Origin of the sequence: Planotetraspora phitsanulokensis (assembly GCF_016863295.1) — a bacterium.
Taxonomy (GTDB): domain Bacteria; phylum Actinomycetota; class Actinomycetes; order Streptosporangiales; family Streptosporangiaceae; genus Planotetraspora; species Planotetraspora phitsanulokensis.
The window spans coordinates 1-56,164 of sequence record NZ_BOOP01000015.1; the positions used below are offsets into that span (position 1 = coordinate 1).

55 protein-coding genes, 1 tRNA gene and 2 riboswitches (1 of these 58 cut by a window edge) are annotated in these 56,164 nt (G+C 70.0%); of the genes, 22 read left to right on the forward strand and 34 right to left on the reverse strand.

All coding sequences use genetic code 11. The features are described 5' to 3' along the window. Positions 1-711, reverse strand: a 711-nt coding sequence (locus tag Pph01_RS17680; RefSeq protein ID WP_204074206.1) for a hypothetical protein, incomplete at its 3' end; no start/stop codon positions are given. Between the two features lie 228 nt (positions 712-939). Next, a riboswitch (glycine riboswitch) is annotated at positions 940-1,037 on the forward strand. Beyond that, a riboswitch (glycine riboswitch) is annotated at positions 1,038-1,133 on the forward strand. It begins immediately after the preceding riboswitch. 43 nt (positions 1,134-1,176) lie between these two features. On the opposite strand from Pph01_RS17680, the gene gcvT reads away from it, so the two are divergent. The 3 genes from gcvT to Pph01_RS17695 are packed head-to-tail and all read left to right on the forward strand — an operon-like array spanning position 1,177 to position 4,074. Continuing rightward, entirely contained in the window at positions 1,177-2,292 is a 1,116-nt protein-coding gene (gene gcvT, locus Pph01_RS17685; RefSeq protein ID WP_204074207.1) for a glycine cleavage system aminomethyltransferase GcvT, read from the forward strand. After that, on the forward strand, positions 2,289-2,678 hold the full coding sequence (gene gcvH / locus Pph01_RS17690) for a glycine cleavage system protein GcvH (protein WP_204074208.1): 390 nt from the start codon (positions 2,289-2,291) through the stop codon (positions 2,676-2,678). The genes gcvT and gcvH overlap by 4 nt, the downstream gene beginning before the upstream one ends. 25 nt (positions 2,679-2,703) lie before the next feature. After that, the gene (locus Pph01_RS17695) at positions 2,704-4,074 is read left to right on the forward strand and encodes an L-serine ammonia-lyase (RefSeq protein ID WP_204074209.1); all 1,371 of its coding nucleotides are present in this window, start codon (positions 2,704-2,706) and stop codon (positions 4,072-4,074) included. Positions 4,075-4,078: 4 nt separating this feature from the next. Here the strand turns inward: Pph01_RS17695 and Pph01_RS17700 are convergent, their stop codons facing one another. Beyond that, positions 4,079-4,555 (reverse strand): hypothetical protein, encoded by a 477-nt coding sequence (locus tag Pph01_RS17700; RefSeq protein ID WP_204074210.1) that lies wholly within the window; start codon positions 4,553-4,555, stop codon positions 4,079-4,081. Between the two features lie 2 nt (positions 4,556-4,557). After that, a complete protein-coding gene (locus tag Pph01_RS17705) occupies positions 4,558-5,160 on the reverse strand; it encodes a DUF6286 domain-containing protein (protein WP_204074211.1) in 603 nt (200 codons plus the stop codon). A 201-nt stretch (positions 5,161-5,361) separates the two neighbouring features. Here Pph01_RS17705 and Pph01_RS17710 point away from each other — a divergent pair, with 201 nt between their 5' ends. Further along, positions 5,362-6,537 (forward strand): amino acid deaminase/aldolase, encoded by a 1,176-nt coding sequence (locus Pph01_RS17710; RefSeq protein WP_204074212.1) that lies wholly within the window; start codon positions 5,362-5,364, stop codon positions 6,535-6,537. Between the two features lie 98 nt (positions 6,538-6,635). On the opposite strand, the gene Pph01_RS17715 is transcribed toward Pph01_RS17710, so the two are convergent. Then, positions 6,636-6,959: a DUF3618 domain-containing protein gene (locus Pph01_RS17715; RefSeq protein ID WP_204074213.1), complete on the reverse strand. Its 324-nt coding sequence runs from the start codon at positions 6,957-6,959 to the stop codon at positions 6,636-6,638. Positions 6,960-7,094: 135 nt separating this feature from the next. Here Pph01_RS17715 and bcp point away from each other — a divergent pair, with 135 nt between their 5' ends. Both bcp and Pph01_RS17725 read left to right on the forward strand, forming a co-directional pair. Next, a complete protein-coding gene (gene bcp / locus Pph01_RS17720) occupies positions 7,095-7,562 on the forward strand; it encodes a thioredoxin-dependent thiol peroxidase (RefSeq protein WP_204074214.1) in 468 nt (155 codons plus the stop codon). A 131-nt stretch (positions 7,563-7,693) separates the two neighbouring features. Then, positions 7,694-7,766 (forward strand) — tRNA-Leu (locus Pph01_RS17725). 20 nt (positions 7,767-7,786) lie between these two features. Here the strand turns inward: Pph01_RS17725 and Pph01_RS17730 are convergent. Then, a complete protein-coding gene (locus tag Pph01_RS17730; protein ID WP_204074215.1) occupies positions 7,787-8,068 on the reverse strand; it encodes a hypothetical protein in 282 nt (93 codons plus the stop codon). Positions 8,069-8,562: 494 nt separating this feature from the next. Between Pph01_RS17730 and Pph01_RS17735 the strand changes: the two genes are divergently transcribed. The 4 genes from Pph01_RS17735 to Pph01_RS17750 all read left to right on the forward strand — a co-directional run bounded on the left by Pph01_RS17735 (position 8,563) and on the right by Pph01_RS17750 (position 13,773). Next, positions 8,563-9,741 carry a sensor histidine kinase gene (locus Pph01_RS17735; protein WP_239116791.1) on the forward strand — a complete coding sequence of 393 codons (1,179 nt, stop codon included), beginning with the start codon at positions 8,563-8,565 and terminating at the stop codon, positions 9,739-9,741. Positions 9,742-9,760: 19 nt separating this feature from the next. Then, complete coding sequence (locus tag Pph01_RS17740) at positions 9,761-10,426, forward strand: response regulator (RefSeq protein ID WP_204074217.1); 666 nt, start codon at positions 9,761-9,763, stop codon at positions 10,424-10,426. A 113-nt stretch (positions 10,427-10,539) separates the two neighbouring features. Continuing rightward, positions 10,540-11,283: an ABC transporter ATP-binding protein gene (locus Pph01_RS17745; RefSeq protein WP_204074218.1), complete on the forward strand. Its 744-nt coding sequence runs from the start codon at positions 10,540-10,542 to the stop codon at positions 11,281-11,283. A gap of 3 nt (positions 11,284-11,286) precedes the next feature. Continuing rightward, positions 11,287-13,773, forward strand: a complete 2,487-nt coding sequence (locus Pph01_RS17750) for an ABC transporter permease (RefSeq protein ID WP_204074219.1) — start codon at positions 11,287-11,289, stop codon at positions 13,771-13,773. 31 nt (positions 13,774-13,804) lie between these two features. Here Pph01_RS17750 and Pph01_RS17755 read toward each other — a convergent pair whose 3' ends face one another. The 8 genes from Pph01_RS17755 to Pph01_RS17790 form a co-directional block, all read right to left on the reverse strand. Beyond that, positions 13,805-14,071, reverse strand: a complete 267-nt coding sequence (locus Pph01_RS17755) for a PepSY domain-containing protein (RefSeq protein ID WP_204074220.1) — start codon at positions 14,069-14,071, stop codon at positions 13,805-13,807. Continuing rightward, a complete protein-coding gene (locus Pph01_RS17760) occupies positions 14,068-15,924 on the reverse strand; it encodes a toxin glutamine deamidase domain-containing protein (protein WP_239116792.1) in 1,857 nt (618 codons plus the stop codon). Before Pph01_RS17760 ends, Pph01_RS17755 begins: the two co-directional genes overlap by 4 nt. A 146-nt stretch (positions 15,925-16,070) precedes the next feature. Then, positions 16,071-17,768: a molybdopterin-dependent oxidoreductase gene (locus Pph01_RS17765; protein WP_239116793.1), complete on the reverse strand. Its 1,698-nt coding sequence runs from the start codon at positions 17,766-17,768 to the stop codon at positions 16,071-16,073. A 46-nt stretch (positions 17,769-17,814) separates the two neighbouring features. Further along, complete coding sequence (gene rdgB, locus Pph01_RS17770) at positions 17,815-18,447, reverse strand: RdgB/HAM1 family non-canonical purine NTP pyrophosphatase (protein ID WP_239116794.1); 633 nt, start codon at positions 18,445-18,447, stop codon at positions 17,815-17,817. After that, positions 18,444-19,172 carry a ribonuclease PH gene (gene rph / locus Pph01_RS17775; protein ID WP_204074221.1) on the reverse strand — a complete coding sequence of 243 codons (729 nt, stop codon included), beginning with the start codon at positions 19,170-19,172 and terminating at the stop codon, positions 18,444-18,446. Before rph ends, rdgB begins: the two co-directional genes overlap by 4 nt. Before the next feature lie 5 nt (positions 19,173-19,177). Continuing rightward, on the reverse strand, positions 19,178-19,930 hold the full coding sequence (locus Pph01_RS17780; protein ID WP_204074222.1) for an MBL fold metallo-hydrolase: 753 nt from the start codon (positions 19,928-19,930) through the stop codon (positions 19,178-19,180). Then, positions 19,927-20,754, reverse strand: a complete 828-nt coding sequence (gene murI / locus Pph01_RS17785; RefSeq protein ID WP_239116795.1) for a glutamate racemase — start codon at positions 20,752-20,754, stop codon at positions 19,927-19,929. Before murI ends, Pph01_RS17780 begins: the two co-directional genes overlap by 4 nt. A gap of 190 nt (positions 20,755-20,944) precedes the next feature. Then, on the reverse strand, positions 20,945-21,739 hold the full coding sequence (locus Pph01_RS17790) for a thioesterase family protein (RefSeq protein WP_204074223.1): 795 nt from the start codon (positions 21,737-21,739) through the stop codon (positions 20,945-20,947). Positions 21,740-21,908: 169 nt separating this feature from the next. On the opposite strand from Pph01_RS17790, the gene Pph01_RS17795 reads away from it, so the two are divergent. After that, positions 21,909-23,510 carry a DUF3352 domain-containing protein gene (locus tag Pph01_RS17795; RefSeq protein ID WP_204074224.1) on the forward strand — a complete coding sequence of 534 codons (1,602 nt, stop codon included), beginning with the start codon at positions 21,909-21,911 and terminating at the stop codon, positions 23,508-23,510. Between the two features lie 70 nt (positions 23,511-23,580). Here Pph01_RS17795 and Pph01_RS17800 read toward each other — a convergent pair whose 3' ends face one another. The 5 genes from Pph01_RS17800 to clpS all read right to left on the reverse strand — a co-directional run bounded on the left by Pph01_RS17800 (position 23,581) and on the right by clpS (position 26,300). After that, positions 23,581-24,528, reverse strand: coding sequence for a PLP-dependent cysteine synthase family protein (locus tag Pph01_RS17800; RefSeq protein WP_204074225.1), 948 nt, complete (start codon positions 24,526-24,528; stop codon positions 23,581-23,583). A 9-nt stretch (positions 24,529-24,537) separates the two neighbouring features. Next, entirely contained in the window at positions 24,538-24,816 is a 279-nt protein-coding gene (locus Pph01_RS17805) for a MoaD/ThiS family protein (RefSeq protein WP_204074226.1), read from the reverse strand. 212 nt (positions 24,817-25,028) lie between these two features. Then, complete coding sequence (locus tag Pph01_RS17810) at positions 25,029-25,442, reverse strand: M67 family metallopeptidase (protein WP_204074227.1); 414 nt, start codon at positions 25,440-25,442, stop codon at positions 25,029-25,031. 9 nt (positions 25,443-25,451) lie between these two features. Then, a complete protein-coding gene (locus Pph01_RS17815; protein WP_204074228.1) occupies positions 25,452-25,976 on the reverse strand; it encodes a DUF2017 domain-containing protein in 525 nt (174 codons plus the stop codon). 36 nt (positions 25,977-26,012) lie between these two features. After that, a complete protein-coding gene (gene clpS, locus Pph01_RS17820; protein ID WP_239116796.1) occupies positions 26,013-26,300 on the reverse strand; it encodes an ATP-dependent Clp protease adapter ClpS in 288 nt (95 codons plus the stop codon). A gap of 39 nt (positions 26,301-26,339) precedes the next feature. Here clpS and Pph01_RS17825 point away from each other — a divergent pair, with 39 nt between their 5' ends. The 3 genes from Pph01_RS17825 (at position 26,340) to Pph01_RS17835 (ending at position 29,056) form a co-directional block, all read left to right on the forward strand. Then, entirely contained in the window at positions 26,340-27,623 is a 1,284-nt protein-coding gene (locus Pph01_RS17825) for a nicotinate phosphoribosyltransferase (RefSeq protein ID WP_204074230.1), read from the forward strand. A gap of 77 nt (positions 27,624-27,700) precedes the next feature. Beyond that, positions 27,701-28,273: an isochorismatase family protein gene (locus tag Pph01_RS17830; protein ID WP_204074231.1), complete on the forward strand. Its 573-nt coding sequence runs from the start codon at positions 27,701-27,703 to the stop codon at positions 28,271-28,273. Between the two features lie 165 nt (positions 28,274-28,438). Further along, positions 28,439-29,056, forward strand: coding sequence for a hypothetical protein (locus Pph01_RS17835; RefSeq protein WP_204074232.1), 618 nt, complete (start codon positions 28,439-28,441; stop codon positions 29,054-29,056). A 151-nt stretch (positions 29,057-29,207) separates the two neighbouring features. Here Pph01_RS17835 and Pph01_RS17840 read toward each other — a convergent pair whose 3' ends face one another. From Pph01_RS17840 to Pph01_RS17860, 5 genes are all read right to left on the reverse strand, one after another. Continuing rightward, a complete protein-coding gene (locus tag Pph01_RS17840; RefSeq protein WP_204074233.1) occupies positions 29,208-30,962 on the reverse strand; it encodes a DEAD/DEAH box helicase in 1,755 nt (584 codons plus the stop codon). A gap of 151 nt (positions 30,963-31,113) precedes the next feature. Continuing rightward, positions 31,114-31,950: a hypothetical protein gene (locus Pph01_RS17845; protein WP_204074234.1), complete on the reverse strand. Its 837-nt coding sequence runs from the start codon at positions 31,948-31,950 to the stop codon at positions 31,114-31,116. Positions 31,951-32,098: 148 nt separating this feature from the next. Continuing rightward, the gene (locus tag Pph01_RS17850; protein WP_204074235.1) at positions 32,099-33,067 is read right to left on the reverse strand and encodes a zinc metalloprotease; all 969 of its coding nucleotides are present in this window, start codon (positions 33,065-33,067) and stop codon (positions 32,099-32,101) included. Positions 33,068-33,139: 72 nt separating this feature from the next. Continuing rightward, positions 33,140-33,391, reverse strand: coding sequence for a DUF3039 domain-containing protein (locus Pph01_RS17855; RefSeq protein ID WP_239116797.1), 252 nt, complete (start codon positions 33,389-33,391; stop codon positions 33,140-33,142). Positions 33,392-33,641: 250 nt separating this feature from the next. Beyond that, a complete protein-coding gene (locus Pph01_RS17860) occupies positions 33,642-35,207 on the reverse strand; it encodes a DHA2 family efflux MFS transporter permease subunit (protein WP_204074236.1) in 1,566 nt (521 codons plus the stop codon). A gap of 139 nt (positions 35,208-35,346) precedes the next feature. Between Pph01_RS17860 and Pph01_RS17865 the strand changes: the two genes are divergently transcribed. Then, positions 35,347-35,988 (forward strand): TetR family transcriptional regulator, encoded by a 642-nt coding sequence (locus Pph01_RS17865; protein ID WP_204074237.1) that lies wholly within the window; start codon positions 35,347-35,349, stop codon positions 35,986-35,988. A gap of 126 nt (positions 35,989-36,114) precedes the next feature. On the opposite strand, the gene Pph01_RS17870 is transcribed toward Pph01_RS17865, so the two are convergent. The 5 genes from Pph01_RS17870 to Pph01_RS17890 form a co-directional block, all read right to left on the reverse strand. Then, on the reverse strand, positions 36,115-36,690 hold the full coding sequence (locus tag Pph01_RS17870) for a YqgE/AlgH family protein (RefSeq protein ID WP_204074238.1): 576 nt from the start codon (positions 36,688-36,690) through the stop codon (positions 36,115-36,117). 103 nt (positions 36,691-36,793) lie between these two features. Further along, positions 36,794-38,203, reverse strand: a complete 1,410-nt coding sequence (locus Pph01_RS17875; RefSeq protein ID WP_204074239.1) for an NAD-dependent malic enzyme — start codon at positions 38,201-38,203, stop codon at positions 36,794-36,796. A gap of 148 nt (positions 38,204-38,351) precedes the next feature. After that, the gene (locus tag Pph01_RS17880) at positions 38,352-38,981 is read right to left on the reverse strand and encodes a cytidylate kinase-like family protein (protein WP_204074240.1); all 630 of its coding nucleotides are present in this window, start codon (positions 38,979-38,981) and stop codon (positions 38,352-38,354) included. Between the two features lie 50 nt (positions 38,982-39,031). Then, a complete protein-coding gene (locus Pph01_RS17885) occupies positions 39,032-39,946 on the reverse strand; it encodes a tetratricopeptide repeat protein (protein ID WP_204074241.1) in 915 nt (304 codons plus the stop codon). Positions 39,947-40,037: 91 nt separating this feature from the next. Next, a complete protein-coding gene (locus Pph01_RS17890; protein ID WP_239116798.1) occupies positions 40,038-40,505 on the reverse strand; it encodes an Lrp/AsnC family transcriptional regulator in 468 nt (155 codons plus the stop codon). Between the two features lie 66 nt (positions 40,506-40,571). Here Pph01_RS17890 and Pph01_RS17895 point away from each other — a divergent pair, with 66 nt between their 5' ends. Further along, entirely contained in the window at positions 40,572-41,993 is a 1,422-nt protein-coding gene (locus Pph01_RS17895) for a pyridoxal phosphate-dependent decarboxylase family protein (protein WP_204074242.1), read from the forward strand. A 108-nt stretch (positions 41,994-42,101) separates the two neighbouring features. Here Pph01_RS17895 and icmA read toward each other — a convergent pair whose 3' ends face one another. Beyond that, complete coding sequence (icmA, locus tag Pph01_RS17900) at positions 42,102-43,784, reverse strand: coenzyme B12-dependent isobutyryl-CoA mutase large subunit (RefSeq protein WP_204074243.1); 1,683 nt, start codon at positions 43,782-43,784, stop codon at positions 42,102-42,104. Positions 43,785-43,996: 212 nt separating this feature from the next. On the opposite strand from icmA, the gene Pph01_RS17905 reads away from it, so the two are divergent. Continuing rightward, positions 43,997-45,721 (forward strand): S8 family peptidase, encoded by a 1,725-nt coding sequence (locus tag Pph01_RS17905; protein ID WP_204074244.1) that lies wholly within the window; start codon positions 43,997-43,999, stop codon positions 45,719-45,721. A 96-nt stretch (positions 45,722-45,817) separates the two neighbouring features. Here Pph01_RS17905 and Pph01_RS17910 read toward each other — a convergent pair whose 3' ends face one another. After that, positions 45,818-46,741, reverse strand: coding sequence for a LysR family transcriptional regulator (locus Pph01_RS17910; protein WP_204074245.1), 924 nt, complete (start codon positions 46,739-46,741; stop codon positions 45,818-45,820). Positions 46,742-46,976: 235 nt separating this feature from the next. Between Pph01_RS17910 and Pph01_RS17915 the strand changes: the two genes are divergently transcribed. Beyond that, entirely contained in the window at positions 46,977-48,011 is a 1,035-nt protein-coding gene (locus tag Pph01_RS17915) for a DUF4331 family protein (protein WP_204074246.1), read from the forward strand. A gap of 223 nt (positions 48,012-48,234) precedes the next feature. Here the strand turns inward: Pph01_RS17915 and Pph01_RS17920 are convergent, their stop codons facing one another. Further along, on the reverse strand, positions 48,235-48,780 hold the full coding sequence (locus Pph01_RS17920; protein WP_204074247.1) for a MarR family winged helix-turn-helix transcriptional regulator: 546 nt from the start codon (positions 48,778-48,780) through the stop codon (positions 48,235-48,237). A gap of 336 nt (positions 48,781-49,116) precedes the next feature. Here Pph01_RS17920 and Pph01_RS17925 point away from each other — a divergent pair, with 336 nt between their 5' ends. Both Pph01_RS17925 and Pph01_RS17930 read left to right on the forward strand, forming a co-directional pair. After that, positions 49,117-50,937, forward strand: coding sequence for a hypothetical protein (locus tag Pph01_RS17925; protein WP_204074248.1), 1,821 nt, complete (start codon positions 49,117-49,119; stop codon positions 50,935-50,937). An 86-nt stretch (positions 50,938-51,023) separates the two neighbouring features. Continuing rightward, the gene (locus tag Pph01_RS17930) at positions 51,024-51,713 is read left to right on the forward strand and encodes a DUF4230 domain-containing protein (protein WP_204074249.1); all 690 of its coding nucleotides are present in this window, start codon (positions 51,024-51,026) and stop codon (positions 51,711-51,713) included. Between the two features lie 93 nt (positions 51,714-51,806). Here the strand turns inward: Pph01_RS17930 and meaB are convergent, their stop codons facing one another. Both meaB and Pph01_RS17940 read right to left on the reverse strand, forming a co-directional pair. Next, positions 51,807-52,766, reverse strand: a complete 960-nt coding sequence (meaB, locus tag Pph01_RS17935) for a methylmalonyl Co-A mutase-associated GTPase MeaB (RefSeq protein WP_204074250.1) — start codon at positions 52,764-52,766, stop codon at positions 51,807-51,809. A 2-nt stretch (positions 52,767-52,768) separates the two neighbouring features. Further along, the gene (locus Pph01_RS17940) at positions 52,769-53,968 is read right to left on the reverse strand and encodes an acetyl-CoA C-acetyltransferase (protein WP_204074251.1); all 1,200 of its coding nucleotides are present in this window, start codon (positions 53,966-53,968) and stop codon (positions 52,769-52,771) included. A gap of 110 nt (positions 53,969-54,078) precedes the next feature. Between Pph01_RS17940 and mce the strand changes: the two genes are divergently transcribed. Continuing rightward, complete coding sequence (gene mce, locus Pph01_RS17945) at positions 54,079-54,501, forward strand: methylmalonyl-CoA epimerase (RefSeq protein WP_204074252.1); 423 nt, start codon at positions 54,079-54,081, stop codon at positions 54,499-54,501. A gap of 183 nt (positions 54,502-54,684) precedes the next feature. Next, positions 54,685-55,980 (forward strand): DivIVA domain-containing protein, encoded by a 1,296-nt coding sequence (locus tag Pph01_RS17950; RefSeq protein ID WP_204074253.1) that lies wholly within the window; start codon positions 54,685-54,687, stop codon positions 55,978-55,980. A gap of 159 nt (positions 55,981-56,139) precedes the next feature. On the opposite strand, the gene Pph01_RS17955 is transcribed toward Pph01_RS17950, so the two are convergent. Continuing rightward, a protein-coding gene (locus Pph01_RS17955; protein ID WP_239116799.1) for an alpha/beta fold hydrolase crosses the window boundary here: on the reverse strand, positions 56,140-56,164 show its 3' end. It continues 713 nt past the right edge of the window; the window shows 25 of its 738 coding nt (coding positions 714-738); its start codon lies beyond the right edge, outside the window; it ends in the stop codon at positions 56,140-56,142.

Sequence of the window (56,164 nt, forward strand, 5' to 3'; positions counted from 1 at the left end):
ACGGCCTTCCACTCGACCTTCGGCGCGGCCTTCCTCGCGGCCTTCCTCGCGGCCTTCTACTCGGCCCTGATCGACCCAGTGAGACAGGTACTGACCGGCGATCCGCTCGTACTCGTGGCTCGTCGTGGTCACGATCTCCTCCAGGTGCTTGCGCGCCACACTCGGTAGCACGGCGAACACGTAGTTCAAATATAGCTTCGCCCGATCCTCGTCCAGGGTGTCCAGCGCCGCGAGCATGGCCTGCAGCGCCGGTCCGATCTCGGGCCGTTCGGCATGCGCGGTGGCCGACAGGACGGCCAACTCGGGACAGGCACGCGCCCGCTCCGGATCGGTGATCAGCGGGATGCGACCCGGATGAACGGCCAGCGGAGTGATCGTCCCGCTGGGGCCCAGCTCGATCGCCTGCTCACACCAGCGGGCCACTGCCGGATCCGGGCAGATGACCATCAGGGCGGTCGGGCACTCCAGCCGGGCCCGCAGCGCCGTGGAGTACACCGGCCAACTGAACCGCTTACGCGCGTCACGGCGATTCTGCACCTCCACGATCAGCGCAAGCTGAGCTCCTCCCGCCGCGTCGCGCAGCACCACGACCGAATCGGCGCGGAACTCCACCGGAGCCAACTGAGTGCAGTCCACAGCTTCCACCGCGACCGTGGCGAATGAGGGTGGCTGGACACCGGCGGCGTCCCGCAGCAACTCCACCGCGGTCATCGGCTGGTTGTGGATCAGCTCGATGGGCATCTCATGGTCGACTCCTGGCATGAGACGCAAAGTTACTTCATGTATTCAGCCAACTACAGTGAGTTCGCAAAATTCCGCGTAGCGAGATCCATCCCCTCCGGCCGGGGCGACCTCGGTGAACCGCAGGCGATCGGCCGAAAGGTGCCCGGCGGGCGTTACCGCGAGCAGTCCCCACCCACTAGGCTGGCGGAACACCGGTGATCCCGCGCGGGAGAGCGCCCTGGCATCCTGTCAGGGCCCCTGAAGGAGCAAGCCCTCCCCGCGAACCTCTCAAGGCAAAGGACCGTGCGGGCCAGGTGACCTCTGGAAAGCAGGCCTGCAGGCCTCGCCGAAGGTGAAAGTCCGGCAAAGGACGGGCGAAGCTCTCAGGCACCGATGACAGAGGGGGAGGATGCCCAATAGTCCGACGCAGCATCCGTCCTCCTGAGGTGCATCATGTCCCGGTCCACTCCGTTGCGCGAGGTCCACGAGGCCCTCGGCGCCACCCTGACGGATTTCGCGGGCTGGCTCATGCCCCTGCGTTACGGCAGCGAGTCGGTCGAGCACAACGCGGTCCGCACGGCCGCCGGGCTCTTCGACCTCTCCCACATGGGGGAGATCTTCGTCACCGGCCCCCAGGCGGGCGAGGCGCTCGATTACGCCCTTGTCGGCTGGCTCAGCGCGCTCGACACCGGGCGGGCCCGTTACACCATGATCGTGGACGGGAACGGCCACGTCCTCGACGACCTCATCGTCTACCGGCTCGCGCCCGAGGAGTTCCTCGTCGTCGCCAACGCCGGCAACTACCCCATGGTCGCCCGGGAGCTGACCGAGCGCGCCGGGTCGTACGACGCGCGGGTTGAGGACCGGTCCGAGTCCTTCGCGCTGGTCGCGGTGCAGGGCCCGAAGAGCGCCGAGATCCTCGCCAAGCTCACCGAGGCCGACCTCGACGGGCTCAAGTACTACGCAGGCCTCCCCGCGACCGTCGCCGGGTTCGAGGCCCTCATCGCCCGCACGGGCTACACCGGTGAGGACGGCTTCGAGCTGTTCGTCCGCAACGAGGACGCCGTGCCGCTGTGGAACGCGCTGTCCGAGGCGGGCGCGGGGCTCGGACTCCTCCCCGCCGGTCTGTCCGCCCGCGACACCCTCCGCCTCGAGGCGGGCATGCCCCTCTACGGCAACGAGCTGACCGAGGAGCAGACGCCGTTCGACGCCGGGCTCGGCCGGGTGGTGCGCCTGGACAAGCCGGGCGACTTCGTCGGGCGCGCGGCTCTCGCCGAACGCGCGGCCCAGCCGGACCAGGAGGACGGACCGGGCGCGGACGCCCTCCGCCTCGTCGGGCTCGTCGCGCGCGGCCGCAGGGTCCCCCGTCACGGCTACCCCGTCACCCGTGACGGCGTGGTCGTGGGCGAGGTGACCAGCGGCGCGCCTTCGCAGTCGCTGGGAAAGCCGATCGCCATGGCGTACGTCTCGCGCAGCGCTGTGGAAGCGGGTGGCCTGACCGTGGACATTCGTGGCAGCCATGAACCGGTCGACGTCGTTGACCTGCCTTTTTATAGGAGGAGCAAGTGAGCACCATTCCCGAGGACCTCAGCTACACCAAGGAGCACGAGTGGGTGGCCGGGCTCGATGACGGCCGCACCGTGACGGTGGGCGTCACCGCGTACGCCGCCGAGCAGCTCGGCGACGTGGTGTACGTCCAGGTGCCCGAGGTCGGCGCCGCGGTCACCGCCGGAGACGCCGTGGGCGAGGTCGAGTCCACCAAGTCCGTGAGCGACATCTTCGCGCCGGTCACCGGCGAGGTCGTGGAGGTCAACGCGGCCGTCGTCGACGACCCGTCGCTGGTCAACTCCGACCCGTACGGCGAGGGCTGGCTGTTCCGCGTGCAGATCGGCGAGGAGCCGGAGGACCTGCTCACCTCCGCCGAGTACACCTCGCTCACCACCGCCGAGTCCTGACCACTTCTCCCAAGGACGCCGACCAGTGGCTATCAGCGTGTTCGACCTGTTCAAGGTGGGAATCGGGCCGTCCAGCTCGCACACGGGCGGCCCTATGGCCGCGGCGCACCGGTTCGCCCGCGGCCTGCACGCGGACGGGCTGCTGGAGAAGGTCACCGAGGTCCGGGTGATCCTCTACGGGTCGCTCGGGCTGACGGGGAAGGGGCACGGCAGCGACAAGGCCGTGCTGCTCGGCCTGTCCGGGGAGAAGCCGGAGCTGGTCGACGTCGACCGTGTCGACGGGATGCTCGAGGCCATGCGGTCGAGCGGCACCGTCCGGCTGTACGGCACGCACGAGGTGCCCTTCGTGGTGGGCGACCACCTGGTGTTCGAGCGGAAGCTGTCGCTCCCCCACCACCCGAATGGCATGCGCTTCACGGCGTTCTCCGAGGGCACCGTCGTGCGGGAGAAGGTCTACTACTCGGTCGGCGGCGGGTTCGTCGTGGACGAGAACGCCACCGGCGCCGACCGGATCAAGCCGGACGACACGGTGCTGCCGTATCCGTTCACGACGGCCTCTGAGCTACTCGCCCACTGCGCGGACACCGGCCTGTCCGTCTCCGGGCTGATGATGGAGAACGAGAAGGCGTTCGGCCGTACGCAGGAGGAGATCCGCAGCCAGTTGCTGCACCTGTGGTCGGTCATGGTCGAGTGCGTACGGCGGGGCACCCACAGTGAGGGCATCCTGCCCGGCGGTCTGAAGGTCAAGCGCCGGGCGAACCAGCTCCACCGCAGGCTCCAGAGCGAGAACGACACCGATCCGCTGCGCGCCATGGACTGGGTGACGCTGTTCGCCCTCGCCGTCAACGAGGAGAACGCGGCGGGCGGCCGGATCGTCACGGCCCCCACGAACGGCGCGGCGGGGATCATCCCCGCCGTCCTGTCGTACTACACGAGGTTCATCCCGGGGGCGGACGACGACGGGGTGGTCCGCTTCCTGCTGACCGCCGGAGCCATGGGCGTGCTGTTTAAGGAGAACGCCTCGATCTCCGGCGCCGAGGTCGGCTGCCAGGGCGAGGTCGGTTCGGCCTGCTCGATGGCGGCGGCGGGGCTCACCGAGGTGCTGGGCGGCACCCCCGAGCAGGTGGAGAACGCCGCCGAGATCGGCATCGAGCACAACCTGGGCCTGACCTGCGACCCGATCGGCGGCCTCGTCCAGATCCCCTGCATCGAGCGCAACGCGGTCGCCTCGATCAAGGCGATCGCCGCGGCCAGAATCGCGCTGCGCGGGGACGGCCGTCACTTCGTGGCGCTGGACAAGGCCATAAAGACGATGCGGGACACCGGCAGGGACATGCTCGACAAGTACAAGGAGACCTCGCGCGGCGGCCTCGCCGTCAACGTCATCGAATGCTGACCCGTCAGCGCCGGCGGACGTGAAGCCGCACGAGCGTGGGGATGTCCTCGCGGTCGACCGCCCCACGCACGCGCGGGATCGCGTCGCCGTCGAGGCGCCCGATCACCTCGTGCAGGTCGGCGCGGGGAAGCAGGGACACCAGGACGCGCATCCGCTTGTCGCGGACCAGCCTGACCTGGATCCTCCCGATGCCCTCGATGCCCTTCATCGCGACGCCCAGCATCGCCGTCCCCGATCCCGTACGGCTCCCGCAGCGTCCCCAGCCGAGGGCGACCGCGAGCCAGCGTGTGACGAGCAGGGCGATCAGGATGGCGGCGGCCGCGGCCGGCGGCCGCGCCCAGGCGTTGTTCACGAAGAACGACAGGTCGACGATCCGTGTGCCGAGGTGATCCGCCCGGGCGGCCAGAACGCCGACGCCCGCCGAGGCCATGAGCAGCCCGACGATCCCGAGACCGATCCGGTTCCCCATGTACGCGCGCATCTTCAGCCTCTCCTCCTCCTGCGCAGCCGTACGACGACCTCGTGACGGCACTGCACGCCGAGGCCGGACAGCTGGTCTCCCACGGCCGCCCCGACCTCACGCAGCAGTTCGCCCGCGCCCTTGGCCTCGGTGACCACCACGACCTCGATCTGGCCGCGCAACATCCGCACGCGGGCCCGCTGGACGCCTTCGACCGTCTGGGCCGCGACCGCGAGGGTCCTGCTCAGGCCGGCGCGGGTCAGTCCCATCACCAGGAGCGGGTCCTCGCACTCCAGGGGCACCAGCCGGGGCCGCCCGGGCAGTACGGCGAGGGCCACCAGGCCCGCACCGCAAACGATCATCATGGCGGCCGTGCCGGGGACGGCGGGGTCCGCGAAGGTCGTCGACAACAGGCGATGGAGCGGCGGCCACAGGACGGGCGAGCCGAAGATCGTCGCGATGATCTCGACGGCCAGGGCCCACGCGCCCACGGAGAGCACCGCGGCCACCACGATCCCCACAGGCGTGCGGCCCGGCCGCAGCGCCCGGATCGCGTTGCGTCGTACGGCTCGCCGACTGTCGCCCTTGGCCGACGCGCCCGCGAAGATCTCCTGCACGACGCTCATCAGACGGTCACCTCTGGCCAGCACAGCATCGGATCCGATCTGTAGTCACCTGTTCAGGGGTACACGGCGAGAGGCGTCGACGAGCCGATCACCCGCCATCTTGCGCGATCATGGCCGCGCGGCCCCGGAATCTTTGCGATGGCGCCCGTTAACGTGAGTGGTACTCATTTAATTTGCGCCTATTCGTACTAGGCTGCGGACATGGACGACCGACAGCGTCTTGACCATGCCACGGCGGGCCTGCACCCGCCCTTCGCGGTGGTCGACCTCGACGCGCTGCGGTCCAACGCCGCCGACATGGCCCGCCGCGCCAACGGCAAGCCGATCCGCGTCGCCAGCAAGTCGATTCGCAGCCGGGCGATCCTCGAACGCGTCCTCGCCATGGACGGCTTCGCCGGCATCATGGCGTTCACGCTTCCCGAGGCGCTCTGGCTCGTGTCCTGTGGGCTGCGTGACGTGCTCGTGGCGTATCCGTCAGTGGACACGGACGCCCTGCGCGCGCTCGGCTCCGACAGCCGGGCAGCCGGCGAGATAGCCGTGATGGTCGACTCTCCGGACCATCTGGGTCTGATCGAAAGCCTCCACCTCCCTCACCAGATCCGGATATGTCTTGATATGGACGCGGCGTTTGTGGCGTTCGCCGGGAAACTGCGCGTGGGGGCCCTACGCTCCCCCGTCCGCGAGCCCGACCAGGCGGCCCGGATCGCCGAGGACATCGCCGGCCGCCCCGGAATGCGCCTGGTCGGCCTCATGTCGTACGAGGCGCAGATCGCCGGCGTGGGCGACCGGGTCCCCGGCGCGTACGGGCGGGTCGTCCGGTGGATGCAGGCCAGATCCGGCCAGGAACTCGCCGTACGGCGTGCGAAGGTCGTCAAGGCCGTACGGCAGGCCGCGGACCTGGAGTTCGTCAACGGCGGGGGCACGGGCAGCATCGAGCGGACGACGGCGGAGGACGCGATCACCGAGGTGGCGGCCGGCTCGGGCTTCTTCCATCCACGGCTTTTCGACTTCTACCGGAGCTTCAGCGGGCGGCCGGCGGCGTTGTTCGCCCTGCCGGTGGTGCGCAAGCCGTCCCCGGGGGTCGCGACGGTGCTGGGCGGCGGGTATCCGGCCTCGGGCCCGTCGGGGGCGAACCGGCTGCCCCATCCTCATCTGCCGGCCGGGCTGAGGTACGACTCCAACGAGGGAGCGGGCGAAGTTCAGACCCCGCTGGTCGGCGAAGCCGCCCAGCACCTGCGGATCGGAGACCGCGTCTGGTTCCGGCACGCCAAGGCCGGAGAGTTGTGCGAGCGCTTCGCCAGCCTGCACCTGATCGAAGGCGACCGATTGATCGAGGAAGTCCCCACCTACCGAGGAGAGGGCCAAACCTTCCTCTAGCCCCCTCCCCCCGCGTGATCATGCACAGGTTCGCGGATTGCCCACTCGACCAGCCCAAACCCCGGGCGTGATCACGCCCAAGGGTAGGGCAGGCGGTGTCAGCGGTTGCGGCGGCGCATCATGATGATGGCGGCCCCCACGACGAGGACGGCGCCGATTCCGATCAGCACCGGGGCCATGGACTGCGCTGGCGCGTACCGTCCCTCCCCCTCCATCTCGGTGTCGGAACGCGTCGTGGGACCTCCCACGAGATCCCCGATCGACGACACCAGGTGTTCCGCGTTGGCCTTGACCTTGGCGACGCCCCGCTCGGCCACCCGTTTCGGGCTCACGCGGTCCGCGATGGCGTCGACCGTGCGAGCCAGTTCGGCCCGGGTGCGCTCGATCTCTCGTTCCAGCGCATCGGGATCGGTGTCAGCCATGCGATCCCCTCCTGTGGTTTTTCCGTAGGTGATCAGTCTGCCAGGTCCGGTACGCACCCCGCACAACGGCCGAACCGGTAGTTTGGTTGGCGCTTGTCCCCACATCGACGCGGGTCACCCTCACGGGAGGTAGCAATGAGCAGGCTCGAGGTCGGCGACGCCGCGCCCGAATTCACCCTCAACGACGACGAGGGCGACGAGGTGTCGCTCGAGTCGTTCCGTGGCAAGCGCGTCATCCTTTATTTCTACCCAGCGGCGATGACTCCAGGCTGCACCAAGCAGGCCTGCGACTTCCGCGACAATCTGGGCTCGCTGACCGCCCAGGGCTTCGTCGTCCTCGGCGTGTCCAAGGACAAGCCCGCCAAGCTGCAGCAGTTCCGCGAGCGTGACGGGCTCACGTTCCCGCTTTTGTCCGACGTCGATCTCGACGTGCACAAGGCGTACGGCGCCTACGGCGAGAAGACGAACTACGGCAAGACGATCATGGGTGTCATCCGCTCGACCTTCGTCATCGACGCCGACGGCAAGATCGAGAAGGCGCTCTACAACGTGAAGGCCACCGGTCACGTCGCCCGGCTGGTGAAGGAGCTCGGCATCTCCTGACCCGTATGGTCACACCGCCCGAGGCCGCCGCAAAACGGGCGGCCTCCGGCGGTACCCAGCCTGTACGATGGGCGGCGCCTGCCTGTGACGTCACAGGGACCGCACCGCCGTCGACGGTGTGTAGTAGACGAGGGGCCGTAGTCCAACGGCAGAGACAGCGGCTTTAGGTGCCGTCCAGCGTGGGTTCGAATCCCACCGGCCCCACTGTGTGACCGGCGATGCGGTTACGAACCCGGACCAGAACCCGGACCGGGGTCCGGAGCGGCGCACTGCAATCCCGCGTCGGTCCACCGGCAGTATCGGGACAGGTCGTCGGACGGCCGGTTCTGCCCGAAGCGCGGACCGCCCTGGCCGTCTCGCGGAAGCCGCCGCTGACCCTGGCCGGGATCGGACCACACGACTCCGTAGCGCGGGCCGTGGAGCCGGTGCCAGAGGTTGTCGCCGACCAGGACGACGCCCCCGCCGAACAGGGCTCCCACCACCGCGCAGACCACACCGACGATCACGAGCCGGCCGGTGTCCGTGCGACGCGGCCGAGGGGCGCCCGGAGGGCCCATCGGGCGTGCCGGTGGAGGAGGAACCCCAGGTCCGCCCTGTCCCGTCGCGGGACGCCAGCCGGGTGCATTCCAGCCTGCCCCGCCGGGCCCGAAGGCGTACCCCGGCGCGGATTGGCCGGCGGAGCCTACTCCGGGCCCTGCAGCAGGCCCGGAGCGTGGCTCCGCCGTGGTCTGGTGGGGAGCCGCCTCGGCAGGAAGCGGTGTGGTGCCCTCTCCCGGCCCCGGAACGCGCGACTCATCCTCAGCATCGCGCGGCCCTCCATGTTGATCCGCCATCACAGATCTCCTGTCCGCCCCCGACCGAGGCGCTCCCGGGGATAATGATGGTCCTCATTTCGTAAAGGCGGCGTAAGGCCCGTCCTCGCATGTGCGACCTGAGTCGTACGCCCGGATCACTCCGAAGGCGGAACACCGCTGAGCAGCCACTACGTATGGTTGGAACCGTGTTCGGCAGACCACGCGCCTGGGCCCGGCGTCACCCCGTCCTGATCGACTCCGTCACCATCTCACCGGTGGTCCTGTTCTGCCTGGCCACGGTCCCGAATTTCAGCGACGCCCGGTGGCTGGGCGGCTCCCGCGTGGGGATGCCGGCGGGGGTGTTCCTGACGCTCGCGCTCCTCGCGCCGCTCATGTTGCGCAGGAAGTACCCCCGCGAGGTGTTCGCGGCCGTCGCCCTCGTCAGCTTCGGCCAATGGCTGGGCGGCCTGTCAGAGCTCCCGGCGAACATCGCCGTCCTCGTCGCGATGTACGGCGTGGCCGCCCGCTGCACAGCCCCCTGGGCCGTCGCGGCCGGCCTGGTGGCAGAGCTCGGGCTGGCGCTCGCCCAGTCCCGCTATACCGCGTTCGAGCCGAACGCCTTCGCCTCCATGTCGGTGTTCGTCATCGCCATCTGGATCACCGGAATCTACGCGAACACCCGGAGGCGCTACGTGGAAGGCCTGGTCGAGCGGGCCGAACGCGCAGAACGTGAGCGGGACCAGCAGGCGCAGATCGCCGCGGCCGCCGAGCGCACCCGCATCGCCCGTGAGTTGCACGACGTCGTCGCGCACAACGTCAGCGTGATGGTGGTCCAGGCCGACGGCGCGGGTTACGCCATCGACAGCGACCCGGAGCAGGCCCGCCGTGCCGTACAGGCGATCTCTGCGACGGGACGCACGGCGCTCGCGGAGATGCGCCGCCTTGTGGGGGTGCTCAGGCAGGAGGGGGACCACACGCAGGAGTACGCTCCGCAGCCGGGCGTGGCGCAGCTCGGCGACCTGGTCAAGCAGGTCGGCGGCTCCGGGTTGTCGATCGACTTCACCGTCTCAGGAGTGCCCCAGGCGCTCCCGGAGGGAGAACAGCTGGTGATCTACCGGATCGTCCAGGAGGCGCTGACGAACACCCTCAAACACGGGGGCCCGGGTGCTCGTGCCATGGTCGACATGACGTACGGCAGGGGCGAGGTCGTGCTGCGGATCTCCGACGACGGCAGGGGCGCGGCCGCGATCGAGTCCGAGGGCGGGCACGGACTGGTCGGCATGCGGGAACGGGCGGCGATGTACGGCGGGAGCATCGACGCGGGGCCGAAGGCCGGCGGAGGCTTCCAGGTGCTCGCGCGGATCCCGACGAGAGTGACGGCATGACGGACAGGAAGCGGCGGCGATGATCCGAGTGATGCTGGTCGACGACCAGGAACTGGTGCGCACGGGATTCCGGATGGTGCTCGGGGCGCAGCCCGACATCGAGGTCGTCGGCGAGGCGGCGGACGGGGCCTCGGCCATCGAGCTGTTGCGCACGACCGAGGCCGACGTGGTGTTGATGGACGTCCGGATGCCCCGCATGGACGGTGTGGAGGCGGCCCGGCTCATCTGCGCGTCCCCCAGCTCCCCCAAGGTCCTCATGCTGACGACCTTCGACCTGGACGAGTACGCCTTCGAGGCCATCAAGGCGGGCGTCTCGGGCTTCCTGCTGAAGGACGTGCCGCCGCCCGAACTGATCAGCGCCATCCGTTCCGTGAACGCCGGGGACGCGGTGATCGCCCCCAGCACGACCAGGCGGCTGCTTGACCGCGTCGCCGTGCACCTGCCGGCGAGTGAGGCCCTGAAGCGGGACGACGACACCCTGACGGCGCGGGAGCGCGAAGTCCTGTACCACGTGGCCCTCGGACTCTCGAACGCGGAGATCGCCCAGCAGCTGCGACTGGCGGAGGCGACGGTGAAGACCCACCTCGGCCGGATCCTGGCCAAACTGAGCCTGCGCGACCGTGCCCAGGCCGTCGTCTACGCGTACGAGAGCGGGCTCATCACGCCGGATCGTTCCCAGGGCTGACTCGGGACTACATCAGAAATCGCAGACCGGCCGTACGGACCCTCGGCAAGCGGAACAGAAAGCCCTCCGCACGGCAGAGGTACGCGCATGATCGCGAACCTAGGGTTTTCGGCATGACCACAATCACGAGTGTCCGGAGCGCCGTGACCGCGCAGGGGCTCACCAAGGTGTACGGCACGGGCGACGCGGCCGTCCACGCTCTGCGCGGAATCGACGTCGGGTTCGCCACGGGGGCGTTCACCGCGATCATGGGCCCGTCGGGCTCCGGCAAGTCGACGCTGATGCACTGCCTCGCCGGGCTCGACTCGGTGACGGACGGCCACGTCTCCATCGGCGACGTCGAGATCACCCGGCTGAACGACAAGCGGCTCACGCTGCTGCGGCGCGAGCGCGTCGGCTTCATCTTCCAGGCGTTCAATCTGCTGCCCACCCTGACCGCCGAGCAGAACATCCTGCTGCCGCTGCAGATCGCCGGACGGCAGGCCGACCAGGCCCTGTTCGACCGTGTGATCGACACGGTCGGCCTCCGCGACCGGTTGCGGCACAAGCCGAGCCAGCTCTCCGGCGGCCAGCAGCAGCGCGTCGCCGTCGCGCGGGCGCTCATCAGCAAGCCTGAGGTGATCTTCGCGGACGAGCCGACCGGCAACCTCGACTCGCGCAGCGGCGCGGAGGTGTTGTCGTTCCTCCGCACGTCGGTGCGGGAGCTCGGGCAGACGATCGTGATGGTGACCCACGACCCGGTCGCCGCGTCGTACGCCGACAGGGTCGTGTTCCTCCGCGACGGCCTGCTGGTGCGCGAGATCGAGCAGCCGACGCCGCAGACGGTCCTCGACACGCTCGTGGCGCTGGAGGCCTGACCCGTGTTCAGAACCACCATCGCGGGTCTGCTGGCGCACCGGCTCCGGCTGCTGCTCACCTCGCTGGCCATCATCCTCGGCGTGGGCTTCATCGCCGGAACCTTCGTGCTCACCGACACGATCGACGCCGGATTCAGCCAGTCCTTCACCGCCGCCGCCGACAAGATCGATGTCGCTGTCCGCGCGAAAGACGAGGAGAACCCTCTCCCCCCGAGCCTGCTCGCCAAGGTGGGAGCAATCGCCGGCGTCAAGGACGCGCAGCCCATCGTGTCCGGCGAGGCGGCCCTCATCGGCAAGGATGGCAAGACCGTCGGCGAACTTGTCACCGCCGGGGTGTCCTTCCCCTCGTACCGAATGGACCTGACCAGCGGCAAGGTGCCGGCGTCGGACGCCGAGGCCGTGGTCGACACGAGCACGGCCAGGACTCAGGGCTTCCGGATCGGGGACACCATCGCCGTCCTCGACGACAAGAACGCCCGGCACGAGTTCCGGCTCGTCGGCACCTTCGACGTCGGCGTCGACCAGTCCCTCGCCGCCCACGGCGCGGTCGCCTACACCCCCGCGACCGCGATGCGGATGACGGGAGCGAAGGGCTACGCCGAGATCGACGTCACCACCGCGGGCCCGTCCAGGGAGAGCCTCCGTACGGCGATCGCCGCGGTCGCGGGGTCGGGCGCCACAGTCCAGACCGGGGACGAGCTCGCCTCCGACCTGGCGGCCTCCAACGGCGCGAGCACCGAATACCTGAAGGTCGGCCTGCTGATGTTCGGCATCGTCGCCCTGCTGGTCGCGGGCCTGGTGATCTACAACACCTTCGGAATCCTGGTCGCCCAGCGCATGCGCGAGCTCGCGCTGCTGCGATGCATCGGGGCGACCCGGCGTCAGGTCTTCGGGTCGATCGTGCTGGAGTCGGCCATCGTCGGGCTGGTCTCCTCGGTCCTCGGCCTGGGCGCCGGGCTCGGCATGGGAGGGCTCGCCGTGTTCCTCCTGGACACCTTCAGCCCTGACGTGGAGGTCCCCACCGGCACCGTGACCCTGTCGCCGCAGACCATCGTCATCGGCCTGGCCACCGGCCTGATCATGACCGTCGTCGCGGCCCTGCTCCCGGCCCGCCAGGCCACCAAGGTCGCGCCCGTCGCGGCTCTGCGCACGCAGACCGAGGAGCACACGTTCCGTACCGGCGTCGTGCGGATCGTCTTCGCCGCGCTGTTCGGGCTGGCCGCCGCGGCACTGACGTACATGGGCGTGACCGCGAAGCCGAGTGAGACGGCGCTCATGACCGTCATGGCGGGCGGCGTGCTGGCCTTCTTCACCGTGCTGATCCTCGGACCGGTGCTCGTCACACCGCTGAGCGGCCTGGCCGGCTGGCTGCCCGGTCGCCTGTTCGGGGTGCCGGGCCGTCTGGCCACGGAGAACTCACGGCGCAACCCGAAGCGGTCGGCCACGACGACGATCGCCCTCACGATCGGCGTCACGCTGATGACATTCATGGCCGTCCTCACCGCGACCATGCGGGCCACCGCCGACCAGGAGCTCGACTCGCAGTTCCCCGCCGACTACCGGGTCGCCGCGCAGACCGGCGACGTCCCCCACGCGGTCGCGGAGGCGCTGCGCGGACACCCGGAGCTGGCCACCGTGGCGGAGTTCAGGGAGGCCGAGGGCAGGCTCGACGACGAGGACTATCCCATCGGGACGGTGACGTCGTCGGTTCTCGAGACGGCCCTGCGGCCGAAGGCGACGTCGGGTTCCACCGACGGCTTCAAGCCGGGGACGGTCATGATCGCCGACTACGTGGCCGAGCACCTCAAGATCAAGGTGGGCGACGAGGTCAGCGTCGGGACCGAGAAGAACGCCACCCCGCTTCGCGTGATCGCCATCCTCGACTCGGAGTCGCTGCTGCCGTCGATCACCGTGCCGGAGCAGTTCTTCGACGAGCGCTTCGGGAAGGTGGACGACAGCCAGATCCTGATCACCGCGGCCGACGGAGCCGATCAGGACAAGGCGCGGGCGATCGTGGACGACGCGACCCAGCCGTACCCTGCCGTGAAGGTCGCCAGCTCCACCGAGATCCGCAGTCAGTTCGACGACGCGATCGGCGGGATCCTGTCGGTCATCACCGGTCTGCTCGGCCTCGCGATCGTCATCTCGCTGCTGGGCATCGCGAACACGTTGTCGTTGTCGGTGCACGAGCGGACGCGTGAGTCGGCCCTGCTGCGCGCCCTCGGCCTGAAGCGCGGGCAACTGCGGGGCATGCTCACGATCGAGGCGCTGATCCTCGGTCTGGTCGGCGCCCTCGTCGGTACCGTCCTCGGAATCGTCTACGGCTGGGCCGCGACGACGACGATCTCGGAGTCGGTGAGCTTCCGGCTGCCCGTCGGACAGGTCCTGTTGTTCATCGCGGCGTCCGGGCTGGCAGGGGTGCTGGCCGCGGTCCTGCCCGCTCGGCGTGCGGCACGTACGTCCATCGTGGGCTCACTCGCGAGCGACTGAGCCTGTCACGTGGCTGATCACCCGCAGGTGGTCACGAAGGCGGGGGGAGGGGGGTGCGCCACTGCTCGGCCACATCGTCGGGGCCGAGCAGTGGACGTATCGCGATGTCGCCCGTCGTCCCGTCGATGACGAGGCAGCCGCCGCCGACGATCTCGGGGAGAACGCTCGGGTCTTCGGGCTCGTCGCCCGAGATCCAGGCGACGTAGCCGCCGTCGAAGGCGAGCAGCTTCACGTCGGAGCCGCGGTCTCCGAAATGTTCTTCCGCCAGTTCCCGCGCCTGATCGGGCGAGACCTTCAAAGGCGTTGCCCCTCCCGGTCGATGACCACGCAGAAGACCCCGGTGACGGCCTCGTACGGCGGCTCGACCGCCATGTGACCCCGCTGGGCGTCGATCCACAGGACCTCGTCCCGGCAGTTCACGGCGTTCCATGCGTGGCTCCCACCGCCCGGCCAGCGGGTGATGAGCACCGCGCTCGCCCCGTGACCTCCGAAGACCAGTCGCTGCGCGATGGCCACGTAGGCGCGGCGGCCGTGCCCGACATACTCGAACCGATGGCCGAGCCACTGCTCGGCCCGGGCCACTCCCCCCGTCTCACCGGTCAGGAGCGGCTTTCCCCCCGCGTCGAACTCCGGATGACGGCGTGCGGCCACGACCGGTTCCCCATGCCAGGTCGACATGACGGCCAGCGCGCAGTCGACGGCGTTCGTCGACCTGAACGGGTCCTCTGAGGGACCTTCCGCGTTGATCAGGCGTATCCAGGTGCCCCGGGGGTCGGGGAAACGCCCGCTCACCGCGTGGACCAGGCTCGCCTGGGCGAGGATCTCCTCGGTCCCCGGCCTCGCCTCCGCCAGCCCTCCCGGCTTGCCGTACGGACGCGTCGTCTCCAGCCGCGGCGGCCTGCGGGGGCCGTCGAACCAGTCGGGCCCGGGGTCGGCGACCGCGCCGTCCCGGAGCCGGGCACCGCCCGCTCCACGCGTGGCGGGATACTCCCGTGTCGCGCCCTGCGCCCGCCCGGGGCCGTCCTCCTGCTGTGGTGACGCGGCCTGGGCACTGAGCGCTGCTTCAACCGGCGGCTCAGACGGTGCCTGAGCCGGTGTTCCGGCCTGCGTCGCGGTATGCGCGCCGGCCTGTGCCTCGAACCGCGCCGCGGCCCGCACCGTGGCCTGTCCTGTGGCCGGTGCTGTGGAGTCCGTTACCGCGTGCAGTACGGGCTGAACCGCGGGCTGCACCGCTGCGCGGGCGTCGGCGTGCGCCTCGGGCTGGGCTTCCGGCTGTACGGGCTGAACCGCAGGCTGAGTCGCATACTGCGCTTCAGGCTGTGCCACGTCCTGCACTTCGGGCTGTGCCACGTACTGTGCTTCGGGCTGAACCGCGGGTTGACTGGCGTGCTGCTCTTCAGGCTGAACCGCAGGCTGAGTCGCGTACTGCGCTTCAGGCTGTGCGGCGGCCTGCGCTGTGGGCTGGGTGGCGGGCTGGACTGTGGCTTGCGGCGCCGGCGCGGCAGCGTCGGCGATGGTCTCCCCAATCGGATCGGCGGCGTCGGCCTCCGCTGCCGTAGCCAGAGGATCGCCGGTGACGTCCGCCGCGTTATCGGTGACCATCTCGGTCACGTCCGTGACCGCCACGATGTCGTCACCTGAGCCGTCATGCGAGTCTTCGTTCCGGCTGTCACCCGCGTCGTGGTCCGGGTTCTCGGCCGAGCCGTTCGGCGTGCCGCCGAGCGGGGCATTGGACGTCCCCTTCCCCAGGCCGTTGCGGGCGCCCTTCGCCAATCCGTTGAGCAGGCCGCTCAGCAGCCCGTTCGACGTGCCGTTCGAGGTCGCGTGCGACGTCCCGTTCGACGACCCGTCGGCCAGGCCGTTCACCAGGCTGGTCGCCGGGCCGTTCACCAGGCTGTCCGCCATGGCGTTCGACGGGCCGTTCACCGGACCGTTCGGCAGGGCCGCCGCACGTGCCTGCGTGCGACGGTTCTCCCGGCCTCGGTCTTCCGCGCGGAGGTCGTCCAGGTGGCGATCCTCGAGGTGCCGGCTGTCCGCGGACGCCGGAGTCTCCGCGGCCTTCTCATAATCACGCCATCTACGCCCGTCGGCGCTCACGATCGGGTTGTAGACGCCGGACGGCAGCCGCCACCGGGCATGCCTGCGAGCCATCTCCTGAGTCACGTGCTGCGGCCCCCTCCCTGACACGTAATCAGGGTGCCGATGGTAGGGGCGGCCTCACTTCCGTCACAGCGGCTTTCCCAAGTCCAGAAGGATCGCCGGTGGCCTACACAGTGTTCGCCCGGGTTCGTCCGGGTTCAGTCGACCTGAATCTCGATCGCATGGTGCCCGCTCGCCCCGTCGGGAGCGGGGGGTGCGTAGTTCGGCGTCTGCGTGTAACCGCTCGCATCGGTCGCCCGCACCGCGATGACCCGCCTTCCCGGGGGAAGGTGCACCTCGATCGACCACTGCCTCCACGTGTCCGGGCCGTTCACCTCGGCGAGCTTGGCCTCACGCCATTCGCCTCCGTCGATCTGGACCTCCACCGCGGAGATCCCCTTGTGCTGGGCCCAGGCGACTCCGGCGATCGTGGTCGGGCCCGACGGGATGCTGTCGCCGCCTCGCGGGACGTCGATCCGGGACTCCGTCTTGATCGGGCCCATTGGGGCCCAGCCTCGCGGCGTCCAGTAGGCCTCGTCCTGGTCGAACCGCGTCGCCTTGATCTCGGTGATCCACTTGGTGGCGGACACGTATCCGTACAGCCCCGGGACGACCTGACGAACGGGGAACCCGTGCGCGGCCGGCAGCACCTCCCCGTTCATCGCGACGGCGAGCAGCGCGTCCCTTCCGTCCATGACGACGTCGACGGGGGTGCCGCACGTGAAGCCGTCCTGCGAGACGCTCAGCAACATGTCGGCCTCCGGCCTGATCCCCACATCGCGGAGCACGTCGGCCAGTCGTGCGCCGAGCCAGCGGGCGTTGCCCACGTACGGCCCGCCGACGTCGTTGGACACGCAGGTCAGCGTGACGTCCGCCTCCATCAGCGGCCGCTTGAGCAGATCGTCGAAGGTGAGCTCGACCGGCTTGTCGACCAGCCCGTGAATCTTCAGCGTCCAGTCGGCGGGATCGACCGAGGGGACGACCAGGGCGGTGTCCACCCGATAGAAGTCACGGTTGGGCGTGACGAAGGGCGACAGGCCCCTGATGCGCAGATCCGCTCCCGCCGGAATGGGCTTGGCGGGGACGGTGGGCCGCGGCAGGGTCTTCGCGACGGTCCGCCTGGCGACGTCCACATCCCTGGAGGACGCGAGCAGGTTCCCGCCGAACCCGGCGACTCCGGCGACTCCCACCCCCACGACCACACCGGTCAGCAGCCGCCGGCGGTCGAACGTGTAGAGGTCGTCGCCCGCCCGCATCACCGGCGGCATCTCGGCCGGCCGGGCGATCGGCTCGCTCCTGCCGCTGTCCCCTTCGCCCGCCGGTCGGGCCTCGGGCTCCGCTCCGGTCGTCACCGCCGGCGTTGCATCGGCGACCGGATACTCCTCCGGAAGGTCGTCCCAGTCATTGCGCTCCACCCGGCGGAACAGCAGGGACAGCGCCCACGATCCGGCGCCCACGCCGATCAGGGAGGGCAGGATGTCGAACGGCCCCGAGTCCGGCCTGGTGGCCGCGGCCCCCGCGCCGACGAGGCCGAACACCAGCAGCCCCGTCATGCCGTACCCGATCCGCCGCCGGGAGAGCACACCGAGACCCGCGGCGATCAGAGCGAGCACCACGACGATGCCGGTGATCAGGACCACCTTGTCGTTGGACCCGAAGGTCCTGATGGCCCATTCCTTGAGCGCGGCCGGGGTCTGGTCGACCAATGCGCCGCCTACCGCGATCACCGGCGAGGCGCTCGCGTTGGTCAGTCCGGCCACCAGTTGGGCCACGCCGAGCGCCACCGCTCCCGCGACGACCCCGATCACGGCCGCCACCCACCGAGGCAGGCGAGAGCCGCCGTCGTCCGTTTTCACAGTCGAACGCTACGCCCCGCCCGCGTCGGCAGGTCTTACGGGTGGATTACAGAACGATCGCCTGGATGACCGGCACGAGCGCCCGGAAGGCCCGGCCCCGGTGGCTGATCGCGTCCTTCTCGTCGGCCGACATCTCCGCGGTGGTACGGCTCTCGCCGTCCGGGACGAAGATCGGGTCGTACCCGAAGCCGTTGGTGCCCCTCGGCTCACGGATGATGTGGCCGTGCATGGCCCCCTCCACCACGTGCTCCTCGCCCGACGGCAGCGCGAGCGCGGCCGTACAGGCGAAGTGACCCTGGCGGCGGCCGTCAGGGACGTCCGAGATCTGCGCCAGGAGCAACCACAGGTTGGCGATGTCGTCCCCGTGGGATCCGGACCAGCGGGCGGAGAAGATCCCCGGCATGCCGTTCAGGGCGTCGACGCAGAGCCCCGAGTCGTCGGCGATCGCGGGCAGACCGCTCTCGGACGCGACGGCGTGGGCCTTGAGCAGCGCGTTCTCGGCGAACGTCAGCCCCGTCTCGGCCACGTCGGCGATGTGCGGGAAGGCCTCGAGCCCCACGAGATCGATCCGCAGGCCGGACTCTTCAAGGATCCTGCGCAACTCCACGATCTTGCCGGCGTTCCGCGTCGCCAGGACCACCTTGGTCACTTGGTCGCCGCCCACTCGGTCGCCGCTCACTTGGTCGCCGCCGCGAGCGCCTCGGCCTGAAGGCGGGTCAGCTCCGCGCAGCCGCCGGCGGCCAGGTCGAGCAGGCCGTTCAGCATCGCCCGGTCGAAGGGCGCGCCCTCGGCGGTGCCCTGCACCTCGACGAAGTCGCCGCCGCCGGTCATCACCACGTTCATGTCGGTCTCGGCCTTGACGTCCTCGGTGTAGCAGAGGTCGAGCATGGGGTCCGAGCCGATGATGCCGACGGAGACCGCGGCGACCGAGGTGACCAGCGGGTCCCCCGGGCACATCTTGCGCTTGCGCATCCAGGCGACGGCGTCGGCGAGCGCGACGTAGGCCCCGGTGATCGCGGCCGTCCGCGTGCCACCGTCCGCCTGCAGGACGTCGCAGTCGAGGATGACCGAGTTCTCCCCCAGCGCCTTGTAGTCGACGCAGGCCCGCAACGAGCGGCCGATCAGCCGTGAGATCTCGTGGGTCCGGCCGCCGATCTTGCCGCGGACCGACTCACGGTCACCGCGCGTGTTGGTCGCGCGGGGCAACATCGCGTATTCGGCCGTCACCCAGCCGAGGCCGCTGCCCTTGCGCCATCGGGGCACTCCGCTCTCCACGGAGGCGGCGCACAGCACCCGTGTGCCGCCGAACTCGACGAGCACGGAACCCTCGGCGTGCGCGAGCCAGTTCCGGGTGATGGTCACGGGGCGAAGCTGATCGGGACGACGTCCATCTGAACGAGCCATAGGGGTCACCCTAGGTCATAGACGGCGCCGCTCCGAGCCAGCTCCATCCGGCCGGTGAAACCGCCGCGTGAGGCGTCGGCCAGCACAGTCTCCTGGTCGTTCCAGGGGACGAGGTGGGTGAGGACAAGGCTGCGGGCCTCGGCACGGGCGGCGTGCTCTGCCGCCTGCCGTCCGCTCAGATGGAGGCCGGGCGTGAGATCCGGGCCGTCGATGAAGGAGGCCTCGCACAGCAGCACGTCGGCGTCGTGGGCCAGCTTGACGAGCTCGGCGGACTCCCCGGTGTCGGCGGAGTAGGCCACGGACCGGCCGCCGTAGGTGACACGGAAGCCGTAGGTCTCGACGGGGTGGTTCATCAGCGCGGCCGTGACCTCGAAGGGGCCGATCTTCCGCGTGCCGGGCGAGAGCCGCGCGAAGTCGAAGGACTTCTCCATGACCGGCTCGTCGGGCATGGCGTAGGCCGCGTTGAGCCGCTGGGACGCCGCCGCGGGGGCGTGGACGGGCACCCTCGGCAGCGGCCCGTCGGGTGAGTAGGTACGCACGACGTGGTAGGAGCACATGTCGAGGCAGTGATCGGCGTGCAGGTGCGACAGGCAGATGGCGTCCACGTCGTAGAGCCCCAGATGGCGCTGCAGCGCGCCGAGGGAGCCGTTCCCGAAGTCGAGGAGCAGCCGGAACCCCTCGGCCTCCAGCAGATAACACGACGAAGGGCTGTCCGGGCCGGGAAAGCTGCCCGAGCACCCGATGATCGTCAACTTCACGCCGACCTCCCGATGTCGGACTCGTCGCCGACCGGCGCGAGTTCGACCGCCTGGATCTCCGGGCCGAGGAACCGCTGCCCGAGCTCCTCGAACAGGACGGTGTCGCCCGTCGCCGCGAAGCGGTGAAGCGGCTCGCCGGCCCCGCTGGCGAGCCCCCGGTCGTGCAGGACACGGTAGACGTCCTTGGCGGTCTCCTCGGCGCTCGACACGAGGGTGACCGCGTCTCCCGCGACGTAGGACAGGGCGCCCGTGAGTAGCGGGTAGTGCGTGCAGCCCAGGATGAGGGTGTCGCAGCCCGCGTCCTGGATCGGTTTCAGATAGCCGCGGATGACGTCGATGAGCTCGTCGCTCATCGTCTCGCCCCGCTCGACGAATTCCACGAGGAGCGGAGCCGCGACCCCCACCAGTTCGACGTGCGGCGCGGCGGCGAAGGCGTCGTGGTAGGCCATCGATTCGATGGTAGCCCGCGTGCCGATCACGCCGACTCTGCCGTTCCTGGTCGCCCGCACGGCCCGGCGGGTGGCGGGCTGGATCACTTCGACGACCGGGACCCGGTAACGCTCCCTGGCGTCCCGGAGCACAGCGGCGGTGGCGCTGTTGCAGGCGATCACCAGCATCTTGACATCGTGCTCGACCAGGTGGTCCATGACCTCGAGGGCATACCGCCGGACCTCGGCGATGGTCTTGGGCCCGTACGGCTGCCGCGCCGTGTCGGCCACGTAGAAGATCGATTCGTGGGGCAGTTGGTCGAGGATGGCCCGGGCGACGGTCAGCCCGCCGACGCCGCTGTCGAAGATCCCGATCGCCCTGCTGTTGTCCGGCACGCTTCCCAAGGTTAGGGGATCATGCACTGCCACTCACGGTAAGAATCCTCACAACCCCCTTCTCCGTGGCGTGATCATGCACCGTCCTCGGCGTGATCATGCACAGATTCGGTGACTGGCCCCCTGAACAGCCCAACCCGGCGTGATCATGCACGGATTCGAGACGTCCAGGCCATGCCGTACGGAAGGGTCAGCCTCGACCGACCCTCGCGAGCTGGCGAGACTGGGCCACCAGGCGGCCCGCCGAGTCCCACACTTCGACGTCCTCGTCGAACCAGCCGTCGCTGATCAGCCTTCCGCTGCCCAGGAGGGTCAGCCATCCGGGGGCCGGCAGCGCGCGCAGATGCCACGTCAACTCCACCGTGGGCGCCCACCCCCTCGCCCCCGCCGAGAACACCACCGGCGGCAGCGCGTCGACGGCGAGCGCGAGCACGAACGGGTCGGGGTCCTGCGCCTCCGCCATCCGGAAATAGGCCCGCGACTCCGGCCGTCCCGTCGGCTCTCCGGCCAGCCAGCCGATCGTCGGCGGATCGAATCGCAACTCCATCTGCGCGTTCAGATTCATGTTCGATTCCGGCTTGGGATCCGGAAGTTGCACACATTCCGACAAATCAGGCATCGGGTTTGCCGGTTCACCTGTCCATTCCGGAGCGGCGGCCGGGTCCAACGTCGCCGTCGTCACCAGCGTGTCGATGAAAGGCCTGCCGTCCTGCACCAGCGTCGCGCGGGTCATCGTGGCCGTCCTGCCCGACTTGAGCCGTTCGATCTTCACCGTGGCCGGCCCGGGACTCGCCGCCCGGAGGAACTGGGCGCTCGTCGACACAGGATGCTCGTGCGGCGACTCGTCCACCACGGCCCGCAGGACGGCCGCCAGCAGGTACCCCCCGTTCAGCGGCCCGCCGATCGAATAGCCGTCGTCGAGACACACGTCGTAGGTGGTGTCGTCGACCCGGATCGCCTGCGTCGCCTCATCGAACTTGGTCACAACGCTCCTCGCACGAAAGCCTCAACCGAACCTTGTTCTAGTGAGTACTTTAGCGGAGGTCCACGCCTTGTCACGAATATGTGACGCAATCAACTTATTGACCAGGCTTTCTCTATTTGCCCGGCATAATTATGTAGATCATCTAAAAAGTACATACGGGGCGTGAACTATGTCTGCCGAAACTCCTCCGGGCGCTTCATTCCCGGAGAATCCAGACCCTGACCGGACCATCGAACACCGGACGCCGCAGCCATGGCAGGCGGCCACGAACGACGCGCACACCCGGCAGTTGCCGTACGGCTCGGCCGAGGAACTCGGGTTCAACGTTCCAGACAACGCACCGGCGAAGCGCGGACGCGGCTGGCTGATCGCGGCCGTCTCGGCCCTGTTCGTCCTCATCCTCGGCGGCGGCGGCGTTTGGGCGTTCTCGCAGCTGAACGGTGGGGGAACGCAGCCGCAGGACGTGCTGCCCGGCAACGCCATCGCCTACGTGCGGCTGGACCTCGACCCCGCGGCCAACCAGAAGGTGGCCCTGCTGGCCATCGGCCGGAAGTTCCCGGGGATCAAGGACTCCCTCAGCGACGACGATCCGCGCAAGGCCCTCTTCGAGGCCATCAAGGGCGACTCCCCCGATCTGTCGAAGGTCGACTACGCCAAGGACGTCGAGCCGTGGCTCGGCGACCGCGCCGGCCTGGCCGTCCTGCCTCCCGGCGGAAAAGGCAAGGAGCCCGGCGTCGCCGCCGCCGTACAGGTGAAGGACGAGGCCGCGGCCCGGGACGGCATCGCCAAGCTGGCCGCGGGGGACGACTACGGCCTGGCGTTCCGCGATGGCTACGCGATCCTGGCACAGACCCAGGCGGAGGCGGACGGGTACGCCAAGGCGGCGACGCTGTCGCAGAACGCCGAATTCGGCGGTGACACCGCGGCCGTCGGCGAGCCCGGCGTGATGTCGTTCTGGGTGAACATCGGCAAGATGCTCGAGGCGACAGGCAGCACCCAGGGCCTCGACACGTCGATGCTGCAGTCGATCACTGGCACACGGTTCGCCGGCGCCCTCCGGTTCGACGACGACTATGCCGAGCTGGCGGGGATCACCAGGGGCGGCAAGCCCACCCAGATCGACGCACAGCCGGTCAAGATCGCGGAGCTGCCGGCCTCGACCGTGGGCGCCGTGTCGTTGTCCGGCCTCGGGGACGGCTTCGCCAAGCAGTGGCCGGTGATCCAGAAGGCGGCGCAGGCGAACCCTGACGGCCAGGTCTTCACCAAGAGCCTCGAGCAGTTCCAGCAGCTCTACGGCATCTCGATCCCGGACGACGTCGTCACGTTGCTCGGCAAGAGCCTCACGATCGCCCTCGACCAGGAGGGCCTCGACGCGCAGCAGCCGAACGTCGGCGCCGTCCTCACGACCGACCCGGTCAAGGCGCAGGGGATCGTGGCCAAGCTGCAGGGCGTCCTCGCCGGCTCCGGAGCCCCGGTTCAGCTCGCCATTAAGCCCGGCGACGGGCAGCTCGTGGTGGCCAGCACTCAGGCGTACGCGGACAAGCTGGGCACGAAGGGCACCCTCGGCGACAGCGAGTCCTTCAAGCTGGCCATTCCCGAGGCCGACAAGGCCACCTACGCCATGTACGTCGACCTCGACAAGCTCGAGCCGCTCTACCTCGACGGTCTGAAGGGCGAGGAGAAGGCCAACCTCCAGGTGCTGCGTGCGGTCGGGCTGAGCGGGAGCTACGCGGGGAGCACCGAGATGACCCTGCGCATCCTGTTCAACTGACCTCGGTACGCCGCGGCCCCGGTGTGTGATCGCCGATCACACACCGGGGCCGTAGCATATCCGTGCATGATCACGCCCAGAGTTGGCCGTCGAGGCGGTCTTCGGCCTCGTCGAGAGTGCCCTCGTAGGCTCCGGTGGACAGGTACTTCCAGCCCCCGTCGGCGACGATGAAGGCGATGTCCGCCCGCTCCCCCGCCTGTGCGGCCTTGCGTGCCAGTCCGAGCGCGGCGTGCAGGGCACACCCCGTCGAGATGCCCGCGAAGATGCCCTCGACGGCCAGCAGCTCCCGGGTCCGGCGCAACGCGTCCGCCGACGTCACCGAGTAGCGCGTGGTCAGCACGGTCTCGTCGTAGATCTCGGGGATGAAGCCCTCGTCCACGTTGCGAAGGCCGTAGACCAGCTCGCCGTATCGCGGCTCGGCGGCGACGATCTGCACGCCGGGGACGTGCTCGCGCAGGTAGCGCCCGACGCCCATCAGGGTGCCCGTGGTGCCGAGCCCGGCCACGAAGTGGGTCACCGTCGGCAGGTCCTCGAGGACCTCCGGACCGGTCGTCTCGTAGTGCGACCGCCAGTTCGCCGGGTTGCCGTACTGGTAGAGCATCACCCAGTCGGGATGCTCCGCGGCCAGGCCCTTGGCGACCCGGACGGCCTCGTTCGACCCTCCCGCCGCCGGCGAGGAGATGATCTCCGCGCCGTACATGCGCAGGAGCTGCCGGCGCTCCTCCGAGGTGTTCTCCGGCATGACGCAGATGAGCCGGTAGCCCTTGAGGCGGGCCGACATCGCGAGTGAGATGCCGGTGTTGCCCGATGTGGGCTCGAGAATCGTGCACCCGGGCGTGAGCAGGCCGTCCTTCTCCGCCTGCTCGATCATCCACAGGGCGGGACGGTCCTTGATCGACCCGGTGGGGTTCCGGTCCTCGAGCTTGGCCCAGATCCGCACGTCGTCGGACGGCGAGAGCCGGGGCAACCCGACGAGCGGTGTGCGCCCCACCGAGTCGATCAGCGAGTCGAAGCGCATCGCGCGCCTCTAGCGAGCGCCGCCGGCGACGGCGGGCAGCACCGTCACGGTGTCGCCGTCGGCGACCGGCGTGCCCAGCCCGCCGAGGAAGCGGACGTCCTCGTCGTTCAGGTAGACGTTGACGAAGCGGCGCAGGCCGGCGTCGTCCACCAGGCGCTCCCTGAGGCCCGGGTGGCGCTCCTCCAGGTCGCCGATCAGGTCGGCGAGCGTGGCGCCCGTGGCGTCCACGGCCTTGGCTCCGCCCGTGTAGCTACGCAGGATGGTCGGAATGCGAACCTCGATGGCCATCGCGGCTCAGTCTCCTTGATCAGTGGTCGTCGTCATGATGCTGGACACCCACCTGATTGGAACATGGTCAGGCGGGACGGGATTCCGTCCGGAGACGGGATTGTCAGCGACAGTCGTAGACGACGACGGAGGGGGTGTGCGCGAAAAGAAACCTCTGCAGGGCAGCGAGGGACGACGCGGTACGGATGTCGTCACGAGGCATGGCAGAAAGTCTATCCGTAGGCCTCGACGATCTTCACGTCCTCCTCGGTCACGACGCCGTCGAGGATCCGGTAGGAGCGGAACTGCTGCTCCTCGGAGGCCGTGGAGACCAGGACGTAATGGGCGTCAGGCTCGGAGGCGTAGCTGACGTCCGTACGCGAGGGGTAGGCCTCGGTCGCGGTGTGCGAGTGGTAGATCACCACGGGCACCTCATCGCGGTCGTCCATGTCGCGCCAGACCCGGAACTGCTCGTGGGAGTCGAACCGGTAGAAGGTCGGGGACCGCTCGGCGTTCTCCATCCGGACGAACCGCTCGGGACGGTCGGACCCCTCCGGCCCGGCCACGACGCCGCAGGCCTCGTCCGGGTGGTCCTCGCGCGCGTGAGCGACGATGGCGTCGACCAGCTCACGTGAAATCGTCAGCATGCGGGAAAACTACCAAAGGGCCCGGACAAGGGTGTCCTGCAGGTAGGTCAGCCAGTCGTAGGTCACGAACGCCGGATAACGCGGATCGTCCTCGGACATGCCCGCGATCTCCTCGTGGACCTCCTCCGTCACCTCCAGCCGGACGCCGAGCGCGAGCCGCACGTCATTGATCGCCCGCAGCCAGGCCTGGGCCTGCTCGGCGGTGAGCTGCACCTTCCCCGGCTCGACCGTCTCCAGCAAGGTCGTGGCGTCGGCCCGCTTCCCGTCACGCAGGGTCGCCTCGGTGTACCGGCGGAACTCCCCCGCCGCCTTGTCGTCGTCCGCGTACGCCGCAGGGAACAGCCGGGCCAGCACCGGATCCGACGGCTCCTCCGGCGAGCCGATGCCCAGGGCCCGCTCGATGGGGTCGTCGCCCGTCGCGCCCGGCTCCACCAGATCGAGGATCTGGGAGACCAGTGAGACGAGGAGGGATACCTCGCCGACGTCGAGCTTCACGGACACGCCCTTGCCCGATGCCCTGAAACCCGTGCTCATCGGCCCGGCTCCCGCCCGTTCGAAGCGCCCGCCACGTCAGGAGTCCCGCTGCACGGTGGCCCACAGGCCGTAGGAGTGCAGGATCTGGACGTCCCGCTCCATCTCCTCGCGGGCGCCGCTGGCGACCACGGCCCTGCCCTTGTGATGGACGTCCATCATCAGCTTCTCCGCCTTCTCCCGCGGGTAGCCGAACACCGCTTGAAAGACGTATGTGACATACGACATTAAATTGACCGGGTCGTTCCAGACGATCGTCAGCCAGGGCACGTCAGGCCGCACGTCCGACGACGGACGCTCGACCTCGGCCGGAGCGGTGCTACCCACAGGACCATCCTGCACCACGCCGGTCGTAGTCTTCGACACGTGCGGACGACCGCGGGCTCTGCCCTGCTGACCGATCATTACGAGCTGACGATGCTCCAGGCCGCGCTGGCCGACGGCGCGGCGCATCGGCGGGCGGTCTTCGAGGTGTTCGCCCGGCAGCTGCCCGGAGGGCGCCGATACGGGGTGGTTTCGGGGATGGGGCGCTTCCTCGACGCACTGGAGGAGTTCCGGTTCGAGGAATCCGATCTCGACTTCCTCCGTGCGGCGCGCATCGTCGACGAGCCGACTCTGGCGTTTCTCGCCGATTACCGGTTCTCCGGAAATGTGTACGGCTATCGCGAGGGCGAGGCCTACTTCCCCGGTTCGCCGATCATGGTGGTGGAGAGCACGTTCGCCGAGGCCGTGCTGCTGGAGACCATCGTCCTGTCGATCCTCAACCACGACTGCGCGATCGCGTCCGCCGCGTCGCGAATGACCCACGCGGCCGGCGACCGGCCGTTGATCGAGATGGGCTCCCGGCGCACCCACGAGATCGCCGCCGTCGCCGCGGCCAGATCGGCCTATCTCTGCGGCTTCTCCTCGACCTCCAACCTCCGCGCGGGCCAGATTTACGGCGTGCCGACGGCGGGAACGGCTGCCCACGCGTTCATCCTGCTCCATGACTCGGAGGAGGACGCCTTCCGCGCCCAGCTCCAGTCCCTCGGAATGAGCACGACCCTGCTGGTGGACACCTACGACGTGGCGAAGGCCGTACGGACCGCCGTGGAGCTCGCCGGATCCGACCTCGGCGCCGTGCGGATCGACTCGGGCGACCTGGCGGTGGCGGCCCTGGACGTGCGGCGGGCGCTCGACGCGTACGGCGCCGAGAACACCAGGATCATCGTGACCGGCGACCTGGACGAGTTCTCGATCGCCGCCCTCGCCGCGGCCCCCGTCGACGGGTACGGCGTGGGCACCGCCCTGGTCACCGGCTCCGGATGCCCGACGGCCAACCTCGTCTACAAGCTGGTCGCCCGGGAGGACGCCTCGGGCCGGCTGCAGCCGGTGGCCAAGCGGTCCGTCGGCAAGCCGAGCAAGGGCGGCCGCAAGTGGGCCTATCGGGCTACGGCCGGGGGGACGGCCACCGCCGAGATCGTCACGGGCGCGCCGGTCGAGTCCGTCGGGAGGCCGCTGCTGGCCGAGCTGGTCCGGGAGGGCAAGGCGGTCGGCCGGGAGTCCCTGGAGGCCGCCCGCGAGCGGCACCGCGCCATGCTGGCCGAACTGCCCCCTGCCGCCCACAGCCTCTCGCCCGGCGATCCCGCCGTCCCCACCGTCTTCAACTGACCCGTCTTCAACCGATCACATCGAGGCCGGCGCGTGAGTGTCACGCCGGCGCCCCTCCCTCGCCGTGAGGAGACCGCATGAGAACCGCGCTCGTCGTCGTGGACGTCCAGAACGACTTCTGCGAGGGCGGCAGCCTCGCCGTCAACGGCGGCGCCGAGGTGGCCGCCGCGATCACCCGGCACACGCGGCGGCACGCCTACGACCACGTCGTGGCCACCGGCGACCGGCACATCGACCCGGGAAGCCACTTTTCGGCCAAGCCCGACTACGTGGACACCTGGCCGGCCCACTGCGTCGCGGGCACCACAGGAGCCGACTTCCATCCCGACTTCGACACCTCCGCCGTGGAGGCGGTCTTCAGCAAGGGCGCGCACGAGGGCGCCTACAGCGGGTTCGAGGGCACCGACCCGTCGGGCGTGGGCCTGCGCGAGTGGCTCACCCGGCACGACGTCGAGGCCCTGGACGTCGTCGGCATCGCCACCGATCACTGTGTCAGGGCGACCGCGCTCGACGGCGTCCGCGACGGCTTCACCGTGCGGGTCCTGCTCGACCTCACGGCCGGAGTCGCCCGGGACACGACCGACCGGGCCCTGAGGGAGCTCTCAGCGGCCGGAGTGGAACTCGTCGGCACCCCTGTGGTGCGGCCCTGACCGCCGCCCGCACCGACGGATCTGCGGGACTCCCCCCGCTCGCCTGACCCGGCCGGACGTCCCACGCCCCGACGACACTCCGGTAACGGGACGTTCAATGCCTTCACCACGATGCGTCATGGGTGTATTACGGAGAGCGACATCTCCTCGTGATTGGCAGCCTCGATGTTCGCGTTCGTGCTCGGCCTGTCCTGGCTCATCCTGACCCCGGTGTGCGTCTGGCTGCTCTTCGGCCGCGGTCACCGCGGGCTCGCCCGTGCTGCGGCGGCCCTGACCCTCGCGGGATTGCAGGGCGGCACGCTGCTCATGGGTTTCATCGAGGAGCCTCCCCCGTCGGTGGCGACGGTCCCGCTCGCCCGCCCGGCCGGGTCCCCGTCCCCTGCCGTCTCTGGTGACGCCGTCGCCGCAACGCCCCGGCCGTCGCCCAGCGCGCACTCCTGCGCCGTCCGTGCGCTCGCCCCCGAGTCCGTACGGCTCTCGCGAACCGGCTCCGATGTCGACGGCATGACGGTCTACTGGGACGCCGCCGCCCATGGGTGCGGGACGGCCTCGGTGGCCCTGCAGCCCGTCGGCCGGCGGTTGCGGATCTGGCTGGAGGAGGGCACCGCGGATCGTCACAAGGGGGAACGCACGCTCCCCGTCACTGTGGCGGACGGCCGGGCGTCCCTGGATCTGCCGCTCAGCCCGCCGCTGCGCCCCCACACGCACTATGTGGCGATCGACGCCCGCACCGGCCATCGCATCCCGCTGAAGCCGGGGACACCCGCGCCCTCCGGGACGTGAGGGGCGGCCAGGACCGGAGGGACGGCCGCAGCGTATGGACCCCTCAGCCGGGACCCTGAGGGATCCGCGAGACGGCCGCATGCCGAAGGAGGCGTGCAGGACTTCCGCGGGGTGAGGGCGGCCGGGCCCGGCGCGGGCCCGGCCCACCATTTCACTTGCGCTGGGTGGCCCACTTGCGGATCATCGCGATCCGTTCGCGTATCTGCTCCGCGGAGGCCTGGGCGATCGCCGGCCCCCCGCAGGACCGGCGCAACTCCGCGTGGATCACGCCGTGCGGCTGACCGGTGCGGTGGTTCCACGCGCCCACGAGCCCGTTGAGCTCCTTGCGCAGCTCGTGCATGAGCTCATGCGGGGCGAGCGCGGGCTCGGAATCCGGGGCCGGCTTCACCTTCCGCTTGGCCGCCTGCTGGTCGGCCTGCCGCTTGCGCAGCAGTGACGCGACCTGGTCCGGCTCGAGCAGCCCGGGAAGGCCGAGGAAGTCCTCCTCCTCCGGCGAGCCCGGAGCCGCGGCGGTGCCGAACTCGCCGCCGTCGAACAACACCCGGTCGAAGGTGGCCGACGCCTCCAGCGTCTGGAAGGGCAGCTCGTCCCCCAGCGCGTCCGGCTGCTTCTTCTCCTGCTGCGCCTGCTCGAGGAGCAGGTCGTCGAGCCCGTCCTCGTCGCGTTGGCGGCCCAGCACATGATCGCGCTCGGCCTCCATCTCGGAGGCGAGGCCCATGAGGAGAGGCACCGAGGGCAGGAAGACCGAGGCGGTCTCCCCGCGCTTGCGTGCCCGGACGAAACGGCCCACCGCCTGGGCGAAGAACAGCGGGGTCGAGATGCTCGTGGCGTAGACGCCCACGGCGAGCCGCGGGATGTCGACGCCCTCGGAGACCATCCGGACCGCGACCAGCCAGCGCGCCTCGGAGGCGGCGAAGTCCTTGATCTTCTTGGACGCGCCGGGGTCGTCGGAGAGCACGATCTGCGCGCCCTCGCCGGTGACGGTCCTGATGTGCCGGGCATAGGCGCGGGCCGACTCGTGATCGGTCGCGATGACCAGGCCGCCCGCGTCGGGCATGCCCCGCCTGACCTCGGTGAGCCGCCGGTCGGCCGCATGGATGACCTGGCGGATCCAGTCGCCCTTGGGATCGAGCGCGGCACGCCAGGCCTGGGAGAGCTGGTCCTTGGTGAGGGGGGTGCCGAGCGTGGCCGTGATCTCGTCGCCGGCTCGCGTGCGCCACTTCATCTCGCCCGAGTAGGCCAGGAAGATGACGGGCCGGACGACGCCGTCGGCCAGCGCGGGGCCGTACCCGTAGGAGTAGTCGGAGGCGCTCCGCATGGCGCCGTCGCCGTCCTCGACGTAGGACACGAAGGGGATCGGGCTGTCGTCGGACCGGAACGGCGTGCCGGTCAGGCCCAGCCGCCGGGTCGCGGGCTCGAACGCCTCCCGGACGCCGTCGCCCCACGACTTGGCGTCGCCCGCGTGGTGGATCTCGTCGAATATGACGAGCGTCTTGCGCGCCTCCGTGCGGGCCCGGTGCAGGGCGGGATGCATCGCGACCTGGGCGTAGGTGATGGCGACGCCGACGTAGTCGCGCGAGGTCGCGCCCTGGCTGTTCTTAAACTCGGGGTCGATGCCGATGCCGACCTTGCCCGCGGCGTCGGCCCACTGCCGTTTCAGGTGCTCGGTGGGCGTGACGATCGTGATCGCCTTGATGACTCCGCGACTGAGCAGCTCACTGGCGATGCGCAGGGCGTAGGTCGTCTTGCCCGCGCCCGGCGTGGCGACGGTCAGGAAGTCTCTCGGCTCGCGCTGCAGGTAGAGGTCGAAGGCCTCCTGCTGCCAGGCACGCAGCTTCGTGGCCGTGCCCCAGGCTGCGCGATCGGGATAGGAGGGGGACAGATGGGACGCGGCCGAAACGCTCAACGACGCCTCCCCCTGCTCGTCAGGACAATGCTGTATCTATCGGTTCGCTCCCTCACAGTGACCTCAGGGTAGTGGGACCCACCGACAAGACGTGCCGTGCCGACGAGATTCGAGCCACCGCCCGCCTCCTGTGGTATGGCATCCGCGCAGATCAGTGCACACCCGCCATGACGGTCTCGATGTCCGCACGTGAGCGCGGATCGTCGGGGTGGGCGAGGCCCAGCAGCACCGTGCTCTTGCCGTCCGGACGGGTGAGCAAGGTCACTCTCATGAATGCCGGCTGGTTCACGACATCGCGATACTCCGCGCGGACCGCCCGCGTGTGGCCGGACCGTCCGCCGATCGTGACGTCACGGTCGTCCACCACCGCGACCTCGTCGCCGTGGAGCAGCAGTTTGGCGTAGAGGTCGCTCAGATCGCGGACGGCGGGGGCGATATCGGCCGGGTCCACGTGAACCTCGGGCCTGGCCATGACCGTCGCCAGGTCACCCCGCGCGGCCACCGAGGTGAAGCCGGTCACCGGCGCGACCATGCCTTCGCTCCACTCTGGCGGCAGCGAGTAGGAGACCCCCGCCAGCGGGTCGGCGACCATCGTCGGAGGCGCGGCCTCGCCACGGTTGAGGATCACGAACACCGCCCCGCCGATGACGGCGGCGGCCACGGCCACGGCGGCTCCCGCGACGAGAAGGCGATGGAGCCAGCGCGGGATGCGACGCGGCGGTTCGACGGGCGTGCCGTACCAGACGGCCGAGGGCGGGAGGTCGTCGTCGGGCGTGGGTACCGCGCCGCCGGGCGGGAGGCCGGGTTCAGGCGTGTGGCCGCCGCGCGCGGACTCGGGCGCGGGCCCGTAGCCGCCAGGCGCGGGCGCAGGCCTGTGACCGCCAGTCGCGGACTCGGGCGCGGGCGGATGGCCGCCGGGAGCGGAGGCCGCGGGCGCGTGCGCGTCGTCGGCGGGCGGCCAGACACGGCGCGTCCACTGATCGTCCACAAGGCCTCCCGGAGCCGGGCGCGCGCGAGACCGATCCGGCGAGCGGCAGATCGATCACGAGCGACCCGCGTCGCCATGAGCACTGCTGTGGCAGTTACTCACAGACACGGTGGGACGTCAACGAAAATCCGGGCATTTGCTATCGGATCTAGGTAACCGGGACGGCCGGCCTGCGATAGAGGTCCCACATCTGGCGCATCCGCACCGCCTGGCCCGCGGTGAAGTTGGTCATGCAGCGATCCTGGGCGTAGTCCATGAAGTTGTGGACGGGGTCCTGGCCCGGCTCCTTGCAGGTGTCCTTGCTGGCCGGGCAGCCGGTCGTCGGGTACGCCTCGGGCGGGGTGTCGTCGACCGAGTCCCCCGGCGCCGCACAGCCGTTCTCGAAGGTGTGCAGCAGGCCGAGCCAGTGGCCGATCTCGTGGACGGCGGTGAAACCCTTGTCGAAGTCGCGCAACGGGCCTCCCGGCACGCTGCGCCAGTCGATGACCACGCCGTCCAGGGCCGGCTCGCCCTGGTACCAGTAGGGGTAGGTCGCGTACCCGAGGACGAGTTCGCCGAGCTGTGCGATGTAGAGGTTGAGCGTCTCCGGGCCGCCCATCCGCAGCTTGGTCTTGATGGCCGCCTCGTTGCCCAGCGGGTCGCGGAACCACTCCTTGCTGTCCGTGTGGGTGATGCCGGTGAGCACGAAGCGCACCCCGGTGTCGACGCCGCCGAGCTTGCCCCCGTAGGCGGCGTTGAGGGTGTCCACCTGCCGCCGTACACCGGTGTCCGGCAGCCCGAGCACACCGTCCTTGATCACGTGTACCCACAACGGCACATTGATCTCGCCGGTGGCCGGCACCTGGCGGCGGCTACCAGACTCCGCGAGCCGCCGCCGCAGGTCGGCGGACATCCGGGCGATCTCCTCCGCCCCCGGCTCGCGTGGCTCGACCGCGTGAGTGAGTCCCCCGGCTCCGGGCCGCAGGGCGGCTTCCCCCTGCGGCTCGGCGACCTCGCACTCCGCCTCGGAGCGGACCTCGGCCCGCTGCGGCCGGCTGTCGGCACGGGCTCCGGCAAGGGGGCCGCCGCCCAGCGTGAACAGGCATGCCATGAGGACGGCCGTCGCGCACCGGGCCATTGGCTCCCCCCGATCTTGCTGGTCAGGAGCCTGACGTTAGCCGTCTCGGGGGCGATGACTCCGTTTCGACACTCAGTCGTCGGAAGGTTTGCCCTTGGGCAGTCCCTCGTAGATCTCCTTGCATTCCGGGCAGACCGGATACTTCTTGGGATCCCGGCTGGGCACCCACACCTTGCCGCAGAGAGCCCGGACCGGTGCGCCCGTCACGTAGCTCTCAGTGATCTTGTTCTTGTCGGCGTAGTGCGAGAAGCGTTCGTGGTCGCCGTCGCCGTGCGACACGCGCGGCGTGACTTCGCTCTCGGGAAGAATTTTCGTGCTGGTCACGAAAACCGAGTCTACTGAGCGGACAGAGGCCTGACGCCGGGCCCGCCGCGGCGATCTCGTGACGGGTGGGTACGGCTCCCGCGCGGCCATGACGTACACGCCCCCGCCCCGCGATCCCGCGCACCCCTCCCCCACGGCGATCTCGAAACGGGCGCGGTGGTCCCGACGCGGGGACCTCGGAACGCGTACGGCTCCCGCCCGGGCGGGGCGGGAGCCGTGTCGCGGAGATGGTGTCGCGGAGATGATGCCGTCAGCCCACGTGGACGGGGGCGCCCTCCGTCTTGCGTCCCGCCCTGACGAACAGCGCCAGGATCGCGGCGATCACGGCCACGGCCGTGCTCACGACGAAGCCGAGGTGCAGTCCGTCCATGAACGACAGGTGCGAGGCGTTGGTGATGACATTCGCGGCCGGACCCGACAGGCCGGGAGGCGCCATGCCGACCGACGCAGCCGCCTTGAGGCCCTCCAGTTGGGCGGGAGGCAGGCCCGCGGCCGCCGGGCCGAGGTAGCCGGGCAGGACGCTCGACACCTTGGCCGCCACGATCGCGCCCAGCACGGCGGTGCCGAGGGCGCCGCCGACCTGCATCGCGGAGTTCTGCACGCCGCCGGCCACACCTGCGAGCTCCTCGGGTGCGTTGCCGACGATGATCTCGGTGGCTCCCACGAAGACGGGCGAGAGGCCGAAGGCCAGCAGGACGAAGGGGATCGCGCTGTCCATGAACTGCGCCTCGACGCCGAGTCGCGACATCAGGAACATCGCGACGGCCGTGATCAGCATGCCGCCCGCGATGGTGACGCGGGGGCCGAGCTTGCCGATCAGGATTCCGGCGATGGGAGACGCGACGATCATGCCGGCGCTCATCGGCAACATCCGCAGGCCCGACTCCAGCGGGGTGAGCCCGTGCACGCCCTGGAAGAAGAACGTGAGGAAGAACATCGCGCCGAACATCGAGAACGCCATCAGGATCATCAGGCCGGTGCCGATGGAGACCGAGAGGTTGCGGAACAGGCTCAGCGGCAGCAACGGCTCCGCCGCCCGGGCCTGCCAGAACACGAACACCGCGCCGACGACGACCGCGGCGGCGAGGAACGCGATGGTCCTCGAGTCGCCCCAGCCCCACTCGGGCGCCTTGATGATGGACCAGACCAGCGAGAACATCGCGACCGACAGGAGCAGGACGCCCAGCCAGTCGATCTTCGCGAGCAGCTTGTTCTTGCCGTCCCTGAGGACCCACAGGCCGAACGCCAGCGCGGCCGCGCCGACGGGGACGTTGATGAAGAAGACGGACTGCCAGTTCACGTGCTCGACGAGCAGGCCGCCGATGATCGGGCCGCCCGCGCTGGACAGGCCGATGATGGCGCCCCAGGCGCCCATCGCCATGTTCAGCCGCTCACCGGGGAAGGCGAGCCGCAGCAGGGCGAGCGCGGCCGGCTGGAGCAGAGCGCCGAACAGGCCCTGCAGGACGCGCAGGCCGATCAGCATTCCGATCGAGGAGGTCAGGCCGATCGCCAGCGACGTCAGGGCGAAGCCCGCGACGCCGATCAGGAATATCTTCTTGTGGCCGAACAGGTCGCCGAGCTTTCCGGCGGTGATGAGGAAGACCGCCAGCGCGAGCAGGTAACCACTGGTGATCCATTGCAGGTCGGACAGCGACGCCTTGAGCTCGACGCCGATGACCGGGTTGGCGATCGCGACGACCGTGCCGTCGAGCATCACCATGATGACGCCGAGCGAGACGGCCAGCAGCGTCAGCCACGGATGCGCCTCGCCACCGCCATCACGCGTATCTGGTGGTACGGCTACCGCTTGAGCCATGAATGGGTCCCCCTTGGAAAGGCCGAGGATCTAGTCTCAGGCAACAGGCGTAATTTATGTCACCGCATGACAGATGACAAATCCTTTTATCCGACATACGGTGACATCTGACAGGATGTGAACTACCAGTTTCGAGCAGGTGACAACCGTGGGTCTGCGCGAGCGCAAGAAGGTGCAGACGCGAAACGCCCTGATCGACGCGGCTCTGGAGCTCTTCCTCACGCAGGGCTACGAGGCCACGACGATCGACCAGATCGCGGCACGCGTCGACGTGTCGCCCCGCACGTTCTTCCGGTACTTCTCGTCGAAGGAGGACGTCGCGCTCTCCCTGCCCGCCGACAGCCAGGAGATCTTCCTGGCCGAGTTCGCGGCCCGCCCGGACAGCGAGTCCCCGTACGCCGCCCTCAGCGCGTCGATGCGCGCCATGATCGGCACGCTGCGGGACAAGGACCCGGAGGAGGCCGCGCGGTTCCTCAAGGCGCGCCGGCTCGTGGACGAGACGCCCGCGCTCCTGGCCGGGCAGATGCGCCTGCTGATGGAGAACGAGAAGAGGCTGGTCGCCGAGGTCGCCCGCAGACAGGGCACGAGCCCGGACGACCTGCGGCCCCAGTTCGTCGTGTCCATCTTCACCGGGCTCGGGATGATCTGCTACAACGCCGGCCCCGAGGGGCTCGACATCATGGCCAGGCGCCTCGACGACGTGCTGACGCTGGCCGACCGGTCCCTGCGACCGGGCTGGGACCTGGCGGCGGCGGACGCCTCATCCTCCGCGGCCGGTTGAGGCGCCCACCGCGACACGACCTCGTCGGACGCTCCTCCATGTCTGGAACACCGCGCCTGGAACACCGCGCCTGGAACGCCGCGGTCGCCGTGCCGTACCGGGGGACGTCCGGCCCGGTCCCGGGCCTCAGTTCTGCTGGGGGTCCTCGGGGAACGTGGCGACGAGGGCGAGGTCACCCTGCTGCCGCCGCAGCACGGACCGCCACAGCGTGCCCGGATCGGAGTTGAAGGTGTCGCCGGGCTCCGAGTCCACGACGTACCAGGCGCCCTCCTCCAGCTCCGCCTGCAGCTGACCACCCGTCCAGCCCGCGTATCCGGCGAAGATCCGCATCTGCGATATCTCCCCGGCCAGGATCTCGGGTGGCGCGTCGAGGTCGACCGTGCCCAGGCGGGACGTCGTGGACCTGCCCCGCAGCCGCCGCCAGCCCAGCGGCTCCTCACCGCTGAGGACGGCCGCCAGGGCGAGCGCGCTGTCGGTCTGGACCGGCCCTCCCTCGAAGAGCACCGAAGGGCCGGACACCAGGGGATCCCACGAGGGAAGGACCTGCGTCACCGTGACCTCGCTCGGCCTGTTGATGACCACCCCGAGCGTGCCGCCGTCCTCGTCGTGCTCCAGGACCAGAACGACGCTTCGCCGGAAGTTGGGGTCTTCGAGCAGAGGCGTCGCCACGAGCAGCCGGCCGACGTAGATCGCTTCCGCCATACCTCCCATCATGAAGGAGGAATGCCGATTAGTGCACGCCACCCCCGATTCGGCCTCGGACGTCACCCACCGTGCGACGGAGGTCGCCACCGGTGGCCGACGATCAGGCTTCGGTGAACCCTCGCGCCTTCCCGCCGGCCGACTCGCGTACGGCCGCGGCCACCGCGTTGGCCACGTCCGGGTGGAAGACGCTGGGGATGATGTAGTTCGGCCCGAGTTCCTCGCTCGTCACGACTGCGGCGAGCGCCTTGGCCGCCGCCAGCAACATCTCCTGGCTGACGCCGTTGGCCTGCGCGTCGAGCAACCCGCGGAAGACGCCCGGGAAGGACAGGACGTTGTTGATCTGGTTCGGGTAGTCGGACCGGCCGGTGGCCACCACGGCCGCGTGCTCACGCGCGTCGTCGGGCGACACCTCAGGCTCGGGGTTGGCCAGCGCGAAGACCACCGCGCCCTCCGCCATCGCGGCGACGTCGTCGGCGGTGAGGATGCCCGGTGCGGACACCCCGATGAAGACGTCGGCGCCCTTGACCGCGCCGCGCAGGTCGCCCGCGTACCCGTCCGCGTTGGTGTGCTCGGCGATCCAGCGCAGCGAGTCGTCCAGGTCGTCCCGGCCGAGATGGACCGCGCCCAGGTAGTCGCACACGACCACGTTGCGGGCTCCGGCCGCCAGCAGCAGCCGCAGCACGGCGGTGCCGGCCGCGCCCGCGCCCGCCAGCGCGATCCGGACGTCCTCGAGCTTCTTGTGCACGACCTTCAGCGCGTTGGTCAGCGCGGCGAGCACCACGATCGCGGTGCCGTGCTGGTCGTCGTGGAACACCGGAATGTCGAGCAGCTCGCGCAGCCTGCGCTCCACCTCGAAGCAGCGCGGCGCCGAGATGTCCTCGAGGTTGATGCCGCCGAACCCGGGCGCGATCACCTGGACCGTCCGCACGATCTCGTCGACGTCCTGCGTGTCGAGGCAGATCGGCCAGGCGTCGATGCCCGCGAAGCGCTTGAACAGCGCGGCCTTGCCCTCCATCACCGGGAGCGCGGCGGCCGGGCCGATGTTGCCGAGGCCGAGGACGGCCGAGCCGTCGGTGACCACCGCGACCGAGTTGCGCTTGATGGTCAGGCGGCGGGCGTCCTCGGGATTGCGCGCGATGGCCAGGCTCACGCGCGCCACACCCGGCGTGTACGCCATGGACAACTCGTCGCGGTTGCGCAGCGGGACCTTCGACTGCATCTCGATCTTGCCGCCGAGGTGCATGAGGAAGGTGCGGTCGGACACCTTGTGGATGGTGACCCCTTCGACCGCGCCCAGGCTGTCCACGATCGCCTGGGCGTGATCGGTGTCCTTCGCGGCACAGGTCACGTCGATGCGAAGCTTCTCGTGGCCGGCGTTGGTCACGTCGAGGGCGGTCACCACCCCGCCGGCGTTCTCCACCGCGTGGGTGAGCAGGCTTACGGCCTTGCCCCCAGCCGGGACCTCAAGACGAACGGTGATCGAGTAGGAAACGCTCGGCACGGTGGCCACGGCAATCCGCTCCTTTGCGGGGGTGTTTCCTGCCGTACGCGCTCGGTGCGGGCGGGTCGCCGGCTCGGGCGGATCGCTCGCCCGGCTGCCGCATCCGGCTCGACGGCATCGTGGATGTATTCCATCGTGCCATCCCCGGACGGGTGATTCAGCCCACAGCCGAGGCTGCGGCCACGATCAGCTCCACGCACACGGGCACCGGGATGACGGTGCTGTCGAGAACCATGTGGTACAGCCCGGGGTCGGCGGGGTCGGCCCGGTAGAACTGCCGGACGTACGCCTTCCGCGCCCGGTCGTTGTCGTTCACGACCCGCTTGGCCTCCTGCTCCGGGATGCCGGAGTACGCGGCCGTCTGCAGGACGCGCCGCCGCAGCGGGCCGTCCAGCCGGACGTGGAGGGCGCCAGGATGATCGGCGAGCACGATCGCGCCGGCCCGGCCGAGGATCACGCCGCCGTGGACCCGGGCGATCTCACGGATGACCTGTTCCGTCCGGGCCGCGAACTCCTCGGGCGTCAGCGGCATCCCCGCGGGGACGTAGAGCTCCACCCCGCCGAGCGTCACCGTGGGCAGCCGCATCATGCCGGTCAGGAGCCTGCCGAGGCCGCTCTCCGCCCGGTCGTCGTGCGCCAGCGCCTCCTCCAGCGTCACCCCGAGATCACGGGCGACGGCGCCGGGGATGGCCCGGTCGACGAACGGCACGCCGAGCCGCTCGGCCGCCGCCGGCCCGATGACGCTGCCGCCCGTGCCGTACGTCGCGGAGATGGTGACGACCCGCACGTCCCTCCTCCCCTGCCCGCGCGGCGAGCGGGCGACCTCTCAGGCAGGCCTCAGAACAGCGCGTTGGCGAGGTTCCGCCGCGCCTTGGAGACCGAAGGGTCCTCGGCGGGCAGCGCGTCGAACAGGCCGAGCAGGTGGCGCCTGGCCTTGTCGCGGTCGGCGCCGCTCGTACGGCGGACGAGTGCGACGAGCCGGTCGAAGGCGTCGTCCACCTTCCCGTCGAGCGTCTCCAGGTCGGCCGCCTGGATGTGCGCGTCGACGTCGGCGGGGTCAGCGGTGGCCCGGCGAATGACGTCGGCCGTGTCCAGGTCCTGGGTCCGGCGCAGCAGGCCGACCCCGGCGAGGCCGATCCTGGCGGCCTCGTCGTCCGGCGACTTCGCCCGCAGGCGCTCGTAGGCCGCGGCCGCCGCGTCGAGATCGCCCTTGTCCATGGCCTCGTCGGCGGCGAGGAGGTCGGGGTCGACCTGCTCGGGCTCGCCCTCCTCCTGCGCCGGGGCGGCCGCGGCCAGCTCGACGCCGAGCTGCTCGAAGACCTGCGCCAGCGCCTGCCTCAGCTGCGCCTCCGGCAGCGGCCCCTCGAAGAGCGGCATGAGCTGGCCCTGCACCGCCAGGTAGACGGTGGGGATCGCCCGCATGCGCAACGCCTGGGCGAGGTCGGGGTTGGTCTCCACGTCGACGCGGGCGAGCAGCCACGCTCCGGCGGCCTCCGCGGCCAGCTTCTCCAGCGTGTAACTGAACTGCTGAACCTGTTCCGCTCTCGGCACCGTCGCCTCGATGATCACCGGAACGCTCATCGAGCGCTCCACGACATCGGCGTTGAAGGTGGCCGAGGTCGCCTCGATCACGTCCGTGGTCGCTCCTGGCCCTTCGGCCTCGCGCCGTGCCTGCGCTTCCAGAGCCTGCTTGCGCGCGCCGAGGTCCACGGCGCCGTACAGGGATCCAGGTCGAGAGAAGTCCGCTGCCATACCCCAATCCTGCCGTACGCGCGTGCCTGATCCGTGCCAACCCCGTCTCCTGGGGCCTCCTCGAGCTTTCCCGGGCCTTCCAGGACCGCGGTCAGCCGACCGGGCGCTGGATCGGCTGCCGCTCGGTCCGGTAGATGAGGGTGGTCTCCAGGTGGATGATTTCGGGACGGATCAGGATGCGTTCGAGGATCAGCCGGTGCAGATGATCGGCGTCGGGCACCGCGACGTGCACCAGGAAGTCCTCGGCCCCCGCCACGTGGAACAGCGCGATGGTCTCGGGAAGGCCGAGCACGAAGGCGCGCAGCGGATCGACGAGCTGGCTGGTGTGCGGCCGGACCCGCAACGCGAGCAGGGCCTGGAGGGGACGCCCGAGCGCCTTGGTGTCCACCTCAGCGCGGAAGCCCGTGATCAGTCCGCGCCTGCGCAGGTTGCGCACCCTCTCCAGCGCTGTGGACGGCGCCACGCCCACCCGTTCCGCGAGGTCCTTGTTGGGCAGCCGCGCGTCGTTCTGCAGCTCTTCCAGAATGGCCCGGTCGATCGAATCCAGTTCGATGCTCATGAATAATCTCGCCTCTGAATTCGGTGCCTATGGCTTTCCGTCGTCGAACCTAGTCATCATCCTGCCATGCAGCCGAACATGACGTGGGACATGAAGGAGTTCACCCGGGCCGCCGAGGTCACGGTTGACGAGCTGGCCGCCTACGTGGACCAGAGCCAGCGGGGCATGGCGCCGGTGTTGCGCCGCCGTCCTCCGCGCGAACTGGCGGACGAGCTGGGGCTGGCGCGATGGATCAGCGAAGGGGGCATGACGCCCGAGGACTACCGGCGGTTCCTCGGCGTCTATCTCCGCGAGGGCACCCGGCTGCACCATCCGGCCTACCTCGGCCACCAGAGCGCCGTTCCCGACTTTCCCGCGGCACTGGCCGACTTCGTACACGGTGCCTCCAACAACCCGATGGCGATCTACGAGATGGGCGCGTCGGCCGCGACGGTCGAGTTCGAGGTGCTGCGCTGGATGCTCGCCAAGGTCGGCTTCGGCGACAAAGGCGGCGGCGTGCTGACGCACGGGGGCTCCCTGGCCAACCTGACCGCGATGCTCGCCGCACGGGCCGCCGCCGCGCCGGACGCCTGGACCGACGGCGTCCCGAAGGACCTCGTCCTGCTGGCGCCGCCGTCGGCCCACTACTCGATCAGCCGGGCCGCCGCGATCCTCGGCCTGGGCGAGCGCGCGGTGGTCCCGCTGGAGGTGGACGGCCTCGGCAGGATCGACGCCGCCCGCCTGCCGGCCGTACTGGACGGGGTGCGACGGTCGGGGCGGCGCCCGATGGCCCTGGTCGCCGGCGCGTGCGCCACCGGCACCGGCCTGTACGACGATCTGCGGGCGATCGGGGACTTCTGCGCGGCGAACGGCATCTGGTACCACGTCGACGGCGCGCACGGGGCCTCGGCCCTGCTCAGCGAGGGCCACCGGCACCTGCTCGACGGAATCGAACTGGCCGACTCGGTCATCTGGGACGCCCACAAGATGTTGCGGACCTCGAGCCTGGCCGCCGCGGTGCTCGTGCGCCGGGAGCCCGACCTGGACGCGGCGTTCCAGCAGCAGGCGAGTTACCTGTTCTACGGCGACCAGGGGTTCGACCTGGTCGGCAGGGCCGTCGAGTGCACCAAGGCCGAGCTGGGCCTGAAGATCTTCCTCAACCTCGCCTGGCGGGGCGAGCGGGGCATGGGCGAGTACGTGGCGCGGCAGTACGAGACGGCCCACCGGTTCTGGGAACTTGCCAGGAATCGGCCCGGTTTCGACTTCCCCTACGAGCCGGAGAGCAACATCGTCTGCTTCCGGTACGGCACGGCCGACCAGGCGGCCATCCGTGAACGGCTGATGGAGGACGGCACGTTCCACCTCACCTCAGCCGAGATCGGCGGCGTCCGTCACCTCCGGGTGACCGTGATGGCCCCCGCCACCGACGGCCGAACCCTGGATTCCCTGCTCGACCACATCACCGCCCTTCCGCATGATCATGCACAGGTTCGCGAACATGGGTCGTAAGCTGGGCCGACCCGGTTGGTGATCATGCACATCCATGCATGATCACGGCGAAGGTGGCCGCGGGTCGGGGGCCACCTTGCCGAATCCGTGCATGATCACCCCCAGGGGTCAGAAACGGGCGGGTTCTGAGTAAGTGCCCCATTCGTCGCGGAGGGCGTCGCAGATCTCTCCCAGAGTCGCTTCGGCCCGAGCGGCCTCCAGCATGGGCGGGATCATGTTCTCGCTCGTCCGAGCGGCGGCCACCAGCCCCGCCAGAGCCGCGTCGACGGCGGCCTGGTCCCTGGCGGCGCGGCGCTCGGCGAGGACCCGCCGCTGCTCGACCTCGACCTCGTGGCTGATCCGGAGGATCTCCAGAGGCTCCTCGACCGTCGCGGTGTGGCAGTTCACCCCGACGATCCGCTTGTCGCCCTTCTCCAGCTTCCGCTGGTAGTCGAAGGCCGCCTCTGCGATCTCCGACATGAACCAGCCGTCCTCGATGCCGCGGAGGATTCCTGAGGTCATCGTGCCGTCCGACCCCATGTCCCGGATCTTCGCGAAGACGGCCTCGGCCTCGGCCTCCAGCCTGTCGGTCAGCTCCTCGACGTACCAGGAGCCGCCCAGGGGGTCGACGACGTTGACGACCTCGGTCTCCTCCATGATCACCTGCTGCGTCCTCAGCGCGATCTCGGCGGCCTTCGCCGACGGCAGCGCGAGCACCTCGTCGAGGGCGTTGGTGTGCAGGGAGTTGGTTCCCCCGAGCACCGCCGCCAGGGCCTCGATCGCCGTACGGACGATGTTGTTGTCGGGCTGCTGCGCCGTCAGCGAGACGCCCGCGGTCTGGGTGTGGAAGCGCAGCCACTGGGCCTTCTCGGTCCGCGCGCCGTACACGTCGCGCATCCACCGCGCCCAGATCCGCCGGGCGGCCCTGAACTTGGCGATCTCCTCGAAGAAGTCGATGTGCGCGTCGAAGAAGAACGACAGTCCCGGGGCGAAGGCGTCGACGTCGAGCCCGCGGGACAGGCCGAGCTCGACGTAGCCGAACCCGTCCGCCAGGGTGAAGGCGAGCTCCTGAGCGGCCGTGGACCCGGCCTCCCGGATGTGGTAGCCGGAGACCGACAACGGCTTGTACGCGGGGATCTCGGCGGCGCAGAACTCCATGAGGTCGCCGATCAGGCGCAGATGGGGCTCGGGGGCGAACAACCACTCCTTCTGCGCGATGTACTCCTTGAAGATGTCCGTCTGGAGGGTCCCGTTCAGCTTGCCTGTCGGCACGCCCTGCCTCTCGGCCGCGACGACGTACATGCAGAAGATCGGTACGGCCGGCCCGCTGATGGTCATCGAGGTGGTGACCTCGCCGAGCGGGATGCCGGCGAACAACTGGTCCATGTCCAGAGCCGAGTCGATGGCGACGCCGCAGTGCCCCACCTCCCCGAGGGAGTGCGCGTCGTCGGAGTCGCGTCCCATCAGCGTCGGCATGTCGAAGGCGACCGACAGGCCGCCTCCGCCGGCGCCGAGGATCATCTTGTAGCGCTCGTTGGTCTGCTGGGCGTTGCCGAACCCGGCGAACTGCCGGATCGTCCACGGCCGGCCCCGGTAGCCCGTCGGGTGGAGGCCCCGGGTGAACGGGAACTCGCCGGGCCAGCCGATGCGCGCGAATCGAGGATCGCTGGAGGCGGGTCCGTAAACGGGGTCGACCTCCAGACCGGAAAGGGTGCGGAACTCCCCTGCCCGCTTGTAGGCGGCGTCGTACCGCGCCTGCCAGCGGGCCCGGCCGGCCTCGATGTCGGCGTCGCGCGCGTGCTTCGGGTCCATACGACCTCCAAAGTGTGGGATCCCAAAGAAATACTAGGACGTCCTACTACCCATCTCCAACGCCGCGGCACCCCATACGGAGCGTGACCTGACCGTTCCATTTCGCATGCCGTCATGTCACACGTTGGTAGCAAATTCCAACGGATCTTTGACAAACACGTGAAATCTTCAACCATGGTCAAGGCCCTCTCAAAGTCCACACGGAGGTGGATGTGAAGCGCGTCTTAGTCGTCGCTGCGGCGACCGCGGTCGTCGCGGCGACCGTGGCGGCCCCGGCACAGGCGGTCGAAACCACGCGATCCGCTGCCGCGGCCCAAAAGGCCGCGACCGAATACGTCGTTCTGTACAAGGAAGGCGCCGGCGCCGCACAAGCCCAGAAGGCGATCGAGGCGGCGGGCGGCAAGCTCGTCAAGGTCAACTCCGAGGTCGGCGTGGCCACGGTCAGCACCACCAACGCCGGCTTCGTCGACGCGATCAAGAACAACGCGTCCATCGGAGGCGTCGCCCGCAACCGCACGATCGGCAGCGTGCCCGACGACTCCGCGGCCGCGCGGAAGGCAGCCCAGACCAGGGCGGTCGAGCGGGAGGGCCGCGGTCACGGCTCCCCGGCCAAGTGGAACAAGAACACCAAGGACGAGCCGCTGTCCGACCTGCAGTGGGACATGAAGCAGATCCAGGCGGACAAGGCCCACAAGTACGAGCAGGGTGACAAGGGCGTCCTCGTCGGCGTCCTGGACACAGGCATCGACGCGTCCCACCCCGACATCGCCCCGAACTTCAACAAGAAGCTGAGCAGGAACTTCACCGTCGACCTCCCGGCTGACGCCAACGGCACCGTGATCGACGGCCCGTGCGCGAGCGACCCGGACGGCTCCTGCAACGACCCCAACGACGTGGACGAAGACGGGCACGGCACGCACGTCGCGTCCTCGATCGCCTCGCCGATCAACGGCCTCGGCACCGCGGGCGTCGCCCCCAAGGTCTCCCTGGTCAACCTGCGGGCGGGCCAGGACTCGGGCTACTTCTTCGTCCAGCCCACCATCGACGCCCTCACCTACGCCGGCGACATCGGCGTCGACGTGGTCAACATGAGCTACTACGTCGACCCGTGGCTGTTCAACTGCGCCGACAACCCGGCCGACTCGCCCGACGAGCAGCTGGAGCAGCGGACCATCGTCTCGGCGGTCCAGCGGGCGCTGAACTACGCGCACAGCCGCGGCGTCACCCTGATCTCGGCGGCGGGCAACGGCGCGACCGACTACACCAAGACGATCGTCGACGCCTCCAGCCCGGACTTCGCGTCCGTCCCCGGCCAGCAGCCGCGGAGCCGCACGATCCCGGCGAGCTGCGTCTCCATGCCGAGTGAGGGCGAGCACGTGATCTCCGTGTCCTCGACCGGCATCAGCACCCGCAAGTCGTACTACTCCGACTACGGCAACGGCTACATCGACGTGGCCTCGCCCGGCGGTGACGCCTACGACACCCCCGGCAACACCCGGGACATCACCAAGGCGACCCTCTCGGCGTACCCGAAGTCCCTCGCCGTCGCCAACGGCGAGATCGACGCGAACGGGAACCCGACGGTCGACTACGTGGTCAAGGACTGCAAGGGCAAGGTCTGCGCCTACTACCAGTACCTCCAGGGCACCTCGATGGCCTCCCCGCGGGCGGTCGGCGTCGCGGCTCTGATCGTCAGCAAGTACGGCCACCGCGACCACCGGCACGGCGGCCTGACGCTCGACCCGGGCGTCGTCGAGAACATCCTCAAGGGCACGGCCACGGAGAAGGCGTGCCCGACGCCCGCGGCCTTCACCTACACCCGGATCCTCCCGACCGGGCAGACGGTGACCGCCACGCACACCTGTGAGGGCACCCTGTCCAACAACGGCTTCTACGGCAGGGGCATCGTCAACGCCCTCCACGCCGTGGGCCGCTGACCGACTCCCCTCCGCATCACACCGACGGCCACCGCTCCCCAGCGGTGGCCGTCGCCGTCTCACGACGTCCGACAGTCCTCAGACACCAGCTCTCGCTCAGGCGGCGGTGTCGATGTCCGGAAGCCGGTGTGAGGCGATGCCCAGGAGCAGCTCGGCGGCGCCGGTCGGGCGACGGCCCCTCGGCCACACCGCGCGCAGCCGCCGGTGCAGGTTCACTCCGGCCAGCGGAACCTCCCGCACGCGGCCTTCCGCAAGTTCCTCGCGCACGGTGATCACGCTGAGCACCGCCGGTCCGACACCCGCGGCCACCGCGGCGCGCATCGCCGCGTTCGAATCCAGAACCACCAGCGGCCGTGCCGGCTCGACGTCGACATCGGCGAGGATGCGCTCCAGCGTCTCCCGGGTGCCGGATCCCGGTTCGCGGACGATGAGCGGCGTGCGGGCGAGTTCGGCCGGCTCGACCGGCCGGCGTCGCCGCAGCCACGGATGGCCCGGCGCGACCACGACGACCAGCCGGTCGGCACCCACCTGCCGCGAGCAGAGTCCCGGCGGAACCGTGGGTGCCTCGATGAACCCGATGCCGACCTGGCCGCGGGCGGCCAACTCAGCCGCCTGTTCGGAGTTGGTGACCTTGAGGCTGACGCGGAGGTCCGGCGACCGGTGACGCAGAGCGCCGATCCATCGTGGCACGAAGTGCTCGGCCAGCGTCATGCTGGAGGCCAGCCGCAGGTCGTCGTCCTGGTCGGCGCGTAGTGCGGCGGCGCCGGCCATCAGCGACTCCACCTCTGACAACACCCGGTCGGACCACTGGCACACCGCCTTGCCCTCTGTGGTGAGTGCCGAACCACGGCTGCTCCGATCCACCAGGGTGAGCCCCAGCCGCCGCTCCAGCATGGCCAGCCGCTTGCTCGCGGCGGGCTGGCTGATCCTCATCCGCTCGGCGGCCTGACCGAGGCTCCCCAACTCCGCCACGAGGGTCAACAGCCGGAGGCTCTCGAAATCCGGCGGCATCCCGCCCATAACCGCAGATTATTACCTCATTCCGGATTGACGGGTACCGGCCTTACGCATCCCTGGCCAGGATCGTTGTGATGGCCCGCCGGCCGGTTCCGTACCGGCATGAGAGCGAAGCTCGACGGCGACGACCGCCTCCTCGTTGAGGCGAGACACATGCGAAAGCCGCCTGCCGCCCATCAGTGTCAGGCCCCTCGGCGGCCACTTTCTTCCCAGCTGGACCATCCATCGAAGGAGCGACATGTCCCACCACCTCGATTCACCGATCGCCCGCCAGGACCCGCGCCTGGACATCACCGACCTTTACGTCTTCCGGGGAGAGCGCGGCACCGTTTTCGTGACGAACCACAGCCACTCGCTCGCCGGTGACCACGTCCTCCGGGGCCTGCATCCGGAGGGCACATACGAGTTCAAGATCGACCTGAACGGCGATGCCGTCGAGGACCTGGCCTACCGCTTCACCTTCGGCGACCGCGACGAGCGGGGAACCCAGGCGTACCAGGTGCGCCGCCTGGCCGGCCCCGAGGCGCGCGAGGCCTCCGCCGCAGGAACGTTGATCGCGCAGGGCCGTACCGGCGAGACCGTGGAGTTCGACGGCGGTGGTCGGGCATGGGTCGGCGAGGCCGGCGACCCGTTCTGGATCGAGCCGGACGTCCTGCACGCGGTCGGCAAGGCGTTCCAGGAAGGCACCACGATCGATCTCTCCGGCTGGAACCCCGCGGAGGCGAAGAACGCGTTCGCCGGGCACACGGTCTACTCCATCGTGCTGGAGATCGCCGACGAGGAACTGCTGCCGGCGGCCGGCAGTGACCGCACGGTAGGGGTATGGGGCCTGGCCTCCCTCGCCACCGACGCGGGCGGCCGGCGGCCGATCAACCGGGCCGGCCTGCCCATGATCCATCCGCTGTTCACCCAGCTCAACGAGGACCTCGGCGACAAGCTGAACACCAACCGGCCGGCCGAGGACATGGAGATCCACGGCGACACGGTCACCACCATGGTGGCCGGCGTGGTGCGGGCGTACGGCACCGCCGAGGATCCGGAGGCCTACGCGTGGGCCGTCGTCAGCAAGATCTTCCCCAATGTGCTGCCCTACACCATCGGCACCTCCGCCTTCTTCGGGTTCGCCGGATGGAACGGCCGCTCGCTCACCGACAACGCACCGGACGTCATGTTCTCCTTCGCCGGCGACACCCCGGTCACCATCGGCATCACCGGGCGGTCGGTCACGGCCGAGCCGACGCGGACCTTCCCCTACGTGCCGCCGACGCCCTGACTCGGCGGGGCGAGCACGATCAGTACGGAGCCCGGCCGTCACGCGAGGGGCGCGGCCGGGATCTGGACTGAGGAACGCCCGCAGCGAGGAACGAGCGAGGACGTGACGAGGGAAGACCCGGCCTCAAAGGCGCCCCGAGCACGCGCGAGCGGAGCGAGCGCAATCAAACACAGCCCCGAGCCCGCCTCGCCGGAGGCGAGGCAATCAGACACAGGCAAGGCGGTCAGACGCTAAAGTCGCCCGCCGCCACTCGGAGCGTCTTCAGCAGGTCGAACATGTCCCCCAGGTCGTCGTCGCCGTACATGCCCATGCCGAACCCGGCCTCCATGAGGTCGGCGGTGGCCCGGGTCACCGCGTCGCGGCCCGCGTCGGTGATGTGGGCGAGGACGCCGCGGCCGTCCTTGGGGTTGCGCATCCGCTTGACGAGGCCGGCCTTCTCCAGTCGGTCGACGGTGTTCGTCACGCTGGTCGGGTGGACCATGAGACGCTCGCCGATCTTGGACAGGGGCAGGGCGCCCGCGCGGCTGAACGTCAGCAACACCAGCGCCTCGTAGCGGGCGAAGGTCAGGTCGTACGGCTTCAGCAGCGTGTCCAGCTGCGCCAGCAGGATCTGGTGGGCTCGCATGATCGACGTCACGGCGGCCATGGCGGACGACGGGCCGAACTTCTCGCGCCAGGTCTCCGCGGCACGCTCGATCGGGTCGAACGGCAGGTTGAGCGGCCGGGAGCCGCTGACCGGGAGCTGGCTTGAACTGGGCGGAAGGGACACAGCGATATACGGTATCGCGACGGCTTTCGTGATCGACCCGCGCACGTAGCGTAACTGAATTCATTCCTTGACCCCAGAACTCCCTCCCTCAGGGTCACGCTCCGTTATGGTTGCCACGTCAAAAGGTGAGGCGGCGGCAAACCCGGTGGCCCGGGGAGCCCGGTCTGCTAGCGCGGACTGTGGCGAGGCCGATGGAAGACCAGTGCCGGGGGGAACGGCGCGGTCCCACGCCCCGCTCACACAGGCACGGGGGGTGCTTGATGGGCAGCATGCCTGTCCCGGCGCGTAGCGCGCGCCGTATATCGACAGAAGCGTGGCCAGGGGCCGCGCTGGGCCGTGGGTAACCACAGGGGCGTTTCACGCGAGGAGCTCAAGCACGGCACGGTCGTCACGGTGACCGTGTTGCTGGCGCTCGGGCTCGTCGTCGCGTGGAGCGCCCTGATACCCGGTTTCATGAGCTGGGACGACATCGTGATGGCGGTCATCGGCTCGCTCCGGCTGACCGGCCCGGTGGCCGCGGCGTTCGCGGCGTGGGTGGCGGTGCGCAAGCATCGCGGCAGCAGCGGCAAGGCCGTCACTCCGTGGCGGGCGGTGAAGGCCCCGCTCGCGATCCTCGTGGTCGTGACCGGCTCGTTCGGCACCACCGTCCTGGTGCTCGGGCTGCGTGCCGGCCTGGGCGAGCAACCTGGACGGCTGGTGCCCAGCGGCCTGGCCATGTGCGTCGCCTCGCTGGCCCTCTACGTGGTGGTGGGCTGGATCGTCGGCTGGCTGCTCCCCCTCATCGCCACACCGGCGATCGCCGGTCTCGGCACCTATGTGCTGTTCACCTGGCTGGCCGGCAACTTCACCTGGGCGGACAGGCTCGCTCCCTCGACGCGGGAGCCGTACGACCTCTTCGAGGGGATGAGCACGACCGCGTTCACCGACCAGACGTTGTGGCTGCTCGGCCTGAGCGCCGCGCTCCTGCTCGGGTGGGTGGCGCTCGTCACCGGGCGGATGCTCGCGCTCGCCGCCGCCGTGATCGCCGTCATGGCCGCGGGGACGGGTGCCGCCCGGCTGGTCACCGAGCCCCAGACCGTTGCCGCGAGCGAGCGGCTCGTCTACAGCTGCCAGGAGTGGCCGATCACGGTGTGCGTGCATCCCGCGATGCGCGCCGGCCTCACCGAGCTGGTGAGCACGTTCACGACGATCGCCGCCAGGCTGACGGGGACTCCTGCCGCGTTCAACCGGGTCGAGCAGCACTCCCCCGACGACGGCGACCAGCCATACCCCGGGGTGGCCTTCATCCACGTCGACGACCTGAACGACGGGTACGCCGACCGCGCGGCGGCCGAGTTCCTCGACCGGCTGGCCAAGCCGTGCCCCGCGACGGTCACCGCGGGCTACCGGGCGATCGTGATCTCGTGGCTCCGCAACGAGCCGCTGCCGGCGGGCCCGCTGCCCGAGCATCGGTACGCCGCGGTGTGGTTCTCCGAGCTCACCGAGACCCAGCGGCGCGACTGGCTGCGCATGTTCTATTCGGACTTCGTCTCGTGCGGGCTGCAGAGCAGGCATTTCGGCGGCGGCGCGAGGCAGGCGGACCCGAACATGACCGGGTATCCCGTCCACGACGACGCCCACTTCGCGCCCGTGTACCCCGTGGCCCCCAGCCCCGGCGGCTACCCTTCCGCGGCCCCCGTTGTGCCCACGCCGTCCGGGCCGGCCGGGCAGGTCCCCGGCGGCGTCCCTGCTCCAGGCGGGGTCCCCGGAACGGGCTCTGGAACGGGTTCGGGAACGACGCCCGGGCCGGTCCCGGGATCCGGCGGCGGGACAGGGCAGACCACGGGGCCGGACGGCGGTACGGGCTCGGGGACCGACGGCGGCGCCTCTCCCGCACCGGGGTCCTCCCCCGCCCCCGGGACCATTCCCGACACTCCCGGCAGCCCCAGCCCCGAGCAGGACCCGCCGCGGCGTGACGGAGGCGAGACCACAGGCCCCCGGCCCGGTGAGGACCCCGGTCCGGACGGGGCCGGCCGGGATGGGAGCCAGGACTCGCGCCGCGGCACCGACTTCCGCCCGGGCCAGGAGCGCCTCCCGGGTGACCGCACCGCGCTGTCCCCTGTGGGCGCCTCGGACGGCTTTCGCGGGCACCGCCGTCACCACGATTTCGAGTGGTGAATCGGTCGTGTCATCCGGTTCCCCGGCGGCCCAGGCGAAGATCGCGTGGATGTGAGATCGGGAGAATAAGGGGAAGATGTCCTCCCGTGGACCGTCAGACCCGACCCCTCCCCACGCCGGACACCGACGAACCCGTCCCCCGGCGCCCACGCAGAGGCTGGCGACTGCTCGCCGGCCTCCTCTTCGTCATCCTCCTGGTCGTCGTGGGCGCACGCCTGACCTGGTCGTGGCTGAACCCGCTCGGGGAGGAGACCATCGACCGCAGCAGCCCGGTGCTGCTGAAGTCGATCCAAAACCTCAGCCGATACGAGGCTGCCACGGGCAACTTCCAGGTCATCGTGGATCTTGAGAAGGACGCCAACTTCCTGCCCGACGCCATCAAGGGCACCAGGACGCTGTTCGTGGGCGTCGGCAACGTGGACGCCTACGTCGACTTCTCCAGACTCTCCAAGGACGCCATCACCGTCTCGCCCGACGGCAAGATCGTGACGGTACGGCTGCCGCACGCGCAGTTGGAGAAACCGAATCTGGACAACCGGAAGTCCTATGTCTTCGCCCAGCAACGCGGCCTGTTCGACCGGGTGTCGGACTTCCTGTCCTCCTCACCGGGGAACCAGCAGGAGCTGTACATGCTGGCCGAGCAGAAGATCGCCGACACCGCGGCCTCGAGCGATCTGCGCAACCGGGCCGACCAGAACACCAAGGCGACGCTGGAGGGCATGCTGAAGGCCCTCGGCTTCACGACCGTGGTCATCGAGTACAGCGGCGAACCGTGAACCCCCTGAGGCCCGCGGGCTCCGCTCCGCCGGCCGGGGAGGGCTCGCGTACGGCCCCCGACGAGGCGCGGGCCGTACGCGACCTGAACGGGGTCAGCCGAGCGCGGCGATGAGGTCGTCCGCGGCCGAGTAGGGGTCGACGGCGCCCTCGAGCAGGCGCTCGGCGAGCCCCTCGAGCCGGTCCACGTGCGGATCGGCGAGCCGCGACCTTATCTGCGCGAGCGCGATGGCCTCGATCTCGTCTCTGGCGCGGGCCAGCCTCCGGCGGCGGAACTCTCCCGACTCCTCCAGGTGGGCGGCGTGCTTGTCGAGGGCGGCGAGCAACTCCTCGGCGCCCTCGCCCTTCGCCGCCACCGTGGGCACGATCGGCGGCCGCCACGGCGCGGTCGCGAGCGCGACCATGTTCCGCAGGTCGCGCACGGTCGCCTGGAGGCCGTCGCGGTCGGCCTTGTTGACGACGAACACGTCGGCGATCTCGAGGATCCCCGCCTTCGCCGCCTGGATGCCGTCGCCCATCCCCGGAGCCAGCAGCACGAGCGTCGTGTCGGCCAGGCGGGCGACGTCGACCTCGGCCTGGCCGACTCCCACGGTCTCGACGAGGATGACGTCGCACCCGGCCGCGTCGAGGACGCGCAGCGCCTGCGGCGTCGCCCACGCCAGCCCGCCGAGGTGCCCTCTGCTGGCCATGCTGCGGATGAACACGTCGGGGTCGGTCGCGTGGTCCTGCATCCGCACGCGGTCGCCGAGCAGCGCGCCGCCGGTGAACGGGCTCGAGGGGTCCACGGCGAGCACGCCGACCCGGCTGCCACGGGCGCGGAAGGCCCGGATGAGCATGCCCGTCGTCGTCGACTTCCCGACGCCGGGCGCGCCCGTCAGGCCGATCACCCTCGCGCTGTACGGCTTGCGCGTCCCCGTCGCGAGCTCGGCCATGACCTCGCGGAGCGTCGCCGCGCGCTCGGGGGCGGTCACGGCGTTCTCGACCAGGGAGAGCAGTCGGGCCACCGCGCGCGGCCGGCCGCGTCGCGCGTCGGCGGCGAGCTCGCGGACGTCCACGGTCAGCTTCCGTCGCGACCGGAGGGGACCCGGATGATCAGGGCGTCGCCCTGGCCGCCGCCACCGCACAGGCCCGCGGCGCCCAGACCGCCGCCGCGGCGCTTGAGCTCATGCGCGAGGCTCAGCACGATACGCGCGCCGGAGGCGCCGATCGGGTGGCCCAGGGCGATGCCGCCGCCGTTGACGTTGACCTTGTCGAGCGGGAGGTCCAGCTCCTTCGCCGACTGGAGCACCACCTGGGCGAACGCCTCGTTGATCTCGACCAGGTCGAGGTCGCCCGTCGTCACCCCCTGCTTGCCGAGGGCCTGCTTGATCGCGTTGGCGGGCTGGGACTGCAGCGAGTTGTCCGGGCCGGCCACGTTCCCGTGCGCGCCGATCTCGGCCAGCCACTCGAGACCCAGTTCCTCCGCCCTGGTCCGGGACATGACCACGACGGCCACGGCGCCGTCGGAGATCTGGGAGGCCGACCCCGCGGTGATCGTGCCGTCCTTCGTGAACGCGGGCCGCAGCCGGGACAGGGCCTCCACGGTCGTGTCGGGGCGGATGCCCTCGTCCGCCGAGAACAGGACCGGCTCTCCCTTGCGCTGCGGCAGGGAGACGGGGACGATCTCGTCGTCGAACAGGCCGTTCTTGGTCGCCTGGGCGGCGAGCTGATGCGACCGGGCGGAGAACTCGTCCTGCTCCTGCCGGGTCAGGCCGAGCCGCGCGTTGTGGTGCTCGGTCGACTCGCCCATCGCCACCTGGTCGAACGCGTCGGTCAACCCGTCGAGCGCCATCGAGTCGACCACGCCGGAGTTGCCGTACTTCACGCCCTTGCGCAGGCCCGGCAGCAGGTGGGGCGCGTTGGTCATCGACTCCATGCCGCCGGCGACGACGATGTCGAACTCCCCCGCCCTGATGAGCTGGTCGGCCAGGGCGATGGCGTCCATGCCCGACAGGCACACCTTGTTGATGGTGAGCGAGGGGACCGTCATGGGTATGCCCGCCTTCACGGCGGCCTGCCGTGACGGAATCTGACCGGCCCCGGCCTGGAGAACCTGGCCCATGATCACGTACTGCACCTGGTCGGGAGCCACCCCCGCACGCGACAGGGCGGCTTCGATGGCGATGCCGCCGAGGTCGGCGGCGGAAAGGTCGGCGAGCGAGCCCAGGAGCCTTCCGATGGGCGTGCGAGCTCCGGCGACGATGACGGAACCAGACATTCGAGGGGCCTCCATCACGAGATCAGGGCGACGGTGCCACCATACCCAGCAGGCACCGGTCGACCGCGAGAGCGCCCGCCGTCGAACGACACACGAAACGGAGTCCCGAAATGCTGCTCAGGATCGATCATGTGGGAATCGCCTGCCACAATCTGAACGAGAAGATCGAATTCTACGAGTCGGTGTTCGGCCTGACCGTCGTGAGCCGGGAGATCAACGAAGAGCAGGGCGTTCGCGAGGCCATGCTGCACGTGGCGGACGGCGATCAGGGCGCGTCCTATGTGCAACTGCTGGAGCCGCTCCACCCCGACACCGCGGTCGGCAAGTTCCTGGCCAAGCGCGGCGAGGGTGTGCACCATGTGGGATACGGAGTGACGGACATCACCAAAGCCCTCGAGGAAATCTCCGCGAAAGGTGTTCGTTTGGTCGACGAAAGGCCGCGGCACGGATCGATGGGCGCCTCCATCGCCTTTCTCCATCCGAAAGACATCGGAGGGGTGCTCACCGAACTGGTGGAGACATCCCGGCGTTGATCCAAACGTAAGAAACGTTCATACGTAACAAGTAGCGCAGAAAGTCGGAGAGGGCCGCCAAGGCAGCGGTGTCGGAGTACGCTGGCGTACCACCGGAGGTGGATGCCCGTGGGCTCCCCGCCTCGGATGTCCGAACCCCCCGTCCGGCCCGTGTAGCCGTCTCGACAACCAGGATCGAGCCTCATGCAGTCCGACATCGACGCCCAGCTCAATAATTTCTTCGAAGACGCCCCTTCTCGGGAATTCGACGTGGTGCTCAGGGGCTATGACCGGCACCAGGTCCACGACCACTTGAAGACGCTCGACACCGAGCTGCGTCAGGCCAAGGAGCAGGTCACAGGTCTGCAGCGCGACCTGTCCGACTCGCAGCGGCAGTTGCAGGAGCAGGAGCGCCCGACCTACTCCGGCCTCGGCGCCCGCATCGAGCAGCTGCTGCGCCTGGCGGAGGAGCAGGCCACCGAGCTCGTGCAGGCGGCCAGGTCCGAGGCGAACGAGATCAAGGCCGCGGCGCGGGTGGACGCGGCCGACCTGCGGGCCGCCGCGGAGAACGAGGCCGCCGAGAAGCGCGCCCTCGCCAACCGCGAGGCCGAGGACATGCGGGGCAACGCCGAGCGCGACGCCGAGGAGATCCGCTCCACCGCCAAGCGCGAGTCCGACGAGCTGACCTCGACCACCGAGCGTGAGGTCGCCAAGCTGCGCGCCACCGCCGACCACGAGGTCGCGGAGAAGCGCGCCGACGCCGAGCGCGAGATCGCCAAGCTGCGCACCACGACCGAGCGTGAGGTCGCCCAGCTCCGCGCGTCCACCAAGCGTGAGCGCGACGAGGTGCTGACCACGGCCAAGCGCCAGGCGGACGAGATGCGCGCCCAGGCTCAGCGCGTCCTCGAGGAGTCCGAGGCCAAGCGCGCCCAGGACGAGGCCGAGTTCGAGATCCAGCTCGCCGCCCGCCGCGAGGACGCCGAGCGGCAGGAGGCCGAGCGGCACGCCACCGCGCAGGCCAACACGCAGAAGCTGGTGGCCGAGGCCGAGCAGCGGGCCGCCACCGCCGAGCAGCGGGCCACCAAGGCCACGCAGCAGGCCGACCAGACCCGTCGCGAGGCGGACACGCACGCCAAGCAGTTGCTGGCGAACGCACGTAAGAACGCCGACCAGCTCGTCGCCGAGGCGAAGTCGAGCGCCGATTCGATCGTCACCGACGCCAAGAACGAGGCGGAGCGGACGCGCACCTCGATGCAGCGGCAGGTCGACGAGCTCACGCGTCAGCGCGACAGCATCACCAGCCACCTCGCCCAGCTGCGGCAACTGCTCGGCGGCGCGGCGCTCCCGGGCATGGAGCCCGAGCCCGCTCCGGTCACGGCCGCTCCGCCGAAGCCGGCCCTGTCGGCCGCGCCCCCGGTGAGCGAGAAGCCGGTCGCGGCGCCCAAGCCGGCCGAGCCCGCCCCCAAGGCGGACGACGACGCCGAATGGTGGCAGGAGTAAAGGTCGGCGCTTTCGGGGAGTTGGCGACGGCTATCCGAACGGGGCCCGGCGGGATCGTTCCCGCCGGGCCCTGTTCGTGCCCGCCTCAAATTGAATCGCCTTCAGTGGACGCCCCTCAATGAATCGCCCTCGGCGGACCGAATTTCAGCGGACCGACCCTCAGCGGAGCGACCGCACGAACTCC

What these genes read in the sequence shown, in the direction of transcription:
- gcvT (WP_204074207.1), top strand. Translation starts at nt 1,177, where the DNA reads ATGTCCCGGTCCACTCCGTTGCGCGAGGTCCACGAGGCCCTCGGCGCC.
- Pph01_RS17800 (WP_204074225.1), bottom strand. Translation starts at nt 24,528, where the DNA reads ATGCGCTTCGACTCGCTGATCGACTCGGTGGGGCGCACACCGCTCGTC.
- Pph01_RS17890 (WP_239116798.1), bottom strand. Translation starts at nt 40,505, where the DNA reads ATGAGCATCGAACTGGATTCGATCGACCGGGCCATTCTGGAAGAGCTG.
- Pph01_RS17740 (WP_204074217.1), top strand. Translation starts at nt 9,761, where the DNA reads ATGATCCGAGTGATGCTGGTCGACGACCAGGAACTGGTGCGCACGGGA.
- Pph01_RS17710 (WP_204074212.1), top strand. Translation starts at nt 5,362, where the DNA reads ATGGACGACCGACAGCGTCTTGACCATGCCACGGCGGGCCTGCACCCG.
- Pph01_RS17940 (WP_204074251.1), bottom strand. Translation starts at nt 53,968, where the DNA reads ATGTCTGGTTCCGTCATCGTCGCCGGAGCTCGCACGCCCATCGGAAGG.
- Pph01_RS17795 (WP_204074224.1), top strand. Translation starts at nt 21,909, where the DNA reads ATGTCTGCCGAAACTCCTCCGGGCGCTTCATTCCCGGAGAATCCAGAC.
- mce (WP_204074252.1), top strand. Translation starts at nt 54,079, where the DNA reads ATGCTGCTCAGGATCGATCATGTGGGAATCGCCTGCCACAATCTGAAC.
- Pph01_RS17835 (WP_204074232.1), top strand. Translation starts at nt 28,439, where the DNA reads ATGTTCGCGTTCGTGCTCGGCCTGTCCTGGCTCATCCTGACCCCGGTG.
- Pph01_RS17745 (WP_204074218.1), top strand. Translation starts at nt 10,540, where the DNA reads ATGACCACAATCACGAGTGTCCGGAGCGCCGTGACCGCGCAGGGGCTC.
- Pph01_RS17950 (WP_204074253.1), top strand. Translation starts at nt 54,685, where the DNA reads ATGCAGTCCGACATCGACGCCCAGCTCAATAATTTCTTCGAAGACGCC.
- Pph01_RS17705 (WP_204074211.1), bottom strand. Translation starts at nt 5,160, where the DNA reads ATGAGCGTCGTGCAGGAGATCTTCGCGGGCGCGTCGGCCAAGGGCGAC.
- Pph01_RS17870 (WP_204074238.1), bottom strand. Translation starts at nt 36,690, where the DNA reads ATGGCGGAAGCGATCTACGTCGGCCGGCTGCTCGTGGCGACGCCTCTG.
- Pph01_RS17885 (WP_204074241.1), bottom strand. Translation starts at nt 39,946, where the DNA reads ATGGCAGCGGACTTCTCTCGACCTGGATCCCTGTACGGCGCCGTGGAC.
- Pph01_RS17915 (WP_204074246.1), top strand. Translation starts at nt 46,977, where the DNA reads ATGTCCCACCACCTCGATTCACCGATCGCCCGCCAGGACCCGCGCCTG.
- Pph01_RS17895 (WP_204074242.1), top strand. Translation starts at nt 40,572, where the DNA reads ATGCAGCCGAACATGACGTGGGACATGAAGGAGTTCACCCGGGCCGCC.
- Pph01_RS17910 (WP_204074245.1), bottom strand. Translation starts at nt 46,741, where the DNA reads ATGGGCGGGATGCCGCCGGATTTCGAGAGCCTCCGGCTGTTGACCCTC.
- Pph01_RS17760 (WP_239116792.1), bottom strand. Translation starts at nt 15,924, where the DNA reads ATGGCTCGCAGGCATGCCCGGTGGCGGCTGCCGTCCGGCGTCTACAAC.
- rph (WP_204074221.1), bottom strand. Translation starts at nt 19,172, where the DNA reads ATGGCTCGTTCAGATGGACGTCGTCCCGATCAGCTTCGCCCCGTGACC.
- icmA (WP_204074243.1), bottom strand. Translation starts at nt 43,784, where the DNA reads ATGGACCCGAAGCACGCGCGCGACGCCGACATCGAGGCCGGCCGGGCC.
- Pph01_RS17700 (WP_204074210.1), bottom strand. Translation starts at nt 4,555, where the DNA reads ATGCGCGCGTACATGGGGAACCGGATCGGTCTCGGGATCGTCGGGCTG.
- Pph01_RS17830 (WP_204074231.1), top strand. Translation starts at nt 27,701, where the DNA reads ATGAGAACCGCGCTCGTCGTCGTGGACGTCCAGAACGACTTCTGCGAG.
- Pph01_RS17715 (WP_204074213.1), bottom strand. Translation starts at nt 6,959, where the DNA reads ATGGCTGACACCGATCCCGATGCGCTGGAACGAGAGATCGAGCGCACC.
- Pph01_RS17805 (WP_204074226.1), bottom strand. Translation starts at nt 24,816, where the DNA reads ATGGCCATCGAGGTTCGCATTCCGACCATCCTGCGTAGCTACACGGGC.
- bcp (WP_204074214.1), top strand. Translation starts at nt 7,095, where the DNA reads ATGAGCAGGCTCGAGGTCGGCGACGCCGCGCCCGAATTCACCCTCAAC.
- Pph01_RS17860 (WP_204074236.1), bottom strand. Translation starts at nt 35,207, where the DNA reads ATGGCTCAAGCGGTAGCCGTACCACCAGATACGCGTGATGGCGGTGGC.
- Pph01_RS17810 (WP_204074227.1), bottom strand. Translation starts at nt 25,442, where the DNA reads ATGCTGACGATTTCACGTGAGCTGGTCGACGCCATCGTCGCTCACGCG.
- Pph01_RS17815 (WP_204074228.1), bottom strand. Translation starts at nt 25,976, where the DNA reads ATGAGCACGGGTTTCAGGGCATCGGGCAAGGGCGTGTCCGTGAAGCTC.
- Pph01_RS17850 (WP_204074235.1), bottom strand. Translation starts at nt 33,067, where the DNA reads ATGGCCCGGTGCGCGACGGCCGTCCTCATGGCATGCCTGTTCACGCTG.